This window comes from Chlorobiota bacterium, from assembly GCA_016700335.1.
GTDB lineage: Bacteria > Bacteroidota > Ignavibacteria > OLB7 > OLB7.
This window is the reverse complement of the sequence record CP065014.1, coordinates 2,591,860-2,649,530: the sequence shown is the minus strand read 5'-3', so window position 1 is coordinate 2,649,530 and position 57,671 is coordinate 2,591,860. Positions and strand designations below refer to the sequence as shown.

The following is a 57,671-nucleotide window of genomic DNA, read 5'->3' as shown; positions in this document are numbered from 1 at the left end:
GCAAAAAGAAAAGTGTAATTCTTAATCAATCTCAATTTCATAACTTGCATGTAAGAATTTATAAAAGTCTAAAAATAATATAGATTGTAAATAATTTTTTATCATAGAATATTAATTAATTCATATTTCTAGCATATTAATAAGGTCTTTAATTAATTTTAATAGGAAGATTAGTTATTTATGTAAATATGAAAATGTATTAGTTAATAAATAGTAATTGTTTGTAAAATTAATTGTTAAATTTAAACTAAAAATAAAAAAGTGGCTTGGTTCCATCGTTCAAGAAAAAACATAGAAGAGCAAAACAGTCGTGAGATGCCTGATGGTTTGTGGATGAAATGCTCTGGTTGTGATCATATTATTTACAAAGGTGAATTAGAAGAACACCTTTCAACTTGCTCTCAATGTAACAAACATTTCCGTATTAAAGCAAATGATTATTTGAATTTACTCTTTGATAATGAGAGTTTTATTGAATCAGATAAAGATGTTACACCTGGTGATCCACTAAATTTTAGTGACGAAATATCTTATGTTAAAAGATACGAACAAGCAGTACAGAAAACTGGTTTGAAAGAAGCTATTACAATTGGAACTGGCTTTGTTGATGGCAAGAAAATTTCAATTGCTGCCATGGATTTTAGTTTTATTGGGGGCTCAATGGGTTCAGTTGTTGGTGAAAAATTTTGTAGAGCAATTGATGTTGCAAGAAAAGAAAAAATTCCATTTGTTGCCATCCCCGCTTCTGGTGGTGCTCGTATGCAAGAAGGAACTTTCTCACTTATGCAAATGGCTAAAACTTCTTCTCATTTAACTTTACTTTCTGAAGAGGGCTTACCATACATTGTAATTTTAACAGATCCAACTACTGGGGGGGTAACTGCATCATTCGCTATGTTAGGAGATATTACAATTGCAGAACCAGGCGCACTAGTTGGATTTGCAGGACCTAGAGTTATTGAACAAATGACAAAGAAAAAACTTCCTCCAGGATTTCAAAGATCAGAATTCCAACAATTCCACGGTTTTGTTGATATTATAGTTCATAGAAAAGAACTTCGGTCTACATTAAGTAGAGTGTTAAATTTAATTAAATATTAATTCATTTAAAATGAAATTTATATTGGGATTTATTATTAGTTTAATTTATCTAAGTTTAAATTTTTAGTTTCTAAGTTAATATACCAACTTTAATAAATTAATAAATGATTCCTGAATTTCCTTCAGAAATCATTTTTTAATTCTATATAATCATTTTTTATATAAACAATTTGAATAATACTTTCCCATCATTAAATGAACAGCTTGATTTGATTAGTCGTGGTGCTGATGAAATAATTCCTGTTGAAGAACTAGTAAAAAAAATAGAGAAATCCATAGAGACAAAAACTCAATTAAGAATTAAACTAGGAGCAGATCCATCAAGACCAGACTTACATATTGGTCATGCAGTGGTATTACAAAAGCTAAGGGATTTTCAAGATTTAGGTCATAAGGCGATATTAATAATTGGTGACTTTACTGCTATGATTGGTGACCCTTCAGGTAGATCTAAAACAAGACCTCCATTAACATTAGAAGATACTAGGGAAAATGGACAAAGTTATTTTGAACAAGCTGGAAGAGTTTTATCAAAAGATAATATAGAGATTAGGTATAATTCTGAATGGTTAGATAAAATGAGTTTTACAGATGTAATTAAATTATCTTCAAATTATACTGTTTCTCAAATGCTTGAGCGAGATGATTTTCATAAGAGATTTGAAGGTGAAACACCAATTTCTCTTCATGAGTTTTTATATCCTTTAGCTCAAGGTAAAGATTCAGTTGCAATTGAATCTGATGTTGAGCTTGGTGGAACAGATCAAAAATTTAATCTTTTAGTTGGTAGGGAATTACAAAGAGCAAATGGTATGGCACCTCAAGTTATTATGACATTTCCACTGTTAGTAGGGATTGATGGAGTGGAAAAAATGTCAAAGTCTTTAGGCAATTATATAGCTTTTACTGATACTCCTCAGGATATGTTCGGTAAAACTTTATCAATTCCAGATTCTGCTATGTACACTTTTTATAAATTAGCACTTTTTAAAAACGATATAGATTTAAAAGAAATTCAAGACAAATTAAAATCTGGGGAACTTCATCCAAGAGAATCGAAAAGAGAATTAGCTAGAGGTATAACTGCTCGATATTATAGTGCTGAAGAAGCTATGAATGCTCAAGAAGAGTTTGATAAAATCTTCATAAAAAAAGAAGTACCAGAAGATATTGAAAGTTTTATTGTTAAGAATCCTATCCTAATTTTAGACTTAATAGTTGATGCTAAATTATCTGCAAGTAAAGGTGAAGCAAGAAGATTAATTCAAGGTGGAGGAGTTACTTTAAATGGTGAAAAAATAAATGATATCAATTTTATGTTTGATGGAATAAAAGAAAGTATTCTTAAAATTGGAAAAAGAAAATTTTTAAAACTTACAATTAATTAATCAATAGTATAAGAACTGATTCGTTGAAATTTAACTCTTAAAATATTTTTTAAGAGTTTTTTTATTGAATCAATTTATAAAATCAGAAAAATTGAATTACAAATTGTCAATTTATATCTAATTTTTTAAAATAAAATATTAAGTTACAAAAATATTATTTTAATATTATTATAAACGAATGTTTGTTTGTAGTTTGCAGATTATAGATAATTGAAAGATATTATTAGAACATTTTTGTTCAACAATCTAATTATAAGAAAAGTAAGTGTTTAATTTTTTCTCAAACGATATAGCAATTGACCTTGGAACTGCCAATACTCTTATTTGGGCTAAAGGGAAGGGAATAGTTCTTGATGAACCTTCAGTTGTTGCTTATGATCGTTCTTCAAAAAAAATTGTTACTGTAGGTAAAGAAGCCCAAGCCATGATTGGGAGGACACATAAGGGAATTGAAACTATAAGACCATTAAAAGATGGTGTTATAGCTGACTTTGAAATTGCTGAAGGAATGTTAAGGTTATTTATTAAAAAAGTTACAACAAATTGGCAACCATCAAGAAGAATTGTTGTTTGTGTGCCATCTGGAATTACTGAGGTTGAAAAACGAGCTGTTAGGGATAGCGCCGAACATGCTGGTGGAAAAGAGGTGTACTTGATTGCAGAACCTATGGCTGCAGCCATTGGAATTGGTTTGGATGTAAAAGCACCAATTGGGAATATGATTGTAGATATAGGTGGTGGTACTACTGAAATTGCTGTTATAGCTCTTGGAGGTATTGTTACTGATTCTTCAATTAGAATTGCTGGTGATGAGATGACTGCTTCAATTGTTCAGTTCTTTAAAAGAAACCATAATATTCTAATTGGTGAGAGAACCGCAGAAAATATTAAATGTCAAGTTGGAACTGCTATGCCCCTTGAAGAAGAAATTGAAGTTGAAGTTAAAGGAAGAGATTTAGTTGCAGGAATTCCAAGAATAGTTCATATAACAAGTGCCGAAATTCGTGAAGCTTTGTCTGATCCAATTATGGCTATTGTTGATGCTGTTAAAGTAGCTTTGGAAAAAACTCCACCTGAACTTTCTTCAGATATTTTAGATAGGGGAATAATGCTAACTGGTGGTGGGGCTCTTTTACGAGGACTTGATGAAAGACTAAAAAGAGAAACTTCTTTACCAGTTTTTATAGCTGACGAACCTTTAACTGCTGTTGCTCGTGGAACTGGTAAAGTTTTGGAAAATATGGATGATTATATACCTGTTCTTCTTAAAAGCAAGAGATATTAAGTTCCTAATTTAAAATTGTAAATTGAAATAAAATATTGTTAGAATTATTGGGATTGTTATTGTAATTATTAGTGTAATTATTAGGGTAATTATTAGTGTAATTATTTTCATTCAGATTAACTTAAAGTTCATCCAATTTAATATTTACTATTTTAATTATACATTTTCTTTCCACAAAAAAAATTGAATAGATTCTCATAAAAAGTAAAATCTAAAAAATTACAAATTAATTTTTGATTTAATTTGAATAGCTCCCTTCAAAGACTTATAGATCTGATAGTTAAGTATAAAGAATATACTTCAACTATTATTCTTACTATTATTTCATTTGTTTTAATATCCCGCTCAACTAATGATGAGACTAGGTTTTTTAGAACAGTTTCTGTGGGAGTAATTGCATTTGTTCAAAATGCATTTGACTGGATTCCAAACCCTTATGCTTTACAAAGTGAAAACAGAGCTTTAAGAAGACTTAATTTAGGTATTTCCTTAGAGATGATGCAATTAAGAGATGCTGGGAATAAAATTGAAAGAATTCAAGAATTGTTAGCTTTAAAGCAATTTTCTCCAATGAAGTTAAAAGCTGCACATGTAGTAGGAAGTACTACTATAGGCCAAAGGAGATATGCTACTTTAGATGTTGGAGGTTTAGATAGTATTATTATTGGTATGCCAGTTATTACTGATCAAGGATTAGTTGGAAGGATAATTGGAACTAGTGGTGGATTTTCAGTTGTTGAATTGTTATTAAATGATGAATTGAGATTTGCAGGAAAAACAATTAAGTTTGCTAACCAAGGAATTTTAGTTTGTAAAAGAGGTCAATTATATTTAAGAAATGTTCCTTCTGTAAATACCCAACTAAAAGGTGATACTGTAATCACATCTTTATTCTCAACTATTTTTCCTCCTAATATAGTTATCGGAACAATCGAAGAGATTTCTGAAGAAAAAGGTACACTTTTTCATGAACTTAAAATAAAGCCTTCTGTGAATTTTTCTAACCTTGAAGAAGTCTTTGTAATTCTTCAAACTGCAGATCCAGAAAGAATTAAGTTAGAGAATGAAACAATTGGGGCAGATTTAGAACAAGAAAAATAATTACTATAAGTATTTATAAATTTAATTTTCATTAAAGTGTAATTTATTTTTCTTTGACAATGTAAACCGACTCACCTGGTTTTGTCATCATGTATCTTTCTCTAGCAACTCCTTCAATAGTTTTAGAATCAGTTTTTAACTTGTGTATTTCTTTCTTTAATGAATCTTGAATAAATAGCTCCTTATCCCTGTCTATTTGCAGATTTGCAACATCTGTTTCAAGTTGAAACCGAGTTAAAATCCCTCGACTGCTAAATACTGCACCCCACAACAAAAACAGAATTACTGGAATAGAGACTATTATAGTTGTAGATGAAAGCACTTTGTAATTCTTTCCAAAAATTTTCATTTATTCTTCAAAGTTTTAATTGTTCCTAAATTTTTAACGATATTCGTATAAAATAAATGTTAAAATAAATACTATAACAAAATTATTAAATAATTATGAAATTGAAATTTATACTTGCAATTGTATTATTAATCTCATTAAATTCTTGTGCTAATAAAGATGAGAAATTAAGTTCAAACAATGAAACAATTAATCAACAATCAATCAATAATAATGATAGTGGACTTAACTCGATCACAAATAGTACTTCTAAAGAAAGCGTAAATTTAGATAATGATTTAGGTGGTAAAAATGTAAAGAGAGGTGGAGCAAGATATGATTTCACTGTTCCTCAAGTTGCATTACCAGATTGTGCAAAAATAATTATTGCTGCGTTAACAAAAATTCCATACGTAGAAAGTATTTCAACTGGTGGATCGCAAATTACAATAGTTGTTTCAGATATGACAACTACACAAATAAAACTTGAAGAAGCTATATCAAATGTTGGCTTTAGTACTAAAAATCTTAGGTACAATCCTGAGGCTTACAGTAAGCTTCCAGCTGAATGTAAAGAGGGTGCTGATGTAAATGATTTAAAAGGAAAAGAGAAGAGTACAGAAAAAGATTTGTTGAAGGATAAAGAAATAAAAGATAGCAAATCTGATTCAAATTCTACTAATCCAAAAGGAAAAATTTAATCTGATAATTAAGTTCTACCTTTCTAAAATTTCGAAGATGAAATATTAAATCACTGAAATAAAATTTAAATGAAAATTTTAAGTAAAAGTAAAATAGTTTAGGACTAAAGTACTTTTTAAGCAAAATAGTGTATCCCTGCAAACCAACAAATAAGTGGCTTGCAGGTTTTTTTATATTTTAAATTAAAAATGAATTTGATTTAAGAGTTCAGTGAAATATTTAAAATAAAGTAGGAATAATGTTAGTATAATAACCCAATCATTCAAGATTTGAATATGGCAATTAAGAGTAGGAAAATTTAAAAAAAAATTAAGTTTAAGGTGTATTAATCTAGAACTTATATTAAAGTTAATATTGGTTTTAATTGAATGAATTGATTCTATGAAATTTGCAAACGACTTAACAAAATAATATAACTTAGATATGAGATTGTAAATTGTCCAATCATTTTATATTTCCTTTACAATAATCAATCAAAATGATTGTCAACTAAAAATAAATTATTTACCTTTTTAATTTGTAAATATCAATTTATACAATCTGAAATATTACAAAGAATTTAATATTTTTTATTAAATTTCAATCAAATTAATCTTAATAAACGTTGTAATTTTGCAAATTAATTTTTTCTCTTCTTATTAAAACACAAATGCAAAAACTGACTTTTGTTGCTCAAGACAATACATTCTTTAATGTTTTAAAAGAACGTATTGATTCATACTTTAAAGAAAAAGGAGTCCTTCCAACAGGAAATTACAAACTTTATTCTAAAACAATAATTTTAGGAATAACCGCAACAACTCTTTATACAATTCTTGTTTTTTTTACTCCAGTTTGGTGGCTTGCTTTGCCTTTATGTGCTTTGTTAGGAGTTAATTTTGCTTCAATTGGTTTTAATGTTATGCATGATAGTTGCCATGGAAGTTATTCAAGTAAAAAATGGGTTAATGAACTTTTCGGTTACTCATTAGATAGCATGGGAGCAAGTTCATTTATTTGGAAAGTCCGTCATAACTTAGTTCATCATTCTTTTACTAACATTTACGGACATGATGATGATATAGATATACAGCCATTTATGAGGACAAGTAGAGATCAACCAATTAACAAATTTCATAAATACCAATATTGGTATTGTTTTCCATTATATGGCTTAACATATTTATCTTGGGTATTTTTAGTTGATTTTAGATATTATTTTTCAAGAAGAATTGCTAATAAAAAAATTAGCTCAATTTCCATAAAAGATCATATTACTTTTTGGGGAAGTAAATTATTTTATACCACAATGGTTTTAGTTATACCATCAATTGTGGTTGGAGTAATTCCAACACTTATTGGGTTCTTTATCATGGCTTCAATTTGTGGTTTGTTCATTAGTGTAATACTTCAGCTTGCTCATTTAGTAGAAGCTTGCGATTTTCCAGTTCCAGAAGAAAAAACAGGAAACATTGAGAATCAATGGGCGGTACATCAAATGGAGACAACAACAAATTTTGCAACAAGCAACAAGGCTTTATCGTGGTTATTAGGTGGTTTGAATTTTCAAATTGAGCATCATCTTTTTCCTAGAGTATCACATGTCCATTACAATGAAATTAGCAGAATAGTTAAAGAAGTTTGCAAGGATTTTAATGTTCGTTATTATGAATATAAAACTTTTTTCCAAGCTTTAAAATCACATGTAAGGTATTTAAAAACAGTTGGTGTTATTTAATGTAATTTGGATTTTTTCATAGATTTTAAAAGTCATCTTTCTTACATAATTTATGTAGTTAGATGATTTTTTTTTTTCTTAATTAAAAATTGGGAATGTAAGTTTTAATTTATTCAATTATCTTTGTAAAAATTACAAAATGAAAGCTAAAGTTTTTGGTGTTTGTGGAGCTGGAACTATGGGTGCTGGAATTGCATATAGTGCTGCACTAGCAGGCTTTGAGGTTATTCTTTATGATTTCCCAGAACCATTAAACAATGGCAGATTGAGTATTGATAAATTTAGTAAAGATTCGGTTGATAGAAAGAAATTAACGCAAGAGCAAGTAGATACACTATTATCAAGATTCCATTTTGTAAGTGATTTAGAAAAACTTTCAGATTGCGATATAATTATAGAAGCTATTATTGAGAATCTTCAAATAAAACAGGATCTGTTTGTTAAACTTGAATCAATAACAAATGATGGAACTATACTTGCAAGCAATACTTCATCATTAGCAATAACTGCTATTTTTAGTAAATTAGTTAAGACTGAATTTTCTGTTGGGATGCATTTCTTTAACCCTGCTCATGTTATGAAACTTGTTGAGGTTATTAAAGGTTATAGAACCAGTGAGGAAACAATTGAAAGGGTGATTGAAATTTGTAAATTGTTAAGTAAGATTCCAGTAAATGTAAAAGATACTCCAGGATTTATCGTTAATCGAGTTGCTAGAAATTTTTATGGTGAGGCTTTTAGAATTGTAAGTGAAGGTGCTGCTACTGTTCAGAAAGTTGATGAATGTATGAAAAATATTGGGTTTAAAATGGGACCTTTTGAATTAATGGATTTAATAGGTATTGATATTAATTTTGCAGTAACACAATCTGTTTATTCACAATATTTTAATGAAGCTAGGTTTCAACCAAATTTAATACAAAGTAAAATGGTTGAAGCTGGATTGCTTGGTAAAAAAACAGGTAAAGGATTTTATTAGACTATGAAATAAATTCTTTATTTTTATTTTAACTTACTTAAATGAATTTTGAAAATGTCATTCTAATATAATTTTAAAAAAAATAGTAAATCAAAAAATTTAATCATGAATTTTCCAGAAGAACTTAAGTATGATAAATCCCATGAATGGGTACGTTCAGAGGGTAAAATAGGAACAATTGGAATAACTGATTTTGCTCAGAGTGAATTAGGGGATATTGTATTCTTAGATATAACTAAATCAGTTGGTGATCAAGTTGAAGTAGGCGAAATATTTGGAACTATAGAAGCAGTTAAAACTGTATCTGATTTGTATTCTCCTGTTTCTGGTAAAATAGTAGAAATTAATAATGATGTTAACGATACTCCTGATAGTATTAATAAAGACCCATACAATTCAGGTTGGATGGTTAAAGTTGAAATAACTTCTGGGTTAGATTCACTTATGGATTCAACTACATATAAGTCTTTGATTGGTATGTAAAGTTATAATTACTAAACTTAAAGCCTCTAAAATATCTGGTTTTAGAGGCTTTGATTATTTTAAAATAAAATATAACTTTCAAAAAATTGATTAGAAAGTTGTTGTACAAAATCCTGATGTAAGAGCAGTAACTCTTAACACTTCTTCAAGTTGAGAATTTGAGCCGCCATATTTATGAAAACTCTCAATATGACCTCTAAGACAATCTGCACAATCATTTAACAATGAAATAGCAATACATATAGACTCAACTTGTAACTGACTTAAATGCTGAGCATTTAACATTGTATTTAACTTGTAAGCTGGTCGAAAATTAGAATATTCACTAGTACCTGCTAATCTTTGAAATTTAAAAAATATATTTTGAGTCATTATATTACCTGTTACTGCAATTGCTTCAGTGATTAAATCATCATTAACTCCTTCACTTTTAGCATGAGCCAAACGAGCATTCAATGCATTCTGATTATGTAAAGCAGATGCTACAGCAATTGTAATAATATGCTTTGTAAATAAATCGATAGCTCCTTCTGATACATGTTTATGGAAATTATAAAGTGTATCGTTTAAATATGACTTACTAGCTGAAATTGATTTGTATGCCTCAGGGACAAACCCAAGTTTTTTTTCTATTAAAGTAAATAACTCATTTGAATTCATATCAGTGTGATTATTTTCTATGAAAGTAGTATTCATTCCGACTTTAAATTTTAATTAAAATATTAGAATTAGTTTTAATAAGAAATATTTAATCCTTATTATTTTTTTAAGTTACTATTGTAAAAATATAAAATTCTTATTTTGAATAACTAGAATTTTTGTAAATATTAGTATCATATAAACACTTTAAAAGGATTAGAGTTACTTTTTAAACTAAAAAAATTGAAAATCAATTATTAAAAATTTTATAAATGATTGTTTTTTAATTTTATATTTTCAACTTGAATTATTAATTGTAAATTATTTTTAATAAATAATTTACAATTAATTTTTAGTAATCTTTTTAAAGAATATCTTTAATTTTATTTACTTATTTTAGAAAATGACAGAATATCAAAAAAATAAAATATTTTGAAAAGAGTTAATTACCTCACTTTATTATTCTGGATTTCTTTATTTGTAGTTTTAATTTCAAAAAATACCTTTGCATCAAGTTCAAATAGAATTTATAATGATTCTTTATTTGAAACATCCGATTCGATAAAAGTTATTAATGATTCAATAACAAAAATAAATTTTGAAAATCTAAAAATTTTACAATCAGATTATTTGGAATCTGGTAATTCAAGGTACACTTTGGCAGGTTATTTGCCTTATAAACATACTCAATTAAAGCCTGCTACTGTTATTGGTTTCGGTAGTGCATTATTAGCATTAGCAACAACTATAACCCTATATCAACAAGCGTGGTACCCAGATAGTACTTCTGGAAAATTTAACTTTGAGAGTTTAGATTACGGATGGAAGTATTCATTGCAGTTAGATAAACTTGGTCATACTTTTGGTGGTTTTATAAGTACATATTTTTCAAATGAAGCTTTTACCGCTTGTGGAATGAATCCTGATGATGCTGCTTTTTATGGTGTGATTGGTGGATTATTCTTTCAAACTTTTATAGAAATTCAAGATGGATTTCACAGTAATTATGGTTTTGATTGGACCGATGAATTGAGTAATGTTTTGGGTGCTAGTTATTTTTATATTCAAAGAAAAATTCCAGCATTGCAAAATTATAGGTTGAAATGGTCTGCGGGACCATCTTATAGAGATTCCTCAAGAAATGCTGCTCAAATAAGATCGAGGTTGTTAGTAGATGATTATGATGGGCAGAACGTGTGGCTTTCATTCAAGATGCATAACATTTTACCAAATAATATTAAGGATTACTGGCCCAAATGGCTCTGCTTAGCTTTAGGTTATGGTGTGAAGGACGTTGAACTTATTGGTTACAGCCCTTATAGAACTGCTTTTGTTTCTTTAGATTATGATTTAATAGAATTACTGCCAAACCTTGGGACATTTGGTAATTGGTTAGTTCAAACATTAAATAACTTCAGGCTTCCAGCACCTGCATTACAATTATTACCTGAGTTAAAATTCATTATACTTTTTCCTTTTAAAATTTCATTTTAGTTTTTTTAAGTCACTTAATGTCAAAATTAAATACTTGATTCAATAAAAAAATCTTATTGCAAGCATTAAATCAAATTTGAATATTCAAAGAAATCCTAAAATAAGTATTGTTATACCTGCTCTTAATGAAGAAAAATTGATAGCAAACACATTGTTATGTTTTCCATTAACTCAAAGGCGAAAATTCAATTTAGAGCTTATAGTAAGCGATGGTGGTAGTAGTGATAAAACAATTGATATTGCTAAAAAGTTAGCTGATAAAGTTGTTGAACATAAAGAAAAAAGAAGGCAAACAATTTCTGAAGGAAGGAATAAAGGGGCAGAACAAGCAGATGGAAAAATCTTAGTTTTTATTAATGCAGACACAGTGCCATGCTACCCTGAAAAATTCATTTCTTCAATTGTTTCATATTCAGAAAAAATGTTCAGTGATAAAATGGTGGTTGCAATTGCATGTTCGGTGGAAATTGCACCAAATGAAAGAAAAACTAGTGATAGAATTTTTCATTTAATTTTCAATAATTATGTTAGGATGTTAAATTTTTCTGGTTTTGGTATGGGGCGTGGCGAATGCCAGATTGTTAGATCAGATATGTTCCATAAAGTAGGAGGTTATGCAAATGAAATGGCAGCAGGTGAGGATTTTAACTTGTATCAAAAGCTTGGCAGACTGGGTAGAATTGGTTATCATAAGGAACTTAAAGTTTATGAATCTCCTAGAAGATTTAGAAGGTATGGATACTGGAAGGTTTTATTAGAATGGACTTTAAATGGTCTTGCAGTAATGATGATTGGTCGCAGTGTGTCAAAAGAATGGGAGGAGATAAGATAAATTTGATATACAAATAATTGTTAGATAATAATTTAAATAAGTATAATAATAGATTTAAAATTCAAAGTTAAATTAACTCATTTTAACAATAATATAACCCTCATTGCTTTCATCTGTAGAAAAGTTCAAATTGCCAATTCCAGCTTCTTGCAATTCATTCATAATTCCTAAACCTTTCAAAAATATATTCTTATTTGTTGTTTTAGATTTTATAACAAGCTCTGAGCTATCATTCATATTAGAAATTATTTTATCAATAAATGCACTTTGAGGTGATTGAAAATTAAGTTCATTTTCATTAGTAGGAAAATAAAATTCCTGGACAACTTTATTATTAGTAATCTCTTTTTCGTTGAATCTAAAATTCAATGTATCATAAGTAATTTTATTATTACCAAGTGAATCTCTAACCTCAAATTCAGCAATCATAATTGGAAGATCATTACCTTGTTCTAATGAGATGAACATTTCAAATCCTTGTGGTTTTATTTCATCAAGACCATAATATCTACCAATGATTTTATTTGCACAATGAAGAGTTGTGATTGAATAATTAATTGGATAATCTGATTTTACATTTTTATCAATTGAAATTTTTGGTAAAGTAAAATCATTTACAATCCATTCTATAACAACAGGTGAAAACAACTTTTGTTTATTGGTTTGTATTTCAATAAAGCTATTTCCAAATTTTAAGAATTTAGTTTTAATTATAATCCTTTGAGAATTAATCTCACAATTATTGCATAAATAATCCCTTAATTTATTAACAACCGTTAGCTCACATTCGTTGCAATTATTTACCAATGTTATATTTATTGAAGTATCATTTTTAAGTCTTAATGAAAGTATATTTATATAATTTTTCTCAATATCTATTATACTGCTTTTTGATAAAGAATTAATTTTAAAATTTTTGAATTCTTTTGACGAAAGATCATTCAACGAAATAATTTCTTTGAAGTAATATCTAGTTTTAAAAGGATAATAATTTTTATAATTAATTCTATCGATATTAATAACAGCTAAACTTGACTTTTGGTTATTTATTTTAAAATTAATTTCAGCATTTGTATTAGATATTTTTTTATTGACTTTATCTTGAATAGCAGAATCAATTAAAATATCTTTGGGTATAATATGTGATAATAAGGAAGTCAAAGAAACACCAATACCTCCTACTATAGTTCTAGAAAACTTAACATTCTTTGAAACTGCAGTAATATCAACCATAAAATATGGCTCAAGACTTAAGTTGAATTTTGGATTAAGTGTTAGAATCAATTCAGGTGAAATACAAAATCCCCATCTAAAAGGAGATGAACTAATTGCTGATCCACTTGCTAAAAGTTTACTTGGTAGAGATGAATCTGAGAATTCAAGGGTTTGAGTTATACTCGAGAATAGTCTTTGTTCTGACCAAAGACCAAAATTTAATTTAATTAAATCTGTAATCCCAATTCTTGAGTCTAAATTAAATTTTAAAGAACCAACAGTTGAATTAACGGTAAATCTTTGATTACCAATCTGAGGGAATGCAGTATCAATCAAGAAATAATTTGTTATGAACTTACCACTTGATATATTAAAACCAGCAAAAGCAGAAAATCCGAGTTTAGGAAAAAAATAGTTATCTGAGAAAAACCTACCACCAACATTCAAAGTTTGGTTTGATGAAGTACCCAAACCATTATAAACAAATTTATTAATAACACCCGGTTCACGTTCTATAGCCAATGGCAAGCTAAGTTCATAAGAAAATTTCGCTCCAAAATTATCTTGAGAGAAAATGAAATTATTTAAACTTATTTGAAAAAAAAATATAATTAATAAAATCTTCATTCATTAATAAAACTGTGGTGTAAAATTAAGAAGCCCAATGCAATTAATATCAAGAAAAAAGATATTTATGCATTGGGATAATTAAAAATACTAAGAAACTTAATCAACCTTTTCTAAAATAGCAACGAATTTGCCGGTAACATATACAAATGATTGACTAATTTTTTCATCTTTATAAACCAATTTAAATTTAATTTCAACTTTGGAACCCAATCTAAAAATAGGCTCTCTTTCAAAAGATATTTCTGTAGAATCATCAATAGGAATCATTTTGATATTAATATCCGATAATTTTGTATTCGCATCAGCACCAACAATAAAAAACTTAGATATGTTTAATGAATTCATAGATTTTTTATAATACATATCTAAACCTGCTTCAATGTATTTGCTACCCGACAGACTGAAATTAACTTTATAAACTTCAGAGTCACTATTGATACTGCGATCTCTTAAAGATGAAGCTACAAGCCTTTGAATTGGTGGATTGTTAGTTGAATCTGGAAAATAAAATTTGTTTTCATATCCTTTTCTACTAATATTTATAAATGATCTTGAAAGTATATCATCTTTACATAATGAAATTACTTTTGGGATATTTGCTCCTTTTTCAATTTGAATAATCTCACTTTTAACTTTATCGTAAGTTGAAGTTATAATTTCAATTGAATTAATATTTTGTGGAATAGGAATTCTAAATGGTCTGAACAATTGAACCTTTGATAAAAAGTATTTTCTGCTGTTCCCATTAAAATCAATAAAAGAGGCTACTATCAAAGCATCAGCGCTTAATCTACTTTCTTCACAATCTCTGATAACTAATGTTGCATACAATGGACAAGGAAGTTTTATCTCACCACAATTGTATTCAGAATTAGGTAATTGAGCAGGTACTGTTAAAATTTCAGGTGTTGTATTTATCCCTTCAATATTAATACTAACTTTTAAATCTATTCCAGATGGAATCCATTGAAAGAAATTACCTGAACTATCTGTTTTTACAATAACTCCATCAATGTTAACTAAAGCTCCATTAATTGGTAATTTATTGCAATCAATAACTTTTCCATGAATTGTAGATTTATCACCTTTAAAATCGATATTCCATGAAGATAAATGTTTAACAAATCCAATATAACTTTGCCCTTCTCTTGTTGCAAATCCTTCTTCAAACCAATTGCCTAAAACATCATTATAATACCACATTGAAATTGTATTCTGAGCTTTTGAAGTACGAGAGTTTGGTATAGGAAAAATTAACTTTGCTTCTTTACCTGATCTAATTTGTAATGGTTCGCCATTTGGTGTTTCAAGTTTTGAATCAATTATACCTAATGAATACAACATAACAGGTTTGCTATTAATATCTTTGCCATATAAATCTGAGCCACCAACAAATCTTCCAAAGTTTAATTCAGTTGGGTTCAAATACCTGCAAATAACATTTACCTGACCTGTATAAATTTCACCTTTAAAATTAATTACTCCTCCAGATGGGATTTCAATAGAAGGTTGAGTAATTAAGTTAGGATTGTTAGAAAAAGAAATCTTACCACCATTTGCACCAGAAAAATTACCTATAATTTTCTCTTGAGCTAAAATTAATTGAACTACATGTGAATTTGTATGTGTACTTGATAGACCTATAGAAGCATTATAACAACCCCTTTTCTGGCAGTTAACAACAAATCTTTCAGTAGGAACATCAATATCCTTAAATCTAAAAATTCCGTTTGAATCTGTAAATGTATTTATGTGAGTTCCTAGTATAGTTACTAAAGCATTGCTTATTTTTAAGCCTTTTTCATCGGTAACTAATCCATCAAGATTAACTTTATTAAAAGAAATAATACTAACTGAATTAATTACCTTTGGCTCAAGAGTATCTTGGCAAGCAGTAAAAAATACTGCAAGTAAAATTATCGAAAAGATATTTATTCTAAATTTCTGTAAAAAACTTATAACAAAAACAATCATTTTTAAAATATAATAATGTAATATAACTTTCTATTTTGAGATATAGTTTCAAAATCTAAGACAAACTAAATTTAGATTTTCTTACATATTATATTTCAATTGATAATTTTATTTTTGTATTGTGTAAGGTTGAATAAATTATGGGTGTTATCTTTAAAAATCTTTGTAAGAAAAAGTTAAATAATTATTGCAATCTGTTGAATTAAATATAGACAAAAAAAGAGAATTCGAATTATCAGAAGATAAAATTCTGTTTAATAAGATGCTTAATGGAGATAATAAAGCTTCATTACAGTTTTTTAATCGTCATAATAAAAAATTGGTTGCTTATTGTTCTAAAATTATAAGTGACTATGATGGGGCTCAAGATGTTGTACAAGATGTTTGGCGTAGATTGTTAGATATGAGAAGAAATTCTTCAGATGTTGATAATCCACTTGGTTATATTTTCACAATTGCCAGAAATTTATCTCTCAATTTTTTAAGATCTAAGAAAAGGAGATTAAATAATGAGACTACTTATAGCGATATAACTATTAAAGAAAATATGTATAAAAAAGAAGAGTATAATGAAAAAGAAGAGTTAATTAATAGAGCTCTTAAAAAATTACCAGAAAATTATAGGGAGATTCTTGAATTAAGCATTTATAGTGATTATAGTTATAAAGAAATTGCTGAAATTAAGGGATCTAATGAAAATGCAATTTGCACAAAAGCATCAAGAGCAAGAGAGAGACTTCGAGAAGAAGTAGCGAAACTCATAAAGTATTAAATTCATGTTAGAAATTAAAGTTGATTAAATATTCAGAAAATTAATAGTTAAGTTATATCAGATAATGAAAGATAAAAATATACATAAAGAGTTAGAACGTTTCTTCAATTTAGAAATGAGTTCTCAGCAAAGGTCGGAGTTTGTTTTAAATATGACTCATGATAAAGAGCTTCACAATCTAGTTCAAGCAGAAAATATTATTCGTGATATTGAAATTAAAAGCAAAGAAAATTTATTATTAATAAATGATTCTAATGCAAGGAATAATTTCATTAAAATGCTTGAGAAGCCAATAACTCTTAATTTCTATAATAGATTTAAATGGGTAGGTTTATTTTCTGGCATTATAATTCTTACTGGAATATCATTATTATATTTCAATAAATCACTAGTATCGAAAAAAGTACCAATTGCAATTACAAGTTCAGATTTAAAGCTCATTATAAGCCAAAATAATCTGAGAACAAATAATAATGAAGTTTCAAATAATAATGAAGTTTCAAATAATAATGAAGTTTCAAATAATAAAAATAGTTACTCTTTATCAAAAGAAATTCCCATCTCAATAATAAATAAAGACCTTAATATACATATTAAAAAAGAGAGTGAGAATAAATCTAAGTTAACTAAAAATACAACTAATTCAACTGTAATTACTAAATCTACTAAAAGTTTGAATAAAGATTTAAGAAAAAGTACTACAGGAACAAAACTAAATAAAATTAAAAATTCGGATAATATTTTGGCAGTTGATAATAATCAAATAAACGTGGATAATGTAAATATCAAAAACAAAAAGTTGAATGCTAATTTTATTCATGTATTAAAACAAAAGTCTAATAAAATTAATAATAAAAATGTGTTTGTTGATTGGGAAGATTCAAAAGAAAATCCTAAAGTGTTTAATAATAAGCAAGTAAAAGCAGACATCCAAATTAAATAGTAATTTAAATAAATTAATAGTTTACTACAAAGACTCTAATATAATTTAGGGTCTTTTTTTATTTCAATTGATAATTCATTATAAACAATTTTATCTGTTTATTTTTGCATTCAAAATTTTTATTAGTTCTCAATCAATTTTAAACAAACAATATTTTAAATGACAGTAATACTATCAGCACAGAGAACGCCTGTAGGATCTTTCGGAGGAACTTTATCAACTTTAACTTCTACGCAATTAGGTTCAACTGCAATAGCTGCAGCAATTCAAAAAGCTGGAGTAAATGTGAATGATGTATCCGAAGTAATAATGGGATGTGTTCTAACATCAGGAGTTGGACAAGCTCCAGCACGTCAAGCAGCTTTAGGCGCAGGTTTACCAGATTATGTCCCATGTACTACTCTTGGGAAAGTATGTGGTTCAGGTATGAAAGCAGTAATGATGGCAGATCAAGCAATAAGATCTGGTGATAGTAAAATTGTTGTTGCTGGAGGGATGGAAAGTATGTCGAATGCACCATATTTATTAGCAAAAGCTAGATATGGATATAAGATGGGTGATGGCGTGGTTATTGATTCGATGATGAATGATGGCTTGGTAGATGCGTATGATAAATGTGCAATGGGTATTGCTGCTGATTCATGTGCGGTTTCAAATAATATTAGCAGGGAATTGCAAGATGAATTTACGATTCAAAGTTACACGAGGGCACAATTTTCAATTGCAAATGGAGTATTTAAAGATGAAATTTGTTCTGTAATAGTTAAAGATCGTAAGGGTGATATTATTGTCGATAAGGATGAAGAACCAGCCAAAACAAACTTCGATAAAATACCTACATTAAAACCTGTATTTACTAAAGATGGAACAGTAACAGCAGCTAATGCTTCTAAAATAAATGATGGTGGAGCTGCTTTAGTATTAGCTTCAGAAGATATTGCAAATGAATTAGGACTTAAACCAATAGCAAAAATTATTGCACAAGCTCAACATGCTCAAAAACCAATGGAGTTTACAACTGCACCAATTGGAGCAATAGAAAAGGTTCTAACAAAATCAAAATTAAGTATAGATGATATTGATTTGTTTGAGATAAATGAAGCTTTTGCTGTGGTAGCTTTGGCAGCTAAAAATGCATTAGGAATTCCAAATGAAAAATTAAATGTAAATGGTGGAGCAGTTGCAATTGGTCATCCTATTGGTGCATCAGGTGCAAGGATATTAACAACTTTAATCTATGCACTCAAATTGAAGGGCTTAAAACGAGGCTTAGCAGGTATTTGTATTGGTGGTGGAGAAGCAACTGCAATCATTATTGAGATGATGTAATTATTATAATTTAAAATAAAAAAACCTCAATATTATTTTAGTTTTCAATTAAAATATATTGAGGTTTATATTATACATTTATATATTATTTCTTTTCAACAACAATTTTTTTAAATTGAATATTACTTTTGTTAGAAAAAATAACTAAACCATATACGCCATTAGGAATTTCTGACAAATCTAATACTGATGAAAAATTGTTTATTGATTTCATTAACAATACCTTACCATTAACATTTAATATTTTTAATGAGGTAATAATCTCTCCTTGAGATTTAATTTCCATGAAATTATTTACAGGATTTGGAAATAAGTTCACAGAAAATTTATTATCATTTTCATCTTCATCTTTCACAGTTTTAAATCCACAATTATCATTTATAGGGTTTAACTCAATTCTAGCTCCAGGAGTAATTACTTTACCATTAAATGCAGCATAATTATTTGGATATCTTTGAATATCTAAAACATCATTAGGCTCTGGTTTTAAGCCCTGTTCCATGATTTTATTTTTATTGACAGGGTTAATATATTCCCATACTTTTTTACCATTTGAATCAATTTCAAAAAATCTTCCTTTTAGCCCGTCACAAATTAAAAAATGACCATTTGGAAGTGGCTGAACCCCTCCAATAATTTGAGAATAAAAATATAAGGAGTCTTTAAAACTCCAACTTGATTTTGTTGGTAGATATGGTAATAACTCATCTATAAAATAACCACCTTGTAGATTAACAGGTGATTTAATAATATCAATTGATGTGAAGCCGCGTCCATTCCCATTATTGAAGATTAGAAAATTACCTTCACTCTTTAATCCTTTTGGAATCCATTGTGAGTTATGTTGAAAAAACAATTCTTGATTTACTTCACTTCCTCTGTTGTATGTAATAGGATTCCCCCATCTATATATTATATCACCACCTTTGCCTTGATTCCCTCCTTTTTCTCCCTTTGCTTGTTGAGTTGAAGTTGAATGATCAATTATCCAGAACTCATGAAAATTTGGTATTCCAATCATAATTTGATCTAATTCTTTGTTGTAATCGATTGAATTACAATGCAGCCAATCTGGTTGAAATTTTGCTCTAGTCTTAGAAAAATAATTTAAATTTATTTTACCAGGATATTTTGAAACAGTACCATAGTTAGGTTTTGTACTATCAATATCTTGAATTGTATGTTCCCAAGCATCCCATTGCCAAACAATTTCAGCACTATCTTTTCCAATTGGTTTTATTTCAATTAATCGTTCGTCCCACATTGAAGAATCTTTATATTTATTTGTTCTCCCTTTATCAAAAATTTCTTCCAGGTTTTTATAAACCCAAACCATTGCAAGTACATTGCCATTTGGCATTGCATAAATATCATGATGCATTGATTTTAGTGAATCAGTCAAAACATATCTCCAAGTAATTTCTCCTTTCCAATTTATTTTTTCAATACTTCCTCCTGTTCCTCCTGCTTGGGAAAATATTTTATTAACAATTTTTCCTGAATATAATAAGCTCCCATCTTCGAGAAGAATTGAAGTCCCGCTTGCTAAATCAGTTGCTTTCCAAGAGTTGATAATTCTTCCACAATTATCTATCAAATAAGCATTATTCCCATTCATTGGAGCAAATAAAGTATATCCAGGTGTAGCATCATTTGAGTTTGAGATTAATCCAACTGTTTGAGAATAAAGCAAATTATAACAAGTTATGATTAGTAGGAAAGTTGTAATCTTTATATTTTTCATAAAGTAATTTTAAATAGAATTAATGTAACAAATTTATAGGATTAAATCAAAATCAAATAATAAAAGCTAATTCAAAACAAATGGTTAGCTTTTAGAATGATAAAATCGAATTAATCTATTAAAAAAAGGTTAAATCATTTTTGTTCTAAATTTTATTTCTGAGGCTTATCCAACCTCCGCCATTATAAACTTCTTTAAAGCCTTTTGATAACAAAATTTGTTTAGCTGATTCACTTCTCATACCACTTGCACAACAAGTTATTATAGGTATATTCTTGTTCAATTTTTCAATATTATTATTGATGTTATCTAATGGAATGTTTATTGCATTTTCAATATGACCGCTTTGGTATTCACTTTTAGAACGGACATCAATAATCTGACCTCCATTAATAATAACTTCTTGAAAATTGATTTTAGGTCCAAAACCAAATAAAGATTTTAAAAATTGAATCATGAATTAGTTTACAGAAGACTTTTTTCTTGTTGAAATTCCAAATGGAAGATAAAGTGGGCAGAAGCTAATAAAACTTGTTATAACAAATATGCCAGACAGAACCATAAGTACAATTCCAAGAGTTCCGTTGATTGAATTGGTGAAATATAAAATTGAAATCACCACTGCAACAATTATACGGACTACTTTATCAGAGTTACCCATGTTTTTTTTCATTTCTAAATATTGTTAAAATAAATTATTGGTTTGAAAAATTAATTTACAGAAGACTTTTTTCTTGTTGAAATTCCAAATGGAAGATAAAGTGGGCAGAAGCTAATAAAACTTGTTATAACAAATATGCCAGACAGAACCATAAGTACAATTCCAAGAGTTCCGTTGATTGAATTGGTGAAATATAAAATTGAAATCACCACTGCAACAATTATACGGACTACTTTATCAGAGTTACCCATGTTTTTTTTCATTTCTAAATATTGTTAATATAAATTATTGGTTTGAAAAATTAATTTTAGATTCTAAATTACAATAAAGAATAGGAAAAAAACTAATAATAAATTGTCTGATGGAATGAAACTTCATTCGTCTATTTTTTACACTTTAACTATATTGCTTCTACATGAAAAATTTATTAAAGTTAGTGATAGTTATATTACTTACATTCTTAAAAGTATATTCTCAACAAGGTTCATTAATGCTACCTAAAAATGAAATATCTAAAGTCAGGCAATCATTATATAATGAACCATATAAAACACTTTATAATGGTATTTATACTACTACAGCAAGTGCCATAACCCAAGACAATACATCAAGCTCTGGAAGACGAGCAAGGGCAGGACAAGCTAAAAATATTGCTTTTGTATTAATGATGAATTTAGTTGTTCAGAATGGAAATTTAACAGGTCTAAGTAGTAATGAAAAGACATTGTTGGAGGAAAAATTATTTAGTCTATTAGAGAATATAAATACTGATATTGGAACATTAATTAATTATGATGATTGGCAGTGGCGTTGTAAAGATATGCAAGATTATTTAACAGCGTTTGATTTTATAAATGATTTAGTGTACCCAGTTAACAAACTTTCTAAAAGTTCAGAAAATTTAATTAAATATGTTGGCAATTTGTATAGAGAATCAACTAAAAATTTGTTTGGATTAACTTTCTTTTCTACAATTAAAAATAATCATGCATTAATGGTATGTGGTGCATTAGGAATTGGGAGTGTTGTTTTAAATAATATAAAAAGTTCTGATCCTAATGAAAATCCTGTAGCTTGGCTGAATGCTTCATTATGGAATATAGATAATTTATTATGGAAAGACTCAGATAGAAAGCTAGCTTCAGCTGATTCTTTAAGTGGTTATGCTGAAGGAATGCACTATTTAAAATACCCAATGCTAAATTGCTTACCATTTTTTAGAATGTTAGCAAATTTAAATAAAGATTCAACTTTTGATATCTCTTTCAATAATAGTGTTCGAAAAATACGTAGCCCTTACTATGATAAAACATTTTATCATCTTTGGGATTGGGTTAAAAACTCTTTACAGCCAGATGGGAAAATGCCTTGCATTGAAGATACATTTGTTGATGAAGGTTTTGCTGTAATGGCTTTAATTGGTAACCCTTTATACAATAGAAATATAAGTAATGGATCCGCTAATCTTTCTGATGAATTACAATATAATTTTGATTTAAGACCAGAATATATTTGTGCAAATGTTGAACAAACTTTTCCTAATAATTCTGATCCATTATTTGAAGTTATGCCTTATGCAGGTTCTATGGTCTTTAGGTCTTCTTGGGATTCAAATGCAACTTACATGAATGTAACTGCTAAACATGGGAACATGAGAACTTCGGCTGGTGGACATAATCAATCGGATGAAACAAGCTTTATGATTATGCACAATGGAGAAATATTAGCTCTTTATCCGGGTTATCTAAAATATGATCGTAGGAATGAGGTTGGGAATTCCCTTCAAAGAAGTATGATTCTTGTTGATGGAATAGGTACTCCAATTGGTAGCCCTAATAATTCGGGTGGATCAGATGCATTTATTTCTGATTGGTTCGATTTGCCAAATATAAATTTTGGTGAAATTAATACAGCTTATGGTGGTGCATCAATTACTAGAAGAATTTTTTTTGTTAATAAACAGACGTATTTAATTTCTGATATTGTTAATTCCGACAAACCTCATACATATACTTGGCAACTTCAAGGAAATGGATTAGAGGGTGGAGATGTAAATAAAACAGGTGTTTTTATAAATGATTTTACGAAAAATAAAGGTACATATCAAAGAAAAAATGCATCTTTACAAGCTTCAATTGTAAGTAATAATAAGTTACTTTTCTCTTCTAGAAAAGAAAAACATGAATTACATTATGATAGTGCAATTTATCATACAACTTTAATTGCTGAAACTAAGAGTTCAAATAGATCTGATTTTGCTTCAGTATTAAATCCATTCACTGGTAACTTATCTGATTCAATAAACTCATTTTTCTCACAAACATATTCAAACAACAATGTAAATTCAATTATTTCAAGCAATCACAATTTATTGATCAATAACCCTAATATGAATTTGTTTAACACTTCTGTAAAAACAAATTATATAAATGATTCAATAGAATCAAACTCAGATTGTAATCTAATAATTCATTCAAAAACTGACAAAACTCCACTTAGTTTTTTTGTTGGTAATTGCTCGAATTTTTCTATTATAAATCAAAATCTACAGTTTAATTCAAGTGTTAAAACAAATTTTTACTATTCATTATCAAGCAACTCAGGTTATGTTAATAAAGCTTGTCAAATTACTTTGAAACTTCCATTTTTATTTAAACTTAACAACAAGTTAATAAATTATGAAGGTGATAATATTGATAATATCATAATTTTAGATTCAAATTCAATCGTAATTAAATTTTCAAAAAAAGGAAATTTTAAACTAATTGAAAAAACTTTAGGTATCGATGAAAATGAAAATTCATTGGCAAATAATTTTAGCACTAAATATATTTCACAATCAAATGAACTTGAGTTAACAAGTAAATCAAAACATAATTTTACAGGAATTTCAATTCGAATAAATGATATTAACGGATCTAAAATATTAGAAATTCAAAACATCAAACTCGAGAATTCATTTAGATTGCCAATAAATAATGTTACATCAGGATTATACTTAATCTCAATTTTAAAGGATGGGTTGCTAATTTATAATAGCAAATTAAGTATTGAAAAATAAGGTTTGAAATCCTTTTTATAAACAACAAAAAAATTAAAATTAATATTGTTAATATAAATTGCCACGTACACCTAAAACTATTTCTAATCCTGGAGCTAAGTAGTTATTCCAAGAATATTTCTTTTGATTTGTAATATTTTTACCCTCTAAAATAAAAGTTATATCATTGTTATAATAATAACTTCCACCTATGCTAAATAATAGTGAAGAAGGTAGTCTCGGGGTGTTATTTAATAAAGAGGTATTTTGTTCAGTTATAAATTCACTTCCAATCTCAATCCGTAATTCGTTATTTACATCATAACCTATTTTAGAATTTGCTTTTAATGTAGGGGACATTGGTATAATGGTATCTGTTCTAGCTTTCTTAGCAATAGAATAAACAGAATTAATATTTAAATGAAAAGGTGTTAAATTAAATGAACCTTCAAAATTTAATCCAGATAAATCCGATTCTAAGTAATCGAGAAATAAATATCCAATTGAATCGGAATTAGAATTAATATAGGCTTTGTTTTCAGACTGTTCAATAAATACTTTAGTTTCAAATAAAAGTATTTCAGAATTATATTTAGCTCCAACTTCTGCTTTTGATGGTGTTTTTTCAGGTATAATATTCTTTATAAAAATGTAGGGGCAAGATGATGAAATTTCATTGATAGTTTGTACTTTGAATTCAGGTAGATATTTTGCAAATAAAGTTATTCTATCTAATCCAGTAAAACTAACAGACACAGGAGCAGCTAAGAATTTTGAATTTTCGTTAGTTGTACCTATAGATGAATTGTAATAAACTGCACCGATTGTAATTAAGAATTCATCACTTAATTTAGATTCAATTATAAATTTAGCTTTAATTAAAGATGGAGAAATTTGTAAACTATTTAATGGTATTTCAATGTTACCTCCTTTAATATCTACAGCAATAATAGCGTTTACAATCTTAGCAATTTTAAAATTAAATTCTGAACCAATTTTAGAATATAACTCTGAATAATTTTTAGGTGAAGAGTTCCTATTATCAATTAAAGAAGTGCCTTCCAACCCAAAATGAATGTTATACTTCACCTTACTTTCAGATGTGTTTTTAATACCTAATTCAATTTCAGATTCGGATCGAAATCTAGTTGATGAATCAATTGTGTTTCCATACAAATTATATGAATTCGATTTGTAAGATAGTTTTGTAAATGTATTAAATGTATCTAAAAATGGTAAATCAGTTGTTAATTTATATGTTCCACTTACAAATGTATTTAATGATAAGTTGTTGGAATTATTTATATGACCGTTAGTATAACTTAAATCAATTTTACCTTGAGCTTGTAAAAGATCATCAATATAATCTCCAACAACATTTACTTCAGGTGTTAAATAACTTCCAATTGAAGCAGAATAATTTACTTTATAGTTTTTAAAAAACTCTCTAAAAGGTGGTAGTGCCCCACCTGAGCCAAAAAGATGTGATATAGTATGAGCAAAAATGAAAGTATCTATGGGATTAATTCTATAAATAGTAGTATCTAAAGATTCTCCTTTTCTAGCCCATGGGATTGAAATAAATTTTTTCTTGGAATTTACTATTTGTTCAATTCTTACTGATGGAATATCTCCACTTCTAAGTTGAGAAAATAAATTTTCACTGAGTAAGAAAAATACTATTAAAAATAGAATGGATTTAAACAATTTAAGCTTTTAAAAAGTGAATCAATAAAATTTATTAGTTTTTAAGTTCCTTGTTAAAAAATTTTCAAAATGAATAATTTATAAAAAATGGAATTTCAAAAAATCTAATTCAAAATTAAATAAAACCTAACTGTTTTAGGCTGAAATTTTAATTTATTATATACAAATCACCATTTAGCCCTTGCAACAAATTTTACTTTAAAAATTCCATTTGCTTCAGATTCTGATACTTTTGAAGAAGATAATCCTGGGTAGGTTCCTTCCAATCCAAATGTGATTAGTGATGATAATGGCAATTCATAAGTAATAACACCTTGTTTCCCTTGTTGGTTTGTTACACCAAATTCAACAATTAGTGTTCCCTTGTCTAACTGAGTAATATATTTTACTCTTGAAGAAGAAAGATCATAAGTAAATCCTTTTAACAATCCATTTCCTAAAAGATCTGTAATTAATTGATTTGCTAATACTGAACTAAAATCATTTACAATATCTTTCCCTAAATTTGAAAAGTCTAATTTCCCTCCTTTTATATCACTGAATTTTTTACCAACTGCCAATAAGCTTATAGCATCTTTTTCAATTTCATCAATTGTTAATGTAGGATCTTTCTCACCATTTGAGAACTTATAATCAAATTTTATTTTAGGAATATTTTTTGTACCAGTTATATTCACTAATATTAAAAATTGGTTAACTTTTTTATTAATTTCATCATACTCATTGCCCTGGTAAGTTGCAACTAAGTATAAATCTGGATTAAGAAAATCTTTCGAAAATTTTAAATCACCACCCGCTTTAAAAGTTTTAAAAAATAAATCATATCTTGAATCCTCATTAACATGCACTTTACCAGTCATATACATTATTCCATCTTTCCCACGTGTAAACTGTAATGGAGCTTCATCTTTATTAGTTAATTGAGCAGTTAATTTATCAACTAATAGATTACTATTACTAAAATTCATTATTAGTTGCATGGTATTTGGAATGCTAATTTCTAAGTCATACATAATTCTATCACTAAAAGATTTGTTGTTAATTGGTTTTGAAGATTTACTTTTTAATAAATCAGAAGCCTTTTTGGATGCTTCAATTAATGACCCTTCGCGAGGAATAGAATCTTGTTTATTTTCTGTTAGTCTTATAGAATCTTTTAAAGCAAGTATAGAATCTGATGCTCTTTTTTTATCCAATTCATTATTTCGATAATAAATAATTGTATTTGATTTTGATTTTGCTTCTTCCTTTAAAGGCATTGTTAATTGGCTTCCATCAAGTATGTATAAAAAGCCATCAAATTCAGGATTATCAAGGCTTCCATGGAAATGTAATGGATCTTTGCCATTTACTCCCCCAGCTATATAAAGTGGACCATACATAAGTTCATTAACACTTTGAGTAGCTTCACTCATAACAAGAATTTTATTACTCCTAGCTTTAAAATCTATAGAATCAACATTGAATCCTCCAAAATAAATTTTACCATTTATCTCGGCATAGTTAACTCCTTTAGGGTCATCAAAACGATCATTTTTAATAATTGCATTATTGATTTCTAAAGTATTTTTATTAAACTCAAGGTTTGCATTCGCACCATAATATAAATTGTTACCCAAAACTAAAATCCTTGCATTGCTTACTTTTCCCTTTCCACTTAGTTCTATATTTGGAATTTTCCCACTTGCTGTAACTGATAAATCAACAGTACCACCCTTCTTTTTGTCAACTTTTATTCCTGGTAAAAATGGCTCAGCAACAGCTAATGGAAGTTGTTCTCCCTGAGCTGATATTTTTAAAAATTTATCTTTTAATAGTCTCTCATCTCTATCAGCGAAAGCTAGATCTAATGGAACAGATTCAGCAGTTAGTTCTATTGTAGCTTTATCAGTTGAATTAAGTTTATTAATTACTGCATTACCTGATAAATTTAAATTAGAATATTGTAGATTTGATTTAAAATTCCCAATAGTAATACCTGCATAACATAATGAATCAATTAATAATTTCCCTTCAATATTTGGGTTTTCGAAAGTTCCATTTAAAATGAAACTTACATCTTTAATAGTACCACTTAAAGATTCAAGCGTTTTAGCAACACCAGTACCTTCAGTAATTTTTTTAAGATTAGTAAATGAACCATTTATTAAATTTACCTTTACATTTTTTAATGAGTCATACTTTAATGAACCAGTTATAGCTGCAATTTCAGCTCCATTCCTTTGTAAAGAAGCAGTATCAATATTGATTGTTCCATCATATAAAATAGTTACTTTAGTTTCACCTACATTTTTCCATTCTAGTTTGTTTGGCAAAGAAATTATTGTTGTATCTAACCTAGCGATGTAGCCACTTTCTGGATCTGTAGCATCCATTATCCCATTAATGGCAAATGATACTGACTTATTGATTGAAACGGCACCACGTACTTTAAGATAACCACCTTCTAACGTTGTTGATAAGTTTGGAGAACCAAATGTCAATTTATTAAATTTTATATCTGAATTGCTTTGTAAATTTATGTCTGCAATTGTCATTTCCTCAATTCTTCCTGGTGCAATATTCCTAGCATTAATATCAAATTTTAAATTATTAATATCAATTTTTGTTGAGTCATTTTCAAAAACAAGTTCTTTAATTTCACCAATAGATGTTATTGTTATTAACTTTTGTGTTCCAAAAATTTCACCTTCAAGATTTGAAACTGATTGAAACTTTGTTCTATCTAAAAATATTTCTATAGGTGTAAGATCTTTAGTAACAATTTTATATTTCACATCAACTTCATTATCAAAGGGATTTTCAATTTTTGTATAAAATGGCTCAATTTTAAATTGTGCTTTTCTAGAAAGATATTCAATTAATGCTTTTGCACCAACTTTAACTGTTGGTAAAATATTACTAAAATACCATTTACCAGAAACCTCAGCATCTGCAATATCAGAGTTTAATTTCCATGTTCTATTTTCTTTGCCTTCCCTAAATAATGTCATATCTAAGTTGAATGATGGGAGTTGCTTACCAGGAATTTTGGCATCAATCATAGAAAGTTTATAAGTACCTTCAAGGCTATCAAGTTCAGTACCAATTCCATTTGCTTCAAGTTCAAAAGTTAAACTAGTTCTATTTTTATTATCAAGAGTAATATCAGATAAATCGAATGCTTTAGTTTTAGAAATAAACTTGTATTTAATTTTTTTTAGATTTCTCAAATCAATTTCACCACTCAATGAAATTGATGGATTGCTACTAAATAAATCTCTACTTTTTTTGTCTATTTGAATTTTGTTTCCAAAAATTGTTTTAATCTCTTTTGGTATGAATTGCAAATTAGAATCAGAATTTGTTAAGAATTCTTCAAGTGGAGATTTTTTATCGAAAGCAATCATTAATGTATCAAAATTTAGTACACCTCCATTACTTGCTTTGCAATCCAAGAATAATTTTTTGAATTTATAATCACCAATTGAAGATGCCTCAGCTTCAATTCTTGTGCTAGCTTTAAGCTTATTTAAAGCCATACCTTCACCATTTATAACAATTCTACCAGTAAAATCCGATTTGTAATTGTTGTTTTTGAAAGCAGGAGCAGCATTTGCATGAGTTAAATAAACATCACCAGTGTATAACATCTCTTTACCACGCAAGTCAAGCTGTGCACCACCTATAACTTTACCAATAGCAGTGAATGCATTAATTGTAGCTTTAAAATTTAATGGCTCTCCAATAAAAGTTGCTTCTTTCAAATCAACATTACCAAGGTATTTTAAGTTAGGTAAATTTAAGCCAGGTATAAAAGTTATAACATCTTTATGACTCAGTTTAGTTTCAGATATCTTTACGTCCAGGTAAAGTTTATCGGGGTCATTAAGGTTTTTTAAATTACCTGTTAAATTTAGTTTAGAAGAACTTAAACCTAATTGAAGTTTCTTAATATCTATGTTCCCATAATTACCTAAAACTTCTAATTCAATTGAAGGAGCTCCATTTAAAAAATTAAGTGAAGGAATAAATTTTCTTAACTCTAATGTTGAAATTCTTGGAGAAGATAGTGATAATTTAACAGGAAATTTTTTCCATTCTTTCATGTTCTCAGGCTTCAATATATTTAATGAATCAATTGAAGCTGTAATATTAGCAAGAGTTTTATCTGTTTCTAATCTCAATTTATCAACCTTTGTTCCCGTTGAATCAACTGCAAAATCACCTGATAGTTCTAATACCCTAATATCATTCTTAGGTAGATAAAATTTTAGGTTCTGGATTATTACATTTTGTGATTTAGAATTAATTTTAGCTGACAAACTAACATTTAAATCTTGTAGATTAATATGAGAATAATCAAGACTACTATCTATATAATTAATTGGTAAAATAGTATTATCATCAAAATGGATGTTCCCATTTTCAATTTCAAATGAAGATACTTCTATATTAAAATTAAAAGGTTTTGAAGTTGTGTCATTACTTGGTTTGAATAACTGTGTAAAATTCCATACACTATCAATATTACTTCTAGTTAAATTTATATCAGGGTTATGAATAAAAACTTTAGCTAATATATTTTTTTTTGTAAAAGGTAATAACTGATAATTTAAATCAATTTGAGGCGTTGAAATTACATTACTTCCACTAGAAGAAATTAATTTTACATTTAACAATTTTAATCCAAAAACAGGATTCCCAGAAATATCGCCAATTTCAATCTTACCTAGTACATATGGTTGAATGTATTCTAATCCACTCTTAATCAACCAAGCTCTAAAAGATTCACTTTGCAAAGCAACAACAACAATACTTCCAGCTAAGGTTGTAGTTGCAATTGTTAAAGCTATTATGCCAACAATAAATCTAGATATTTTTAGAACTGCCTTCAATAGAATGAATTTATATTAAAGCAAAATATAATTAATTTGTATATCCTTTAAAGGTAAGGAAGTTACCGTTTTGAAACAATAATTTTTTTGTAATAATTATAATAAAAAAAAGTCAGCCTGATTTAAACAAGCTGACTAAATTTATATATACAAAAATAATAATGTATAATTAAGTAGATATATTACTTTTTACCAGAAGGCATTCCAGGTTTGCCATTCATATTATTAGGAGTAGTAGGCATTTCTTGTTTACCATTTCCATTTTGCATTCCAGGCTTACCTTTCCCATTTTGTGGTGGAGGCATTTCTTGTTGTTGTTGCATTTGAGGTGGTTGTTGCATATCTTGCTTAGGAGCTGGCATATCTGGTGAAGCAGGAGATGGCTGAGGTGGAGCACTAACTTTCAACTTCCCATCAACTAAACGCATATAAAATAAATCTGGTGACCCACCTTCATGCTGAGTTGACATTATTACATATGTATCGTTGCTTAAAATTTTATACTTTCCTTTAAATGGCATTGCCATTTTCTCTTTATTTAATTTGAATAATTTAACGAATGCTTCTTTACCTTTTAAATTTTGGATTGAGTCAATAAATTTTTTCTCCTCTGGTGGAGCTTGATCTTTATTTTTCTTTTGCATCTCCATCATTTGATCAATTCTTGCTCTTAAGTTTGTATCAAAGCGATCATACAAAGCTTCAGCATCTCCAGCACTTGCAGCTTTTGTAATTTCTTCGTAAACTTTCTCTGGATTCTCACCTCCAGTACCACAGGCATTCAAGCCAAAAGTAAAGGAAGCTATTATCGCTAGATAAAAAAAATGTTTTTTCATTTCTTGTAGATATTATTTATTATTAGATTTTTGCAGAGTGCAAAAATAAACTTTTATTATTAGCTACCAATAAAATAATTATGCCCCAAATTAAACTAGGAGTTTTTACTTTAAATTATGATGTGATTAGAAGTCCTCGCTCTAAGGGTATTTCCATTAAAATTTCACCAATGTCTGGAATTACTGTTATTTTACCTTTAAAGCTTGGTAAATATGTAAATACTGATAATTTGATCAGAGAAAAAGAGGAATGGATATTGAAAAATGTAATTCGCTTTGAATTGCATTTACCAAAAACTGAATTTCAAAATGGGACTAGTTTTTATTATCTAGGAAATTTAACTCAAACTAATGTTCAAATAAATGAAGAAACAAAAGGTGCAAAAGTTTTATTTAAAGATCAGATTTTGAATATTGTTTTGGCAAAAAAAATTGAACATAGAATAAAAGAAATTGTTTGCTTGTGGTTAAAGCAAAGAGCTAAAAATCACATAAAAAGAATTGTAATCTTTGAAGCAAATAGAATGAATATTTCATTCAATAAAATTACTATTCGAGACCAGCGAACAAAATGGGGAAGCTGTACAAAAGATGGCAACCTTAATTTTAACTGGAGGTTGGTTATGATGCCAGAAAAAGTTATCCATTATTTAGCTATTCATGAATTATCTCATAGAATTTATTTCAATCACTCAAAAGAATATTGGGAACATGTAAATAAATATGATGCAGATTATAAAATTAGTGAAAGATGGCTTAAAACTGAGGGTTTGAGAATTGCAGCTTTGTTAATTTAAAGATTCTAAATGGGTTATTTGTAAAAAATTGATTAGATGAAAAATGTAGAATTTATTTATAAGTTTCAGTTACGATAATTAAAATTTATATTAAGTTTAAACTAACCTGTTCTATAATTAAATAGTTGAATTATAAATTATTCTAATTTTACTTAATTTAGTTTTCAGAAATTATTCCTTAAAAATTCATTGATTATGCTTCAAATCTCAGTTAGGTTATTTTTGAATTTTTATTAATATTTTATACTTGAATTAATTCAAAGAAGTTTAATTCTCAAATTTTATATAAATTATATTTTAAATAAATATATTTATGCTAACTAACGAAATCTCTACATTAACAATATTAATTCTAGCATTTATTTTATTCGATTTTTTGCTAAATTACATTTTAGATTCAATGAATGCTAAAAGTTGGGACAACTCAATTCCAATTGAACTTGCTAGCATTTACGATGAAGAAAAGTATTCTAAAGCTCGCAGTTATAATATAGCGAAGGGGAAACTTAGTAATATTGAAAATATATTTGGTACCGTACTAATATTTTGTTTTTTATACTTTAAAGTATTTGCTATTATACATTTGCAAATCTCAAATTATACTCAAAATCAATTTTTACAAACCCTACTATTTTTTGGTTTATATTTAATTGTGTTAAGCATTGTATCATTTCCTTTTGAAATTTATAATATCTTCATTATAGAAGAAAAGTTTGGGTTTAATAAAATGACTTGGAAAACACTTATACTTGATAAAGTTAAGGGTTTTATATTAGGTATAATTATTGGTGGAGGGCTTCTTAGCTTGTTTGTTTGGATTTATAACATAGCTGGAGATAATTTTTGGATATACACTTGGCTCTCCTTCGCGGTTATTATAATATTGCTCCCAATGTTTTATACAAGTTTGATAGTTCCAATATTTAATAAACTTTTGCCATTAGAAAGTGGAGCATTAAGAGATGCGATTGAAAAATTTGGAAATAAAGTTAAATTTCCATTATCAAATATATTTGTAATTGATGGATCTAAAAGGAGCACAAAAGCTAACGCATTTTTCAGTGGTGTAGGAAGAAAAAAAAGTATTGTATTTTATGACACTTTAATCAAAGAACAATCAGATGATGAGTTAGTAAGCATATTAGCTCATGAGGTTGGTCATTATAAAAAGAAGCATATATTAAAAAGTCTTGTAGTTTCATTGCTTCAAATGGGCTTTATGTTGTACTTACTTTCATTGTTTATCAAAAATCCATCCTTAACAAATGCATTAGGTTTACAAACAGAGATTGCAGTTTTACATTTGGGCTTAATGGCTTTTGTTCTTTTGTATAGCCCTATATCTATGTTTGCAAGTATTGGTATAAACATTCTTTCAAGAAAAAATGAGTATGAAGCAGACAATTATGCAAAGGAGAATATAGGTACTAGTGAGCATTTAATAAGTTCATTAAAAAAATTATCAGCTCACAATTTATCAAATTTAAATCCTAATAAATGGTATGTTTTCTTTCATTATTCTCACCCAACTTTGTTAGAGAGAATTCAAAAATTGAAAGAATAATACTAAATAAATAATTCAAGATTTAAATATTCTCAATTTATTATTCTCTAAAAAAACAAATTAAATTTAATTTTTAAAATAATATTAAAACAAAATTTACTTTATATTTTTATGAGTTAATCTGATTTATTATTTTTTCAAGTCTGATGTAGATACTTTTTCTTCAAGTCCATCACGTCTTTTCTTTGCTTCAATATCCCTCCAAAGTTTTTGGCAAGGGAACTTATTCTCGCAAAGTGCACGCCCAATAACAACTGAATCAACATTAGAGGTTTCTAATTTTTGAATATCCCACAAATTTTCTGGGCTGGCAACACCACCAGCAACAGTAATTTTTAAATTAGTATTACTAGAAATAATTGTTATCTCATCAAGATTAGCTCCCATCAATGTTCCTTCTCTATCCCTATCAGTAAAGAAAATTCTTTTGGCACCAATTTCAACTACTTTTTTAGAAAACATTAAAGTTGTTATAGGCTCAACATTTCGCCAAACATTGCTTAAGTAACCATTTCTAGTAATAGCTCCGGCACAAACTCTTGAAGATCCAAATTCATTTATTAAGTTATGCACTCCAACAGGATCTTTTAAAAATAAATCGTGGACAACTATCCTGTAAATGCCGTTATTAAGCCACCTGCGGCATTCTTCAACATCTTCAAACTTGGATAATAATTCTATTGGAATTTCAACATTTTTAGTAAGCTCACAAATCTCATTGAAATTAAATAAATCTCCTTCATAAATACCATCATAATCGGTTACATGAATAGTTTTAGCATTCTCTTTTCTCCATAGCAATGCTAGCTCTGAGGTATTATCAGGATTAAAAACAAAATCATCGCAATTTGGATTTGGTGTTCTTACTGCAATACCTTTTTTAATTTCAATAGATGGAATTACTAATATCATAATGCGAATTTATTTGATAATTTTATTCTATGTAAATTTATTTTTAATTTTTTTTTGTTTGATATACAATGATTTTAAATATGCATTAATCTAACTTATTTTCAATGCAATTCAGATAAATGAGTTACAGTTACAATGATAAAATTTTCAATGAATTAAAATTGATTATTGATGACTGACTGACAAATGATATTTTTGCCAAAATAAAAATTATGAGAAAAAGAATACAACCGAAACCAAATGATGAATCTAGACCCAGAAAAGTTGAAGGAGTAAAAAGGAAACAAGTTGAAGATGTTAAGAAAATTAAAGTAGAAGGAACAAGGCTAAATAAAGTTATTGCAGATTCAGGATTAACTTCAAGGAGGGGTGCAGATCATTTGATTGAATTTGGTAGAGTTAAGGTAAATGGCAAGCTAGTTTCTGATCTTGGTAGGAGGGTAAGTGCAGATGATAGAATTATGGTTGATGAAAAATTGATTACTAAAGCTGAACGCCATGTTTATATGATTCTAAACAAACCTAAAAATGTAATTACAACAACCAAAGATGAAAGAGGAAGGAAAACTGTATTAGACTTAATGAGAACTCGTGAAAGAATTTATCCAGTTGGTAGATTAGATAGAAATACAACTGGTGTACTTATACTAACCAATGATGGAGAATTTGCAAACAGAATGATGCACCCAAAATATAAAGTCCAGAGAGTTTATAATGTTGTGTTAGATAAACCTTTAGAAATTAAAACAGCAAAGCAAATATCATACGGAGTTGAATTGGAAAATGGTGAAGTAACTCAACCTTGTGAATTATTTATTGCAGATAATGATAGATATAAAGTAACCATTATTTTAACTGAGGGAAAAAATAGGGAAGTTAGAAGAATGTTTGAAGTTCATGATTACAAAGTTACAAAACTTGATAGAATTGAATATGGTGGTATTTCTAAAAAAGGAATTAGGCAAGGAGATTACAGGCAACTTACGAGGGAGGAGACTAATCATCTAAAAAAACTTCTAAAAATGTATTAAGATTATGGATTCAGTTTCATTTAATTAAATTCTTAAATCATATTTTTGATTGAGTTTTTTATTTTTTTCTTAAAAATAAATTTGCTTTATAATCAAATTAAATAAGTTTTAATTTCGTTCAAATATTTATTTCAAATACAATAATTAAAAAAGAATAATAAAAAAATAATGTTATCTCCAAAAATAATTCAAGGTATTCTAATAGGTTTAGTTGTTATAGGTTTAACTCTTTTGGGTTTTCAATGGTGGGTTACTGGTAGCATATTAATTACATTAGGAATTGTATTGTATATACTGTGGTGGAGGTTTAATAGAATTGGTGAAATTTCTCAAGCTGTTGCAAATGGAGATACAATTTTAGCAAGGAAAAAACTTGCAGGATTCAAAAATCCTGCTAAACTAAACCCAATATCAAAAACATATTATTATTATTTATTAGGAATGACTGAAATTCGTGAGAATAATTTTAAAGAGGCTAGAACAGCTTTTAAAAGCTCATTAGATGCAAATTATTTTAGGACAACCGATGAAAAAGCTTCTGTCTTTTTAATGATGGCACAGCTTGATTTAAGAACACGTAATACTGAAGGGGCTAAAAGATATTTAAGGGATGCTCGAGATTTAGAACCAAGTGCAGAAGTGAAAAATCAAATTCAATTTATTTTAAAAGAAGCTAAAATAAAGTTGTAGTGTTAAATATTTTGTTTTCATAATTACTTCCACTATAAATAAATATTTTATTTTTTATTGGAAGTTTTTTTTGTATAAAAATAATAAGATTTTCAAGTTTAAAAAAGTACCATTAAAAATATTAAAAATTCAAATTCTAACTACCATTTATTTAAAAAATAATCTAAATATTCAAATCTCTTAGAATTAAATTAATGTAAAAAATGTTTATTAATTTATCAAACAACCTAATCTATTCCATCTTAAATTTTTTTGAGAATCCACAGACCAATATACAAGCCAAACTTTACCTATAAGATTATCAACTGGTACTAATCCAAAATATCTACTATCATAACTCTCAACTGAATTATCACCTAATGCAAAAAAATAATCATGTTGAAAAGTATATTCAGTTGCAGGTAATCCACCAACAAACACAATATTATTTTCATAACTAATTGCTTTACCATCGGCAATAATTACATCTTTCCAAATGAATGTACTGGTTGAATCTAGCTTAACTAAATCACCTTTTTTGGGGATAACGAATGAAGTTGTACATTTTAACAAATTTGATACATTTGATGGCATAGTTGTGGCTTGTTGATCAAAATTATCCAAGGAATATTCATGAGAATTAATAAACACTTTCCCATATTTATACATAATTGTATCACCCGAAAAAGCTACACATCTTTTGAAATAAGCTGGTTCATTTTTCTTTTCAAGTATTATATTTAATGGTTTTTCAAAACAGATTACATCGTTTCTTTTTAGATTGTAAAATTTGTAGTACAATTTATTTACTAAAACCACATCACCATCTAAAATTGTCGGTTTCATAGATGGGGTTAGAATGCTGTAAGGGTCAAGAATAAACGACCTGACACATATTGCAAGAGTTAAAGATCCAATAAAAATATATATTGCATATCGAAAATTTAGCCCCATTTTATTTTTCGAACATATGTTGTACATCAGTTACTGTCCCGTCTGAAACTGCGGTAATAACATCACTCCCAGTTTTGAACATGCAAATTGTATGATTATCATTAATAGTTTCAATAATCTTATCACCAGAATTAAGTTTATTAATTACTTCAGATGTAACATAAACAGGGGTTCCTAATTTCAAAGTTTCAAATGGAACATATAAAATTGTTGTTATTAATTTCCCATTTAAAAAAATACCATTTGCTAATTTTACTCCCTTAACTTCAGAAACAAAACCTCCTGTAAATTTACCACCTTTAGGAATTAAATTTGTTGAAACATATTGAACAGATTCATCTTTTAGAAATTTATCAAATTCAATTTTATCATTAATTTTGGTTGGTTCAAAAGATTTTGCAATCATTTCATTAAAAGAATTTGAAGCAACATTAAATAGATTCTGAACTGGTAAATCAGCAGGTTTTTTTGTTTCCTCAAGTACAGAAAGTTGGGGTGCATTTGGTTTTGAATCAGTTTTGAAAATATAAAACAGAGAAAAAACAATTAGTAATAATGCTAATATAATACCGATTGGTGATTTAAAATAAGAGACCACTTTTTGATTTGCAGTACGGGGAGAAATTGACTTAATACCCATTGAAGCAGAGCGAATTCTTGCTCTATGTGCAATATGAGCTTTCATTTCCTCAGGTGTTAATGAATTACTGGTCTTTTCATCAATTGATGGATCTTCAATTGGAATCATTTTCAATTTAATATCTTCTTCAAATTTAACAGCTGAATCCGTTAATGAAGTTCTCATTTTAGTCTGTTCATTTTTAGGTGAACTATCTAAAACTATATCAAATATTTTGTCGTTTAATTCTTTATCAGTCATAGTTAAAAATTTTAAAAAAAGTTAAAGCAAAAATAATGTCTTGTTTTGGAGTTATAATTTATTAATTAAAAAAATCTAATAATAAAATACTACTTTCTGTAAATGCAACCTTCAATCGAGTTGTAATAACAATCTGGGCAATGATTAGATTTGTCTGACAGTACTTGATTACCAAAATAACTTACATCTCGAATATTTTCTATGAATATTTGAATATCAGTTTCAATTTCAAGAAGTTCGGTTTTAGTGAAAGTATATGTTCTTATTGAAATTGGATTATCAATATAAAGTATTTTAATTGTAATAAATTCTTGCTCAGGCACAAGTTTAGAAATAAAGTATCCATATATTTTAATTTGGGTTAAGTAATAATCTGGATTATTTAATTGGTTCTTACTACTTTGAAATTTATATAGTAATATTGAGATATTACCTAATGAATCAGTAATTGTTCTATCAATTAAACTCAATATATAATCATCACCAAAAGCCATTCTCAATTCTCTATTTGTCTTGTAAATATTTGATTTGTAGTTATTTATTTTACCAAAGATTACTTCTCGTGAATATTCATCTTGTAATATATTTTTAAAAGTTTCAGTTAACATAATTTTAATTTTTGAAAGATCAATATTAAGTATCTGTTCTTTTAGAATTGCTACTTCAACAATATTAATTATATCTTCATCAGTTAACATTTCATCTATTTCTGATGCGCATGTTTTAAAGAGCTTAGAGAAAGATCTTTCTAATTTATTTTCAATAAGAGAATAATTTACATTCTCAAATTCAAGAATATCTTCAGTTAAACCAAGTCTATATTTCAAATAATATTTAGTAGGGCAAAGTGAATACATTTGAAATTGAGAAGCAGAATAAACGTCACCTTTAACATAACCAGCAATTTCTTCAATCCGATAAATTTCAGGATTTAATGATAAAAGTTTATTATTATTAACCTCGAATTTAACTTGTTCATCAATGTGATAAATAAAATTTACATCCTGTGAAAAAGTCCTTGCAACTTCACTTGATTGGGTTTCATTTAAAAATTTTAACTCACCAGTAAAAAGTTGTAATGTTTCATTTGAATATGGTAAGTAATTAAAGGGTGCAAGAGCCCAAGCTAACATTGAGTTCTCTTTTTGAATTTTTAAAATGCCTTCCTTGCTTTCAATTAAAGTACCACTCATTATAAGAATATCTTTAGCTCTAGTAGTAGCTACATAAAACAATCTAGCTTCTTCAGCTAATTCTTTTTCAGATTGTTTATATTTAATTAATGAAGAAATTGAAGGCATAAATTCTTTTTCTTCAAATATCCAATTAAAACCGAATCCAAGTTCTTTATCGAAAAATATGGTATTTTTAGAAGAGGGTGGAGATTCCATTGAAGGAATGATTACTATTGGAAATTCTAAACCTTTAGAAGAATGGATTGTTAAAATTTTAACAACATCTTGTTGAAAATTTGAATCAGCTTCAGATTCTTGTTCTTTCAGATTAATCATATCAGTAACTTGAACCGTAAAATCATACAAACTTTTAAACCCTTGGTTAGAAAATTCCCTAGCAAGTTCAATAAGTTTATCAATATTCGCAATTTTTTGGTTACCTCTATCGCTGTTAAGCAAACTTCCTCTGAATCCAGTTTTTTCAATTATTAGTTTAATAACTTGATGAACTGGTAGTCTTGAAGAAATTAAAATATCAGATTCTATGAAGCTAACCGCACGTTTTAATGAAGGTTCTGAGTTGTTTTCATTAGCTAAGAATTTTGCTTTAGTCCAAAAATCCGAATTACTATATCCTGAATTATTAATTTTAAAATTTGAAATTCTAAACAATTCTGAATCTGAAACACTAAAGAAAGGTGATCTAAAAACTCCAAGCAAAGCAACTAAATCATGAGGATTAACAATTACTCTTAAATAATTAATAACATCATAAATTTCTTGAACTCCATAAAATCCACCACTTCCATTTGTAATATAAGGTATACCATATTTTCTGAAAGCTTTTTCTAAACCAACAAAAGTAATTCGTTTACGGCATAAAATTGCTATATCTTTAAATTCTGCTTTTCTTGCTTTCTCAATACCAGTTGATTTATCAAGTTCCCAAACAATTTTATCATTTGAATAAATTAATTCTAAAATCCTTTTAGCAATTAATTCCGATTCAATCAAATTTTCAACTTCTATTTCTGTATCTGAATCTTCAATTGATGTTAAATCAATCTCAACTTTAGAATTTTTATAAGCTGAGTTTACATAAATTTTTTTACTCAAAAGAAATTCCACTTTCCCCAAGCCTTCACTATTTCTAGCACAAACTAATGGTTCATTTTCTACTCCATAATTAAAGAATCCTTTTGGTTGCAAGATATTTTTACATGATTCATTCACAAAAGCACAAATACTTGGAAGCAAACGGAATGAGGCTTTCAAAGAAATTATCCCATTCTTTTCAATTGCTGTAGAATCTTTAATTTCATCATCATATTTAAATAAGGGTTGTAAATTTAATTTATTTTCTATATTAAAAGATGATATGTTATCCTGAGCCTTTGTAAAAACTGTTACATCAGCATTTCTAAAACCATAAATTGATTGTTTCCTATCACCCACAATACAAAGTTTTCCTACATTAAGTTCATTTAAAAGATTGTATACAATTGAATATTGAATTTCATTTGTATCTTGAAATTCATCTACCATAATGAATTTAAATCTATCTTTCATTCTCCTTTTTGAATCCGAATCTTGTAAAGAATTGAATAAAAACATTTGAAGATCATCGAAATCTAAGCCATTAATATAATTTTTTTTCTTTGAATATTCCTCTACAACTGAATTGTAAATATTGAGCAACAAATCTTTATAATCAAAAAGGTCTGAATGGATTTGATTAGAACTGTCTGTATTACCGATTACTTTTAGTAAAGTAGAAAAATTACTACTTAATATTTTTGATTGATTACTTAAGAAATCAAATTCATCATTAGTAATAGTTTTTCTAAATGCTGATTTTTTTAGTGTTCCTTTTTGTGTTAATAAAATTGAGGAAAGGTTGGAAACATTTTCAATAAGTTGTTTAAAGTCTTTTTCAATAATAATTGATTCAAACAAATATTGAGATTCTTGATTAACATCATCTTTTGTAAATTGTAAAATTGAGTTAAATGAATCTATAGTTTCTTGAGAATTGGTAATTTTATTTGCAAACAATTTTAATTGAGATTCCCATAAATCAAGTGTGGAAACTTTATCTAATTTTAATACACCTTTTAAATTGCTAAAAGAAATATCTTCTCTTTTCCCAATCATAAAATTAATAATCAGATCTAATTGTTCTCTACCAATATTACGAACCATATTAAAGTTTAATTCATAGTTCAAATTTTCAATATTATTTGATAAAGCTTTTTCAATACAATCATCAATCGATGAACTAATCATTTGATTCCTATCATAACCTTTTAAAACTATGAAGCTAGGTGGAGCCTTAGTTTCTAGTGGGAATTCTTTTAACATTTGAGAACAAAAGCCGTGGATTGTAGTTATTACACCACTATTTAAATTTTCTCTTAAATCTTTTAATCTAGATTTTACTTTAACAAAATTTGGGTTGGAGTACCTGCTTTCTAATTCTTTTGCAATTTTAAGTTTAATCTCACCAGCAGCTTTTTCAGTAAATGTTATTGCAGCAACTTCATGAATTTCGAGTTTTTGATTGTATAAAAGTATATCACAAAATCTACTAACCAAAACACTTGTTTTGCCAGAACCAGCATTAGCAGTTACTGAAACATGTCTTGAAAAGTCATGAGCTTTTTTTTGATCTGATGTGAACATTAAAATTTAAATGGAATTACTTTTAGAATTAAAAAATGGATAATATTAATCTATAATATTTTACTTCCAATTATATGAATCAATTTAAAAATACAACTCGAATATTTTCCTTTAAATTAATAAAAATATAATTCAAGAAATTTTGTGTAAAAACTTTTAAAAAAATATTGTTTAAATAAAATTCTATTTTGCAAATTGCATTATGATAAAAGATACCCAAATACCTGTAAAAATAACTTTAAAGGAACTGGTAATGCACTATGAAAATTTTCTTGATGATTGTTCAAGAAATTCTTCTGAAACAAGAGGCACTTATCAAAGAGCATTAAGGGAATTTGTAAAATGGTATCCAATTGACAAAAGGTTTAGTTTTTTAACAAGGGATGTTGAAAGATACAAGAGGCATTTGATAGAAGTTAGAGGTTTAAAAAACATTTCAATTTCAACATATATTTCTTCTCTTAGAAGATTCTTTCAATACTTAATTGATGTTAAAGTTATTACATTTAATCCTGCAACAAGAGTTATTGGAGGTCGTAGACCTGTCTCTCATTCAAGAACATTCCTAACTCCAATTGAGTTAGACAAATTGTTCACAGCAATTGATATTAGCAATGAACAAGGTCTAAGAGATTTTGCAATAATGAAATTAATGTGTGAATGTGGGCTTACTGAACATGAAATTTTACAAATAAATGTTGGAGATTTAAATCAAGTAAACAGATATAATAGCATTTATGTTCAAGGAAAAGGAAGGAAGGTAAAAGATACTATTGTTGAATTATCAAAAGAAATTGTGAAATTCATAAATGATTATTTAGAAAAAAGATACAAAGGTAATGAAGATAAAAAATTGGAAACAGATCCATTATTTATAAGTTTAAGTACTCGTAGCAAAGGTGAAAGAATGTCTTCAAGAGGAATTAGAGAGGCAATAAGCAGAAGGTTAATTGATAGTGGAGTTAAAAATAATAGAGAACATCAATTAACTCCATTTTCGTTAAGGCATAGTTCAGGTGTTAAATTAGTTGAACAAGGAGCAACAGTTGAAGAATTAATGAAAAAAATGAGATTAGAATGGAGACCATCAGCTTTGTTGTATTTTAAGTTGCTAGGTGTTAATCCAAATAAAGAAAATAAAAAAAAATGAAATTGCTTTATTATAAGTAATTAAAATCTAAAGAATTAGACTAAAAAATCATTGGACATTAAATCAAATAAAGTAAAAAAAACAACTGAGAAAAAAGTTAAACGTGACTACCCATTACAGTTTGTAAAGGGGATTGGTCCAAAACGGGCTGAAGCTCTTTGGAATGTAGGAGTAAAAACAATAAAAGATTTAATTTTCTTTTTTCCAAAAAAATATATTGATCGTAGAACTATACTACCATTAAATCAGACCAAATATTTGTTGTCTGGAGAAGATGGTTTGCCTGATGAAATTACATCAGTTGTTATTGTAAAAAAACTAACTACAGGAGTTTTTGGTAAAGGACAAAAACGTTTAATTATTCGAGTTGTTGATAATACTGGCGAAGCAAACATTGTATTTTTCAGAGGAGCAGAAATGTTCATAAGAATGTTTCAACCAGATGATGTATTAGCAATATCTGGAGCTCCAGAAATATTTAATGGAGTGCTTCAATGGGTTCATCCGGAAATAGAAAAAATGGAAGAAGAAGAAGCTTCACTTATTCATAGTGGAAGAATTATCCCTCAATACAGAGAAACTCAAGGAATGAAAACAGCTGGAGTATCATCAAGATTTTTGCGTATTATAATCTCTAAAATAATCGATGAATATGGAGTCTATGAAATTAAAGAAACAATACCTCAAAACATTTTATTAAAATATAATTACCCAACTTTAGAAAAAACAATTCGTTCATTACATTTTCCTGAAGAAGAAAAATTATTAGATTCATCAAGAAAAAGAATGAAATTTGAAGAACTATTTTATTTTGAATTAGGTCTTGCACTCCAGAAAGAGATTTACACAAAACTTGAAACAGGGATATCATTTAATATTAAAAGTGAACTAGCAAGAAAACTTTTAGATAACTTAGGGTTCGTTCTAACCGATGCTCAAAAAAAAGTTATAAATGAAATTTGTTCTGATATGTCAAAACCAGTATCAATGAACCGATTGCTTCAAGGTGATGTTGGATCTGGGAAAACAATAGTTGCAATAATCGCCTCATTAATTGCAATTGATAATGGCTATCAGGTTGCTTTTATGGCACCAACTGAAATATTAGCAGAGCAGCATACAAATACTTTAAAGAAACTATTAGAGCCTTATGGAATCAATATCTCACAGCTAGTTGGGTCATTAAAAAAGAAACAAAAAGAGAGCAATTTATTTGATATAAGAAATGGAATTGCAAACATTATTGTTGGAACTCATTCACTTTTTCAGGAGTCAGTTGGGTATAAAAATCTTGGATTAGTTGTGATAGATGAACAACATAGGTTTGGAGTAGTTCAACGCTCATTATTAAAGCAAAAAGGAATTTCTCCCGATACTTTAATTATGACAGCAACACCAATTCCTAGAACTCTTACAATGACATTATACGGAGATTTGAATGTATCTATAATTGATGAGTTACCTAAGAATAGGAAACCGATTAAAACTAAAGTTAAGTTTGAGAATATATTAGATGAGGTTTGGGAATTTGTTAGACATGAAGTTGATAAAGGAAGGCAAGCTTATATTGTTTATCCACTTGTTGAAAAATCTGAAAAAATTGAGATGAAATCTGCTGTAGAACATTTTGAATTTTTAAGTAGTCAAGTTTTTCCAGAAAAAAAAATGGGTTTAATTCATGGTCAAATGTTTTGGTATGAAAAGGAAGATACAATGCGTGATTTCCTAGATAAAAAAATTGATATACTAGTAGCTACAACTGTTATTGAAGTAGGTATTGACGTACCTAATGCAAGCGTAATGGTTATTGAAAATTCAGAAAGGTTTGGCTTATCTCAGTTGCATCAATTAAGGGGAAGGGTAGGTAGAGGGGTAGAACAATCTTATTGCTTGTTAATTACAAAAGATCATTTTAAATATGCTTTGAGAACTGGTATGACTCAAAATGACTCAAGGAATGAAAGAAAGAATTGCATTAAAAGATTGCAAGCAATGGAACAAACAAATGATGGATTTAAAATTAGCGAGATTGATTTGGAATTAAGAGGTCCTGGTGATTTTCTTGGTACCCGCCAAAGTGGATTGCCAGATTTTAGGCATGCTAACATAGTAACTGATGGGGAAATTTTGACTGCAGCAAGAGAAGAAGCTTTTGCAATAGTTGAAGAAGATTTTGAATTAAAACTCCCTAAAAATTTATTGTTAAAAGATACAATTATTCAAATTGGAGATAGATTTAAAAGAAATTTTTCTGGAGTGGGATAATGTTTGATATCAGATTTTTATCAGTTGCATATTTATTTTTTAATTGCAATTACTAAAAATTACATTTTATTATGAAAATAAATTTAGAAAATTATAATTATTAATTATTTAAATTGCAGTTTATAAGCGGTTTTCAAGTTTCAATTTTCTGAATATAAAGTTTATTTTTTTGTCATTTATTTTAGTTTATGATAACAAAATTGGTCTATTCATTTATAAATTCTCTTGCATTATCGTTTTATTAAAATCTCTTATTCTCTCTTTTACTTAAAAATCTATTTAACAAATGAAGAAAAATTTTAACCGAATTTTTGCTTTAGGAATATTACTTATTACTATTCTTACCTCATGTGCAAGCAAAATAACACAAGAACAACTAAATGAATTAAAAAGACTTTCAGACGAAAAGCAAGTATTAGAACACCAATCTAAAGCTAAAGAAGATGAAATTACAAGACTTGACTCAGAGTTAAAAAATCGTAAAATTCAGGCAGATAGTTGTGATTCAAAAAAGAAAACAGTTGTTTCTAGAATTGCTAAATGGCCAAATGTTTGGGGAACTAAAATTTCTTCAGGTGAAGCAAATCCTGTTCCAGCTCCTGATAGTAAATAACTAGTTCCTAATTTTTTACAACTCTCATTTTCTCATAATCTTAAACTAACTCAGAATATTTCTTATGAAAATAATATTTTTTTTATTTATATATATACTAGCATCTAATTTGATTTTTTCTCAAGAAAATATAGAGAAAACTGATGAACTTTTAACACAAAAAGAAGCAGAAATTAGAATCAAACAAAAAACCTCAGAAGTCTCTTCTTTGCAAGGAACTTTAGACAATTTAAAATCTACAATTCAGACCAAAAATGATGAACTTCTAAAGTTATCTGACATGAAAATCTGTAATGAAGATATGATGAAACTTCTTGGAATTAGAGAATTTGATTTAATGAATTTCAAAGACAAATTTGGAAAAATTGAAAATAGAGTAAAAGAATTTGCTAAAATGCAACCTGATGAATTAAAAAAATATAAATCTGAAATAGAGCTAACTAAAAAGGAGTATGAAATACTAAAGAGTGAAAAATCTTCATTAATGCCTGATGTTTATGATAGAGTATTTGATTTATCTTTTACTTTATCTAGTTTAAATGATAAAGTTGGTAAAATGGTTTCTACTTATACCGTTGGCTCTTGGTCAAAAGATCGTGATTGTTTGTGGACTATTGCAGCAAAAGACCAGACATATAGCGATCCATTAATGTGGCCAAAAATATGGCAAGCTAACATTGATAAGATTCGTAATCCAGATGTATTAAAAGAAGGAACAGAATTAAATATACCTGATAAATCACCTAAAACAAATGATGAATTAAGGGCTGAACGTTTGTATTGGAGAAAGAAAAAAGTTGCATCTAAAAGGAAATAGTTCTTTAAAATAGTTTACTTTTGCACGCGTTTCAATTCAAATTTGAAGCGCGTTTTTATTTTGAAAAGATAATTTTAAAACTATCAAATCGTCTTTGTTAAATGTCAGAACAAGTAAAATTAATGTTTTCAGAAATTGCTCCAAAATATGATTTGGGAAATGATACTTTATCATTAGGGTTTCATAGAATATGGAAGAAATATTTAGTATCTAAATCAGGAGTTAAAATCAATTCTGAAGTATTAGATTTAGCAACAGGAACAGGAGATATAGCTTTATTATTTGCAAAAAAAATTGGACCATTAGGAAAAGTAATTGGAACTGATTTTTGTGAATCTATGATTGATATTGCAAAAACTAGACCTAAAAATCAACTTAAAAACTTATCATTCAGAGTTGCTGATGCAATGAATATCCCATTTGAAGAAAATGAGTTCAATTGTGTTTCAATCTCATTTGGAATTAGAAATGTAGATAATCCTATAAATGTTTTATCTGAAATGAGAAGAGTATCAAAGATTGGTGGCAAAGCACTTATTCTTGAGTTTGGGCAGCCAAATGGATTTTTAGGTTTAATCTATAAGTTTTATTCTAGCCATATTTTACCTTATTTAGGTGGAATTGTAAGTGGAAAGCCTGCGGCATATAAATATTTAGACAAAACAGCAGCTTCTTTTCCTTGCGGAGAAAAATTTATTGAAATCATGAAAAAAGCGGGCTATGAAAAAATTAAATGTGAGCAACTTTTTGGAGGTATAGCTTATCTATATATCGGTGAGAAATAGAATCTTTAAAGAATTTAAAAATGAACCAGTATTTATTTAGTTATTAAGTTAAAAAATAAATTTATAGGTGTAGTAATTGAATAAGAAAAAGTCTGTAACAGTAGGAATAACAGGTGGGAGTGGCTCAATATATGCAATAAAATTGCTTCAAATATTACCCAAATTTTATGAAACTGTAAATGTAATTCTCTCAGGAAATGCTAAAATTGTTTTGCTTGAAGAAGTTAATATTACTGTACCAGAATCTGGAATATGGACATTAAACGGACTTGAAAAAGAGGAATATGAAAGGTTAATAATATGGAATAATCAAAACTATAACGCACCATTTGCATCTGGTTCAAATTGTTCCAATCAAATGGTAATTATACCATGCTCATTAAGTACAGTTGCATCTATTGCCCATGGTATTGATATGAATTTACTTCATCATTCAGCAGCAGTTACCATCAAAGAAAAAAAACAATTAATAATTGTTCCTAGAGAAACTCCATTGTCAACAATTCATTTAAAGAATTTGCTTACACTATCCGAGCTTGGAATTTCTATTATTCCAGCTATGCCAGGGTTTTATGGAGGACAAAAAACTTTTGATGATCTCATAAATTTTGTTGTTCAAAAAGTTTTAAATCATCTTACTATTGATTACAACATTTCTAAAAAATGGAGAGATTAGGTATTGATATTTAAATGTAAATTAAATTTGTAGAAAGAATAATAACAAGTTAAAATGGATAAGGAAAAAGTACTACTTAAAGTAATGGCATTTATGGAAAGATCAGAAAGAATTTCAATTGAAGATGCATTGCAATTATTTGATGAATTCAACATAGGGAAGATAGCTGCAATTTCTAGAATTCCTAGAGAGAGACTTCATGGAAGAAAATGCTATTTTCATTCACCTGTTATTGATGTACTATCATTAGAAAATGTAAATAGTTTTGTATCGAAGTTTTCAGAATCTATAAATGAAAATAGTGAAGGAGTAATACTAACTTTGAAAACTCAAGAATTTCAATTGACGAATATCTTAAATTTCTTTAAGCAACTTAATGAGAAATTTGAAAATTTAAGAGTTGCAATATCTTTAGATTGTATTCATGAGTTATCAGTTAAAAGTTCTCTTCATATAGAAGATATTATAAGGGAAATGAAATCTGTTTTTAGCTTAATTATTTATGATGACTTTTCTTCAGATATTACATTTGAAAAAAGGTTGGAGATTTATCAATTTGTATTTAATCAAGGTATTAAGCCATTAGCGGGGATTCCTTATAAAATTATTGATGATCCAAATGAATTTGTTTCAAAGATGGATTCAATTAGATTATTGCAAGATGAGCAAAATATATTTGATTTTGTTTACCCATTTGCAAGTCATAATTACAAAGCAAATGAACTTCATTTATCTTCACCGTCAGCTGCACAAAATTTAAGAGCAATATCAATCTCTAGAATATTTTTAGACAATGTTAAATTTATAGCTTCTCTACCTTTAATGATAACTCCTGAATTAAGTTATATTTCTTTAAGTTATGGTGCAGATACAATAAATAATTTTGTAAATGATAAAGGTATAAACATGATGAATAACGAGTTAATTCAATTAAAGGTTATAAATGAGTTTGACAATGTAATTGGAGAAGAATTAGAAGTAGACGGAATTCTCAAAAATCAATTAACTATTCAAAATAGAATTATTGAATCAAAATGGATTCCAACATACATAAATTTGCAAACTGAAAAAATAGAAGTTAAACTATAAATAATTTTATTATGAAATTTAAAGCATCATTTTTGGTTGTATGTTTTTTGATAATTCAATCTTGTACTAAAGATTCCTCAAATAAATCAAGCTATGATTTAAAAGCTAATGTTAAAGATACTACAATTGAAAATGTAGATCATAGCAATCAAAGTAAGTCAATTGATACTACTTTAAAAAAATCAATTGTAAATACAGACTTAGATTCAATCCCTTTAAGAACTCCTGATGGTAATCCAGCACGTTATGGTGTTGAGTCTGCTGAAATAGAGTTAGAATATAGCGGGAATGTTAAAGGTAACAGGACCATTAAATTTGATAAATTTGGATCTAGAGAAATAAGAACTGAAAAATCAATTCCTTACCCAGAAGCATCAAAAGGAAGAATACAGAATTATACTATGTTAACTACGTTAGACACTTTTGGAGTCACTGATAATATAACTAAAGATGGTTGGGTTCAAAAAAATACTTTAGATGATGATTATTTGAAATCTGATTCATCAAAAAAAATGTCATTTGGTGAATATGTTATTTCTAAAGCTCAAGGTGTTATTGTTAGAAATGAAAATGTAATTGGTAAAAATTGCACAGTGTATGAAAGATCCCAAAATGGTGTTATCTCTACACTTTGGATATGGAAGGGAATTATTTTAAAAGAAGAGTATAGTTCTCCTCAAGATTCAGTTCAGTATAAATTAATTCCTAAAAAATTGAGTTTGAATATGAAATACCAAGATTCAACTTTTAAATTATCTTCTGATTTTGTTATGAAAGATTTAACTAAAAATCCACCAAAGAAAATTGGGAATAGTAAATAATCTTCTTTTTTTAAATTTAACAATTAAATAATTTGGAAATATTAAGTGATTTTTTAAAGTTGTTTACAACACCAGAAGGGTTTAAACAAATGATTACATGGGGAGGTTATCCAGTTCTTTGTTTGATAATTTTTTCTGAAACTGGATTATTGATTGGTTTTTTTCTACCTGGTGATTCATTATTAGTAACTGCTGGATTGTTATCATCTGCTGGTTATTTGAACATATCGTACTTAATATTACTTTTAATACCTTGTGCAATTATTGGAGATGCATTAGGATATTATATTGGTAAAAAAGGTGGAAGAAAATTATATGATCGTCCTGAGTCAAGATTTTTTAAGAAAGTTCATCTAGAAAAAACTACTGCTTTCTATCAAAAGCATGGAGGGAAAACTATAATACTAGCAAGGTTTATTCCTCTATTAAGAACTTTCGCACCAGTAGTTGCGGGAATAAGTGGTATGGAATATAAAAAGTTCGCTGTTTTTAATGTTGTTGGTGGTATATTTTGGATATGTTCAACAACATTGTTAGGTTATTTTTTAGGAAATTTAATACCCAACATTGAGAAATATATTCATTATGTTATTGCAGTAGTAATTGTGTTTTCATTGCTTCCAATCGTTTATGAGTTAATTAAAAACAAGAGATCTAAATCTGTTTAGTTAAGTTTTTAAATGTATTTATCATATCAATTTTTAAAGATATTTATATCAATTATTAATTGCAATATTATTCAAATAAACAATTTTAATGATACAAAAGAAAGTTATAGTTAATAACAGGGCTGGCTTACATACTAGGCCCGCTGCTACTTTAGTAAAAAAAGCTTCTAAGTATAAATGTGAATTTTATATAGATAGAGATGGATTCAGAGTTAATGGACAAAGTATTATTGGAGTTATGACTTTAGCTGCAGAACAAGGTACAGAGCTAATTCTTGAGTTTAACGGTCCAGATGAATTTGCTGCGTCTGAAGATTTGTTTAATTATTTTGAAAGGGGATTTGATGAAGCATATTAAGATATGAATTAATTATTAAATGTAGTTCTATTCTTATCATACAATTTCATTTAAAAACATACAACTGAAAGATTACACCAAAATCTTAAATCTTAACAGTTAATTTTTAGTTGAAATATTTTTTTAAATAGTTGTTACAACAATAAATTCAATTGTCATTTCTTCCACAATGGATAAAACCATTCCTTGTTTTCAAATCTATTTTTTAACAATTTTTTTTATAATTTATGATGAATGTAAAAACTGTATTTACAATTTTACTTGGCTTAATTATGAGCCAAACACTATTTGCACAGCAAACGGAAAAAAACAAATCTTGTTGTAATAAAAGTATTCAAAAGAACATAGTTGTAAATGTTCAGAATGGTGCTTTTTTAGGAGTAAATTTAGGAGATGATGAAGGATCTAATGGAGTTAAAGTTGAGGGTACAATTGATGGTGGAGCAGCTAAGAAAGCTGGAATAGAAGCAAATGATTTCATAAAAGAATTTAATGGTAAAAAAGTTAGTACATCTAATGAATTAAAAAAGTTGATTAATGAATCAAAACCAAATGATAAAGTAATTATTAAGATTGATAGAAATGGAAGTGTTATTGAAAAAGAAGTTATGTTAGGTAGTCATAATAACAATATGACAATGAATAATTTTTCTTTTCCCAATAATATATTAAGTAAAATTCCACAGATGGGTGATATGGATATGTTTAATTCAAAGCCAACATTGGGAGTTCATTTACAAGAATTAAATTCTGGATTAGCAAAATATTTTGGAACAACAGAGAACGGAGGTGCATTAGTAAGCGAAGTTGTTAAAGGTTCTCCAGCAGAAAAATTTGGCTTGGAATCTGGTGATGTAATTACTTCAATTGATGGTAATAAAATATCTACAACAAAAGATGTTGTAAAATTTATTGGAAATAAAAAGGAGAGTGAAAAAATATCAATCGGAATTCTAAGAGATAAATTTACAAAAAGTATAGATGTCGTTTTAGAAAAGGGGGCACAAAATAAAGAATGCATGAATAATATATTCAATTTTAAATTTGATGATTCTAAAGAATCGAATGATGAGAATATTGAAGATTTAGATTTAAATGGTCTATTTAATTTTAACGGTGATATGTTGAATTTTAAAGAAGGTGAAGAAGTTGATTTTAGTAAAATGAGAATATTTACAGACAGTGCTAAAATTGATTTAAACAATTTAAAACCACAATTAGAAAAATTATCTAAGGAGATGAAAAATCTTAAAAATAGTTTTAACATTAAAGATGAGGATATAAATTTGGAGGGACTTAATTTAGATGAGATTGGAAAAGCACTTGAAAACACAGAGATTAAAGTTTGGCATGGTGGAGATAAAAATTCTCAAGCAGTTGCAATTTCAATAAAAGGAAAAAAGACTAAAAAGGATACAAAAGTTAAAGAAAATAATAAAATAGAAAATCCAGTTCCAGGAGCTAAATCAGATTTAGATTAAAAGAGGTTTATATAGAGAAGGTTAGTAGAAGAAAAAGGGGAAAAAATTACTTCTGGGACTGAAAAAGCCGTTACTAAATGTAATGGCTTTTTTATTAAAATTTAATTTATTTAAAATCCAAAATTCTTTTAAAAAGTTATTAATAATAATTTAAACAATAATTATAAATCCTTCTCCGTCTTTAATATTAATCTTATTTTCGCTACAAATATGTTTAGAAAAAAAATAATTAAATTAAATCAATAGAAAAAATGGCATTACATTTCACAGACGATACTTTTAAAGTAGATGTGCTTCAATCTGAAGTTCCAGTATTAGTAGATTTTTGGGCAGAGTGGTGCGGCCCATGTCGTGCAATAGCACCAATGATAGATGAACTGGCAAATGAATTTGAGGGAAAAGTAAAGGTTGGTAAAGTAAATATTGATGATAACCCTGAAATTGCAGCTACATTCGGAATTAGGTCTATTCCTACATTGCTTGTTTTTAAAAATGGTAAAGTTGTTGAACAAATGGTTGGAGCTAGGCCTAAACCTCAGTTGGCATCAATTCTTGAAGCTCATTCAAAAGTTAGTGCATAATCTTGTTTAATAAAATTTAAAAATCCCAATAGAATAGTTCTAATGGGTTTTTTTTTTCAATAAAAATTTAAAATGTTTTGATTAATTGATTTCTCTAATTCTTGACTCCAATTCATTCATTTGCTTAATTGCGAGTTCTGCAATATCTGATGGTAATTTTTCTCGAGCAACTTCTAAGTAAACCGTATCTTCAGCAACAATGTGATAATAGAATAGTCGAATCATTTCTGTTGAAACATCCTTAAGTTTAATAATTAATTTATTATCTGCCCCAAAACTCCTAATATCTTGCAAAAGATTTGAAAATTGCTCAAAGGTTAATCTTAGTTTATCATGATCTATGTGTAAAAATTGGAATTTAGCTCTACCCGAAGGGAATATGTGTTCAATTAATGGAAAAAATATTTCTTCTTCTTTTATAAAATGAATATTCAAATGTTCATTCATATCAAAATAAGTTGATTCGGCAATTTGTAATATTGAATCTGGTAAATCATTACACTCTTGATCTAAAAATTTTAAGGCTTCAGATAATTTGTTTAGTGATTCCATAAATATTACATGCTCATTAATTAAGGATTGAGCAGGATTAAGTAATTCTAATTGTTTTGAATTTTGCATTTAAAATATATAAGCTAAAGTCAAACTTCCAATAACTGTTTTTTCAGATTGAGAAGAACTATTCTTTAAATAAAAATCATTTATTGCGTCTGTCAAAGAATAATTTAATTTAATATCAGCTCTTACATTTCCAAAATTGTAACCAAAAGATAAATTAGCACTAATACCTAAATCGTTAAACATATTTTCAGGTTTTGTTGCAAAATCTTTATATGCACCTATGCCCGAGGTATCGTTAATATAATCAAATGCTACATCTGTAATTGTGGTATTACCTGAGGCTAAATTTGATATTGTACCAACTGCTTTAGAAGAAACTAGTTTATCTAATTGAGGACCAATACCAAATATAAAAGGACCAATTCCTAAATTTAAAGTTACAGGAATAGATATTTTACCATTACTAACATCAAGATTGTAAGTAGTTAAAACCGTATTTGAGTTTTTTTCTTCAATTGTATTAAATTTATTAGAAGTATAGAGTACTTCACCTTGAAGGCTTACAATACTTAAATCATAAATTCCCATTACACCAACAATATAACCTGGAAGAGGTTTAACATCTTTAAACTTTAAATCAGTATTAGTAAGAAAAGTAAAATTGCCACCACCTTTTATACCAAATCTAAATCCCTGAGAATAAGTAAAATTACTTGAAAAGTGAATCAACAATAGAAATAAAATAAATTTTTTCATTTTAATTTAAAAGATTAGATATTTGCATGTTAAAATTATGAGAAAATAAAATAATTAAAAAATATGAATTTAAATAATAAACTTGATGTTCAAAAAATTTCAATCAAATTATATCTCACATAGAGCAAGTAAATAAGCACCTGTTCCCCACCACCATTCTCCAGTAGGCAATGCCTTGTAATAATCTGCATTACCTGGCCAAGTCCCATCCGAAGTCCCAATAAGTCTATTTTTTGAGTCAATAAATTTTGACATACCTACTTCGCATTTCTCTATTATTTTGTCATACTTATCTGAAATCAAATTCAATTTTTTTGAATTAACCAACCCATATAAAAACATAGCACTAGCTGAAGACTCTTCATAACTATTTTTATCATTAATAATTGTTCTCCAAACTCCATTTTTCGTCTGGTATTTTACTAGTTTGACAATAAAATCAGTTAATAATTCTTCAATAGATTTCTTATGTTTAGATTTCTTTGGAATATATTTAAGTAATTCACATAATGTCATAATTACCCAACCATTACCTCTAGCCCATGCTCCATCTGACCTTAGACCGCTTAAGTTTTGCTCACAATGAATATAAAATTCAGAGTTTTTATCTTTTAATATTGCCATATGAGCAGCTAATTGATAAATAGATTCTTCTATCCATTCATCATCATTCAAATAAGTTCCCAATTTTGCTAAAGCAACAGTACTATAATAAATTGTATCTATATAAATATGTGGTAAATCTATATTATGTAAAATTATACCACTACCATTCCTTAAAGACTTATCTAATATAAATGAATAAATATTCTCAGCAACTGAATTCAAAGTAAACTCATGTTCTGGAAATACAGTAGTTACTTCAGGGAATAAAAGAGCTAAACTCCATGAACCAACAAAATAGTTAGGATTAATGCCAGATGTTATATGATAGTTTAACCATTTCTTTAAATAGTTATATGAAGATTTATTCCCAGTTTTTAGATATGCAGATAATAACCCATAAGCTAAAAGTGATTGTCCCCAGTCGGTATTCATAGATTCTGGTCTATTTCGACTACAATAAGAATCACAAATATTATTAATCAATTCTACTTTTAAAATTTTCTTCATGAATCAAAAAGATAGTTGCTTAGAAAAAATTAGATCATTTATTTTTAACTAATCTTCGCGTCGTTTACTTTTAGCTTTAAAAACTAAAGTTAAAGGAACGCCATTAAAACCGAACTGTTCTCTGATAATCCTTTCCAAAAATCTTTTATAACTTTCAGGCATAAGTTCTGGAAAGTTAGTATATAATAAAAAAACAGGTGGAGTTGCTTGAGGTTGTTGAGCAAATTTTATAGTTAAATCATTCCCTTTCACTGAAGGAGGTGGCTGCATTTTAATTGCCTCTAATAATACTTCATTTAATTTGCTAGTAGAAATACGCTTATTTCTTTCAGCATTAACAATTTTTGCAGTATCAATTATCTTTGTTACTCTTTGTTTAGTTTTTGCCGAAATAAAAATTACAGGTACATGGCTGAAAGTTGGGATCATATCATAAATTGAATCAACAAAATGTTTTGAAGTCATAGTTTCTTTTTCAACTAAGTCCCATTTGTTAACTGCAATAACTAGACCTTTACGAGCATCTGCTGCTTCTGTTATCACATTTATGTCTTGGCGTTCAAGCCCTTGATCTGCATCAATTACAATAACAGCTATATCACTTCTTTCAATTGCTCTGGTTGTTCTAAAAGTACTAAAAAGTTCAACTGAATGTCTAATCTGTTTTTTCTTTCTAAGCCCTGCTGTATCTATTAAAACAATTTCCTCACCATAATATTTAATTGTTGTGTCATTCGCATCACGAGTTGTTCCAGCAATTGGAGTTACAATAAATCTTTCTTCTCCAATAAGTGAATTTGCAATTGAACTTTTCCCAACATTTGGTCTGCCTATCAAAGCAATTTTAAGTTTTGAATCAACTTCTTCATCAGTTAATGGAAAATCAACTGTAGCTGCATCTAATAAATCACCAGTTCTTCTACCACTTAAAGCAGAAACTGATAAAGGTTCTCCTAATCCTAGTTCATAAAAAGAAACAGCCTCTTGTTCTCTTAATACATTATCACACTTATTGACTACCAATAAAACTTTCTTTCCAGAACTATGCAAAGTTCTTCCGATTTCAATATCAATACCAGATAAGCCCTCTGAACCATCAACAACAAATAATATTGTATCTGCTTCTTCAATTGCAAGTTGAGCTTGTTCACGAATTGCTTTCTCGAATGTATCATCTGAATTAGGAACTATTCCTCCTGTATCAACCACAGAGAAAATTTTACCACCCCACTCTGCATCAGCATAATGCCTGTCTCTAGTTACACCAGATATTGATTCTACTATTGCTTCACGACGACCTATAAGTCGATTAAAAAGCGTTGACTTTCCTACGTTAGGTCTGCCAACAATTGCGACGATTGATTTCATATTTTGCAAAACTACGAAAGATAATTTTAAACTTATTCTTATTCATGTTTTAGTAATTCTTTAATATTGAAATAAAATTATTTCAATGAAAAAAATTACATTATTTATTACTATAATATTATTAGTAC

50 protein-coding genes (1 of these 50 running past the window's edge) are annotated in these 57,671 nt (G+C 27.8%); 31 read left to right on the top strand and 19 right to left on the bottom strand.

Annotated features, from left to right (window positions below; all coding sequences use genetic code 11):
• Positions 1-261: 261 nt before the first annotated feature.
• The 4 genes from IPP08_10765 to IPP08_10750 all read left to right on the top strand — a co-directional run bounded on the left by IPP08_10765 (position 262) and on the right by IPP08_10750 (position 4,875).
• Positions 262-1,101 (top strand): acetyl-CoA carboxylase carboxyltransferase subunit beta, encoded by an 840-nt coding sequence (locus IPP08_10765; GenBank protein ID QQS66237.1) that lies wholly within the window; start codon positions 262-264, stop codon positions 1,099-1,101.
• Between the two features lie 170 nt (positions 1,102-1,271).
• Complete coding sequence (locus tag IPP08_10760; GenBank protein QQS66236.1) at positions 1,272-2,489, top strand: tyrosine--tRNA ligase; 1,218 nt, start codon at positions 1,272-1,274, stop codon at positions 2,487-2,489.
• Positions 2,490-2,754: 265 nt separating this feature from the next.
• The gene (locus tag IPP08_10755) at positions 2,755-3,774 is read left to right on the top strand and encodes a rod shape-determining protein (protein ID QQS66235.1); all 1,020 of its coding nucleotides are present in this window, start codon (positions 2,755-2,757) and stop codon (positions 3,772-3,774) included.
• 243 nt (positions 3,775-4,017) lie between these two features.
• Positions 4,018-4,875, top strand: a complete 858-nt coding sequence (locus IPP08_10750; protein QQS66234.1) for a rod shape-determining protein MreC — start codon at positions 4,018-4,020, stop codon at positions 4,873-4,875.
• Between the two features lie 43 nt (positions 4,876-4,918).
• Here IPP08_10750 and IPP08_10745 read toward each other — a convergent pair whose 3' ends face one another.
• On the bottom strand, positions 4,919-5,224 hold the full coding sequence (locus IPP08_10745) for a septum formation initiator family protein (GenBank protein ID QQS66233.1): 306 nt from the start codon (positions 5,222-5,224) through the stop codon (positions 4,919-4,921).
• Between the two features lie 95 nt (positions 5,225-5,319).
• Here IPP08_10745 and IPP08_10740 point away from each other — a divergent pair, with 95 nt between their 5' ends.
• The 4 genes from IPP08_10740 to gcvH all read left to right on the top strand — a co-directional run bounded on the left by IPP08_10740 (position 5,320) and on the right by gcvH (position 9,084).
• On the top strand, positions 5,320-5,904 hold the full coding sequence (locus IPP08_10740; GenBank protein ID QQS66232.1) for a hypothetical protein: 585 nt from the start codon (positions 5,320-5,322) through the stop codon (positions 5,902-5,904).
• Between the two features lie 650 nt (positions 5,905-6,554).
• Complete coding sequence (locus IPP08_10735) at positions 6,555-7,622, top strand: acyl-CoA desaturase (GenBank protein QQS66231.1); 1,068 nt, start codon at positions 6,555-6,557, stop codon at positions 7,620-7,622.
• 139 nt (positions 7,623-7,761) lie between these two features.
• A complete protein-coding gene (locus IPP08_10730; protein QQS66230.1) occupies positions 7,762-8,601 on the top strand; it encodes a 3-hydroxybutyryl-CoA dehydrogenase in 840 nt (279 codons plus the stop codon).
• 105 nt (positions 8,602-8,706) lie between these two features.
• Positions 8,707-9,084: a glycine cleavage system protein GcvH gene (gene gcvH, locus IPP08_10725; GenBank protein QQS66229.1), complete on the top strand. Its 378-nt coding sequence runs from the start codon at positions 8,707-8,709 to the stop codon at positions 9,082-9,084.
• A gap of 90 nt (positions 9,085-9,174) precedes the next feature.
• Here gcvH and IPP08_10720 read toward each other — a convergent pair whose 3' ends face one another.
• A complete protein-coding gene (locus IPP08_10720; GenBank protein QQS66228.1) occupies positions 9,175-9,780 on the bottom strand; it encodes a carboxymuconolactone decarboxylase family protein in 606 nt (201 codons plus the stop codon).
• A gap of 375 nt (positions 9,781-10,155) precedes the next feature.
• Between IPP08_10720 and IPP08_10715 the strand changes: the two genes are divergently transcribed.
• Both IPP08_10715 and IPP08_10710 read left to right on the top strand, forming a co-directional pair.
• Positions 10,156-11,217 carry a DUF2279 domain-containing protein gene (locus IPP08_10715; GenBank protein ID QQS66227.1) on the top strand — a complete coding sequence of 354 codons (1,062 nt, stop codon included), beginning with the start codon at positions 10,156-10,158 and terminating at the stop codon, positions 11,215-11,217.
• Between the two features lie 76 nt (positions 11,218-11,293).
• The gene (locus IPP08_10710; protein QQS66226.1) at positions 11,294-12,049 is read left to right on the top strand and encodes a glycosyltransferase; all 756 of its coding nucleotides are present in this window, start codon (positions 11,294-11,296) and stop codon (positions 12,047-12,049) included.
• A gap of 72 nt (positions 12,050-12,121) precedes the next feature.
• Here the strand turns inward: IPP08_10710 and IPP08_10705 are convergent, their stop codons facing one another.
• Positions 12,122-13,891 carry a hypothetical protein gene (locus IPP08_10705; GenBank protein QQS66225.1) on the bottom strand — a complete coding sequence of 590 codons (1,770 nt, stop codon included), beginning with the start codon at positions 13,889-13,891 and terminating at the stop codon, positions 12,122-12,124.
• 99 nt (positions 13,892-13,990) lie between these two features.
• Positions 13,991-15,868: a carboxypeptidase regulatory-like domain-containing protein gene (locus IPP08_10700; protein QQS66224.1), complete on the bottom strand. Its 1,878-nt coding sequence runs from the start codon at positions 15,866-15,868 to the stop codon at positions 13,991-13,993.
• Between the two features lie 187 nt (positions 15,869-16,055).
• On the opposite strand from IPP08_10700, the gene IPP08_10695 reads away from it, so the two are divergent.
• From IPP08_10695 to IPP08_10685, 3 genes are all read left to right on the top strand, one after another.
• Positions 16,056-16,640 carry an RNA polymerase sigma factor gene (locus IPP08_10695; GenBank protein QQS66223.1) on the top strand — a complete coding sequence of 195 codons (585 nt, stop codon included), beginning with the start codon at positions 16,056-16,058 and terminating at the stop codon, positions 16,638-16,640.
• A gap of 64 nt (positions 16,641-16,704) precedes the next feature.
• Positions 16,705-17,583 (top strand): hypothetical protein, encoded by an 879-nt coding sequence (locus IPP08_10690; GenBank protein ID QQS66222.1) that lies wholly within the window; start codon positions 16,705-16,707, stop codon positions 17,581-17,583.
• Between the two features lie 159 nt (positions 17,584-17,742).
• Positions 17,743-18,912, top strand: coding sequence for a thiolase family protein (locus IPP08_10685; GenBank protein ID QQS66221.1), 1,170 nt, complete (start codon positions 17,743-17,745; stop codon positions 18,910-18,912).
• A gap of 85 nt (positions 18,913-18,997) precedes the next feature.
• Here IPP08_10685 and IPP08_10680 read toward each other — a convergent pair whose 3' ends face one another.
• The 4 genes from IPP08_10680 to IPP08_10665 form a co-directional block, all read right to left on the bottom strand.
• Positions 18,998-20,656: an aryl-sulfate sulfotransferase gene (locus IPP08_10680; protein QQS66220.1), complete on the bottom strand. Its 1,659-nt coding sequence runs from the start codon at positions 20,654-20,656 to the stop codon at positions 18,998-19,000.
• Between the two features lie 145 nt (positions 20,657-20,801).
• On the bottom strand, positions 20,802-21,113 hold the full coding sequence (locus IPP08_10675; protein QQS66219.1) for a rhodanese-like domain-containing protein: 312 nt from the start codon (positions 21,111-21,113) through the stop codon (positions 20,802-20,804).
• A 3-nt stretch (positions 21,114-21,116) separates the two neighbouring features.
• Positions 21,117-21,329 carry a DUF2892 domain-containing protein gene (locus IPP08_10670; protein QQS66218.1) on the bottom strand — a complete coding sequence of 71 codons (213 nt, stop codon included), beginning with the start codon at positions 21,327-21,329 and terminating at the stop codon, positions 21,117-21,119.
• A 38-nt stretch (positions 21,330-21,367) separates the two neighbouring features.
• On the bottom strand, positions 21,368-21,580 hold the full coding sequence (locus IPP08_10665; protein ID QQS66217.1) for a DUF2892 domain-containing protein: 213 nt from the start codon (positions 21,578-21,580) through the stop codon (positions 21,368-21,370).
• 152 nt (positions 21,581-21,732) lie between these two features.
• Between IPP08_10665 and IPP08_10660 the strand changes: the two genes are divergently transcribed.
• Entirely contained in the window at positions 21,733-24,378 is a 2,646-nt protein-coding gene (locus tag IPP08_10660) for a heparinase II/III family protein (GenBank protein QQS66216.1), read from the top strand.
• Positions 24,379-24,426: 48 nt separating this feature from the next.
• Here IPP08_10660 and IPP08_10655 read toward each other — a convergent pair whose 3' ends face one another.
• The 3 genes from IPP08_10655 to IPP08_10645 form a co-directional block, all read right to left on the bottom strand.
• The gene (locus IPP08_10655) at positions 24,427-26,064 is read right to left on the bottom strand and encodes a TonB-dependent receptor (GenBank protein QQS66215.1); all 1,638 of its coding nucleotides are present in this window, start codon (positions 26,062-26,064) and stop codon (positions 24,427-24,429) included.
• A 167-nt stretch (positions 26,065-26,231) separates the two neighbouring features.
• Positions 26,232-30,941: a translocation/assembly module TamB domain-containing protein gene (locus tag IPP08_10650; GenBank protein ID QQS66214.1), complete on the bottom strand. Its 4,710-nt coding sequence runs from the start codon at positions 30,939-30,941 to the stop codon at positions 26,232-26,234.
• A gap of 182 nt (positions 30,942-31,123) precedes the next feature.
• The gene (locus IPP08_10645; protein ID QQS66213.1) at positions 31,124-31,777 is read right to left on the bottom strand and encodes a hypothetical protein; all 654 of its coding nucleotides are present in this window, start codon (positions 31,775-31,777) and stop codon (positions 31,124-31,126) included.
• Between the two features lie 80 nt (positions 31,778-31,857).
• On the opposite strand from IPP08_10645, the gene IPP08_10640 reads away from it, so the two are divergent.
• Together IPP08_10640 and IPP08_10635 are read left to right on the top strand one after the other, a co-directional pair.
• Entirely contained in the window at positions 31,858-32,574 is a 717-nt protein-coding gene (locus IPP08_10640) for a M48 family metallopeptidase (protein QQS66212.1), read from the top strand.
• A gap of 313 nt (positions 32,575-32,887) precedes the next feature.
• The gene (locus IPP08_10635) at positions 32,888-34,138 is read left to right on the top strand and encodes a M48 family metallopeptidase (GenBank protein ID QQS66211.1); all 1,251 of its coding nucleotides are present in this window, start codon (positions 32,888-32,890) and stop codon (positions 34,136-34,138) included.
• Between the two features lie 129 nt (positions 34,139-34,267).
• Here IPP08_10635 and IPP08_10630 read toward each other — a convergent pair whose 3' ends face one another.
• Complete coding sequence (locus IPP08_10630; protein ID QQS66210.1) at positions 34,268-35,050, bottom strand: hypothetical protein; 783 nt, start codon at positions 35,048-35,050, stop codon at positions 34,268-34,270.
• Positions 35,051-35,262: 212 nt separating this feature from the next.
• On the opposite strand from IPP08_10630, the gene IPP08_10625 reads away from it, so the two are divergent.
• Positions 35,263-36,081, top strand: a complete 819-nt coding sequence (locus IPP08_10625) for an rRNA pseudouridine synthase (protein QQS66209.1) — start codon at positions 35,263-35,265, stop codon at positions 36,079-36,081.
• Positions 36,082-36,249: 168 nt separating this feature from the next.
• Positions 36,250-36,771: a hypothetical protein gene (locus tag IPP08_10620; protein QQS66208.1), complete on the top strand. Its 522-nt coding sequence runs from the start codon at positions 36,250-36,252 to the stop codon at positions 36,769-36,771.
• Positions 36,772-36,981: 210 nt separating this feature from the next.
• On the opposite strand, the gene lepB is transcribed toward IPP08_10620, so the two are convergent.
• The 3 genes from lepB to IPP08_10605 all read right to left on the bottom strand — a co-directional run bounded on the left by lepB (position 36,982) and on the right by IPP08_10605 (position 42,441).
• Positions 36,982-37,704 carry a signal peptidase I gene (gene lepB / locus IPP08_10615; GenBank protein ID QQS66207.1) on the bottom strand — a complete coding sequence of 241 codons (723 nt, stop codon included), beginning with the start codon at positions 37,702-37,704 and terminating at the stop codon, positions 36,982-36,984.
• Position 37,705: 1 nt separating this feature from the next.
• Positions 37,706-38,584, bottom strand: a complete 879-nt coding sequence (locus IPP08_10610) for a hypothetical protein (GenBank protein ID QQS66206.1) — start codon at positions 38,582-38,584, stop codon at positions 37,706-37,708.
• Positions 38,585-38,673: 89 nt separating this feature from the next.
• Positions 38,674-42,441: a UvrD-helicase domain-containing protein gene (locus tag IPP08_10605; GenBank protein QQS66205.1), complete on the bottom strand. Its 3,768-nt coding sequence runs from the start codon at positions 42,439-42,441 to the stop codon at positions 38,674-38,676.
• 202 nt (positions 42,442-42,643) lie between these two features.
• On the opposite strand from IPP08_10605, the gene IPP08_10600 reads away from it, so the two are divergent.
• The 12 genes from IPP08_10600 (at position 42,644) to trxA (ending at position 53,745) form a co-directional block, all read left to right on the top strand.
• Positions 42,644-43,591 (top strand): tyrosine-type recombinase/integrase, encoded by a 948-nt coding sequence (locus tag IPP08_10600; GenBank protein ID QQS66204.1) that lies wholly within the window; start codon positions 42,644-42,646, stop codon positions 43,589-43,591.
• Between the two features lie 51 nt (positions 43,592-43,642).
• Positions 43,643-45,856 (top strand): ATP-dependent DNA helicase RecG, encoded by a 2,214-nt coding sequence (gene recG, locus IPP08_10595; GenBank protein ID QQS66203.1) that lies wholly within the window; start codon positions 43,643-43,645, stop codon positions 45,854-45,856.
• Between the two features lie 286 nt (positions 45,857-46,142).
• The gene (locus tag IPP08_10590) at positions 46,143-46,469 is read left to right on the top strand and encodes a hypothetical protein (GenBank protein ID QQS66202.1); all 327 of its coding nucleotides are present in this window, start codon (positions 46,143-46,145) and stop codon (positions 46,467-46,469) included.
• A 64-nt stretch (positions 46,470-46,533) separates the two neighbouring features.
• Positions 46,534-47,286 carry a LysM peptidoglycan-binding domain-containing protein gene (locus tag IPP08_10585; GenBank protein ID QQS66201.1) on the top strand — a complete coding sequence of 251 codons (753 nt, stop codon included), beginning with the start codon at positions 46,534-46,536 and terminating at the stop codon, positions 47,284-47,286.
• A gap of 101 nt (positions 47,287-47,387) precedes the next feature.
• Positions 47,388-48,071, top strand: a complete 684-nt coding sequence (ubiE, locus tag IPP08_10580) for a bifunctional demethylmenaquinone methyltransferase/2-methoxy-6-polyprenyl-1,4-benzoquinol methylase UbiE (protein QQS66200.1) — start codon at positions 47,388-47,390, stop codon at positions 48,069-48,071.
• A 76-nt stretch (positions 48,072-48,147) separates the two neighbouring features.
• Complete coding sequence (locus tag IPP08_10575) at positions 48,148-48,747, top strand: UbiX family flavin prenyltransferase (protein QQS66199.1); 600 nt, start codon at positions 48,148-48,150, stop codon at positions 48,745-48,747.
• A 54-nt stretch (positions 48,748-48,801) separates the two neighbouring features.
• Entirely contained in the window at positions 48,802-49,836 is a 1,035-nt protein-coding gene (locus tag IPP08_10570; protein QQS66198.1) for a hypothetical protein, read from the top strand.
• An 11-nt stretch (positions 49,837-49,847) separates the two neighbouring features.
• Positions 49,848-50,657, top strand: a complete 810-nt coding sequence (locus IPP08_10565) for a hypothetical protein (GenBank protein QQS66197.1) — start codon at positions 49,848-49,850, stop codon at positions 50,655-50,657.
• 89 nt (positions 50,658-50,746) lie between these two features.
• Entirely contained in the window at positions 50,747-51,325 is a 579-nt protein-coding gene (locus IPP08_10560) for a VTT domain-containing protein (protein QQS67876.1), read from the top strand.
• Between the two features lie 88 nt (positions 51,326-51,413).
• A complete protein-coding gene (locus tag IPP08_10555; protein ID QQS66196.1) occupies positions 51,414-51,683 on the top strand; it encodes an HPr family phosphocarrier protein in 270 nt (89 codons plus the stop codon).
• Between the two features lie 227 nt (positions 51,684-51,910).
• Positions 51,911-53,164 (top strand): PDZ domain-containing protein, encoded by a 1,254-nt coding sequence (locus IPP08_10550; GenBank protein QQS66195.1) that lies wholly within the window; start codon positions 51,911-51,913, stop codon positions 53,162-53,164.
• A 251-nt stretch (positions 53,165-53,415) separates the two neighbouring features.
• Positions 53,416-53,745, top strand: a complete 330-nt coding sequence (trxA, locus tag IPP08_10545) for a thioredoxin (GenBank protein ID QQS66194.1) — start codon at positions 53,416-53,418, stop codon at positions 53,743-53,745.
• 81 nt (positions 53,746-53,826) lie between these two features.
• Here trxA and IPP08_10540 read toward each other — a convergent pair whose 3' ends face one another.
• The 4 genes from IPP08_10540 to der all read right to left on the bottom strand — a co-directional run bounded on the left by IPP08_10540 (position 53,827) and on the right by der (position 57,543).
• Entirely contained in the window at positions 53,827-54,366 is a 540-nt protein-coding gene (locus IPP08_10540) for a hemerythrin domain-containing protein (GenBank protein QQS66193.1), read from the bottom strand.
• Entirely contained in the window at positions 54,367-55,062 is a 696-nt protein-coding gene (locus tag IPP08_10535; GenBank protein QQS66192.1) for a hypothetical protein, read from the bottom strand.
• A 108-nt stretch (positions 55,063-55,170) separates the two neighbouring features.
• Positions 55,171-56,175 carry a glycoside hydrolase family 88 protein gene (locus IPP08_10530; protein QQS66191.1) on the bottom strand — a complete coding sequence of 335 codons (1,005 nt, stop codon included), beginning with the start codon at positions 56,173-56,175 and terminating at the stop codon, positions 55,171-55,173.
• A gap of 48 nt (positions 56,176-56,223) precedes the next feature.
• A complete protein-coding gene (gene der, locus IPP08_10525; protein QQS66190.1) occupies positions 56,224-57,543 on the bottom strand; it encodes a ribosome biogenesis GTPase Der in 1,320 nt (439 codons plus the stop codon).
• Between the two features lie 85 nt (positions 57,544-57,628).
• Here der and IPP08_10520 point away from each other — a divergent pair, with 85 nt between their 5' ends.
• A protein-coding gene (locus IPP08_10520) for a hypothetical protein (protein ID QQS66189.1) crosses the window boundary here: on the top strand, positions 57,629-57,671 show its 5' portion. Its footprint extends 638 nt past the window's final position; only the first 43 of its 681 coding nucleotides appear in the window; it begins with the start codon at positions 57,629-57,631; its stop codon lies off the right edge, out of view.

Excerpts from the sequence above, each read along its gene's own strand:
- IPP08_10745 (QQS66233.1), bottom strand. The coding sequence starts at position 5,224 with ATGAAAATTTTTGGAAAGAATTACAAAGTGCTTTCATCTACAACTATA.
- IPP08_10740 (QQS66232.1), top strand. The coding sequence starts at position 5,320 with ATGAAATTGAAATTTATACTTGCAATTGTATTATTAATCTCATTAAAT.
- IPP08_10735 (QQS66231.1), top strand. The coding sequence starts at position 6,555 with ATGCAAAAACTGACTTTTGTTGCTCAAGACAATACATTCTTTAATGTT.
- IPP08_10730 (QQS66230.1), top strand. The coding sequence starts at position 7,762 with ATGAAAGCTAAAGTTTTTGGTGTTTGTGGAGCTGGAACTATGGGTGCT.
- gcvH (QQS66229.1), top strand. The coding sequence starts at position 8,707 with ATGAATTTTCCAGAAGAACTTAAGTATGATAAATCCCATGAATGGGTA.
- IPP08_10720 (QQS66228.1), bottom strand. The coding sequence starts at position 9,780 with ATGAATACTACTTTCATAGAAAATAATCACACTGATATGAATTCAAAT.
- IPP08_10705 (QQS66225.1), bottom strand. The coding sequence starts at position 13,891 with ATGAAGATTTTATTAATTATATTTTTTTTTCAAATAAGTTTAAATAAT.
- IPP08_10700 (QQS66224.1), bottom strand. The coding sequence starts at position 15,868 with ATGATTGTTTTTGTTATAAGTTTTTTACAGAAATTTAGAATAAATATC.
- IPP08_10690 (QQS66222.1), top strand. The coding sequence starts at position 16,705 with ATGAAAGATAAAAATATACATAAAGAGTTAGAACGTTTCTTCAATTTA.
- IPP08_10685 (QQS66221.1), top strand. The coding sequence starts at position 17,743 with ATGACAGTAATACTATCAGCACAGAGAACGCCTGTAGGATCTTTCGGA.
- IPP08_10680 (QQS66220.1), bottom strand. The coding sequence starts at position 20,656 with ATGAAAAATATAAAGATTACAACTTTCCTACTAATCATAACTTGTTAT.
- IPP08_10675 (QQS66219.1), bottom strand. The coding sequence starts at position 21,113 with ATGATTCAATTTTTAAAATCTTTATTTGGTTTTGGACCTAAAATCAAT.
- IPP08_10670 (QQS66218.1), bottom strand. The coding sequence starts at position 21,329 with ATGAAAAAAAACATGGGTAACTCTGATAAAGTAGTCCGTATAATTGTT.
- IPP08_10665 (QQS66217.1), bottom strand. The coding sequence starts at position 21,580 with ATGAAAAAAAACATGGGTAACTCTGATAAAGTAGTCCGTATAATTGTT.
- IPP08_10660 (QQS66216.1), top strand. The coding sequence starts at position 21,733 with ATGAAAAATTTATTAAAGTTAGTGATAGTTATATTACTTACATTCTTA.
- IPP08_10645 (QQS66213.1), bottom strand. The coding sequence starts at position 31,777 with ATGAAAAAACATTTTTTTTATCTAGCGATAATAGCTTCCTTTACTTTT.
- IPP08_10640 (QQS66212.1), top strand. The coding sequence starts at position 31,858 with ATGCCCCAAATTAAACTAGGAGTTTTTACTTTAAATTATGATGTGATT.
- IPP08_10635 (QQS66211.1), top strand. The coding sequence starts at position 32,888 with ATGCTAACTAACGAAATCTCTACATTAACAATATTAATTCTAGCATTT.
- IPP08_10630 (QQS66210.1), bottom strand. The coding sequence starts at position 35,050 with ATGATATTAGTAATTCCATCTATTGAAATTAAAAAAGGTATTGCAGTA.
- IPP08_10625 (QQS66209.1), top strand. The coding sequence starts at position 35,263 with ATGAGAAAAAGAATACAACCGAAACCAAATGATGAATCTAGACCCAGA.
- IPP08_10620 (QQS66208.1), top strand. The coding sequence starts at position 36,250 with ATGTTATCTCCAAAAATAATTCAAGGTATTCTAATAGGTTTAGTTGTT.
- lepB (QQS66207.1), bottom strand. The coding sequence starts at position 37,704 with ATGGGGCTAAATTTTCGATATGCAATATATATTTTTATTGGATCTTTA.
- IPP08_10610 (QQS66206.1), bottom strand. The coding sequence starts at position 38,584 with ATGACTGATAAAGAATTAAACGACAAAATATTTGATATAGTTTTAGAT.
- IPP08_10605 (QQS66205.1), bottom strand. The coding sequence starts at position 42,441 with ATGTTCACATCAGATCAAAAAAAAGCTCATGACTTTTCAAGACATGTT.
- IPP08_10600 (QQS66204.1), top strand. The coding sequence starts at position 42,644 with ATGATAAAAGATACCCAAATACCTGTAAAAATAACTTTAAAGGAACTG.
- IPP08_10590 (QQS66202.1), top strand. The coding sequence starts at position 46,143 with ATGAAGAAAAATTTTAACCGAATTTTTGCTTTAGGAATATTACTTATT.
- IPP08_10585 (QQS66201.1), top strand. The coding sequence starts at position 46,534 with ATGAAAATAATATTTTTTTTATTTATATATATACTAGCATCTAATTTG.
- ubiE (QQS66200.1), top strand. The coding sequence starts at position 47,388 with ATGTCAGAACAAGTAAAATTAATGTTTTCAGAAATTGCTCCAAAATAT.
- IPP08_10570 (QQS66198.1), top strand. The coding sequence starts at position 48,802 with ATGGATAAGGAAAAAGTACTACTTAAAGTAATGGCATTTATGGAAAGA.
- IPP08_10565 (QQS66197.1), top strand. The coding sequence starts at position 49,848 with ATGAAATTTAAAGCATCATTTTTGGTTGTATGTTTTTTGATAATTCAA.
- IPP08_10560 (QQS67876.1), top strand. The coding sequence starts at position 50,747 with ATGATTACATGGGGAGGTTATCCAGTTCTTTGTTTGATAATTTTTTCT.
- IPP08_10555 (QQS66196.1), top strand. The coding sequence starts at position 51,414 with ATGATACAAAAGAAAGTTATAGTTAATAACAGGGCTGGCTTACATACT.
- IPP08_10550 (QQS66195.1), top strand. The coding sequence starts at position 51,911 with ATGATGAATGTAAAAACTGTATTTACAATTTTACTTGGCTTAATTATG.
- trxA (QQS66194.1), top strand. The coding sequence starts at position 53,416 with ATGGCATTACATTTCACAGACGATACTTTTAAAGTAGATGTGCTTCAA.
- IPP08_10540 (QQS66193.1), bottom strand. The coding sequence starts at position 54,366 with ATGCAAAATTCAAAACAATTAGAATTACTTAATCCTGCTCAATCCTTA.
- IPP08_10535 (QQS66192.1), bottom strand. The coding sequence starts at position 55,062 with ATGAAAAAATTTATTTTATTTCTATTGTTGATTCACTTTTCAAGTAAT.
- IPP08_10530 (QQS66191.1), bottom strand. The coding sequence starts at position 56,175 with ATGAAGAAAATTTTAAAAGTAGAATTGATTAATAATATTTGTGATTCT.
- der (QQS66190.1), bottom strand. The coding sequence starts at position 57,543 with ATGAAATCAATCGTCGCAATTGTTGGCAGACCTAACGTAGGAAAGTCA.